The sequence below is a fragment of the Bacillus sp. FSL R10-2780 genome, assembly GCF_038006125.1.
Lineage (GTDB): Bacteria > Bacillota > Bacilli > Bacillales > Bacillaceae_G > Bacillus_A > Bacillus_A cereus_U.
In genome coordinates, this window is the sequence record NZ_JBBOUQ010000001.1 from 403,226 (window position 1) to 460,896 (window position 57,671).

The window sequence follows — 57,671 nt, forward strand, 5'->3', positions numbered from 1 at the left end:
AGAACTTCAAAAGATTGAAGTGCTAGAGTACCTTTTACCAAAGTTTGAGCCGCTTGATTATGTCCCATATGAAGATGAAAAAGAAATGCATACAATTCATATAAGAGAGGCATTTGAAATGTCAGAAAGAAAATTAAATGAATGGGAAACAGAAAAAGAACAACAAGAAAATTATTATAAAGTCGATACGAAAACGAAATGGACAGTATTTGCTTGTTATATCGGATTAATGGCTATACTCGGTTATACAGCTTATGAAGGTTATGTTGTTTTACAAGAGCATTTACCAAGGAGAAGTTTGTAGGAAAATAGTGTCGAAATGACAAGAAGGATTTAAACAGGAATTATATTTCTACGAGAGAATGTTACAAGTGTAACAGTACATTGTAATATTCATAGTAGAAAAGGGGTTCTGTATATGAAGAGATTGTTAAGTGTATTGGTAACTATTACTGTGATGGCAATAGCGAGCTATAGTCTTATGAAAGTACTATTATATTATGCGAATAAGTCTGCTGGAGTAAATACAGTAGCACAAATAGAAGAGGCACAAGAGAAGAAGAAGACACTCGATTTTGTTCGTACGACACATGAAAGTTATAATAATTTCTTGAATTATGGTAAGGCAGAGAAATATACAGATGGGGACTGGAAACATTTTAAACAATGGTTTCAAGAGCAAGAAGCCTCTTTAAAAAATATACATAAAGAAATACAAAATGAAAAAATAAAACGCGATGTGAATAGAAGTTATGAAATTGTAAAGAAAGGTGTGGAGCTTCAGAATGTTGAGTATGTAGTCTATGCTCATCGCGTATATCATGACTTGGATATACTTGTGAATAAATATAAAGGTGAAACGAATGTATGGGGGTATACAGAGTTTGGAGATGGACAGAATATAAAAAGGATTGAACAAGCAATACAAACAAAGTAGTAGGCTAGCTAGAATTCTAGTTAGCTTTTTTTTGAGCACAATTAATGTGGGCTAATAATTAGTGGCGGATGGGAGCACGCCACTAGTTAAAATTTATTTAATATGTGAATTGTTCATATATTTTTCACAAAAACACCATGTTAATAGTGATTAAAATCACAATATGTATTATACAATTCAGTTAAACTAAAAACAGTTAAGGAAATAGAGGAGTGGGATACAATGTTAAGTGCAAAAACAATTGAAATCGTAAAGTCAACAGTACCGTTATTACAGGAAAAAGGCGTTGAAATTACAACGAGATTTTATCAAATTTTATTTTCGGAACATCCGGAGTTATTGAATATTTTCAACCATACGAATCAGAAAAAGGGAAGACAACAACAAGCGTTAGCAAACGCTGTTTATGCAGCTGCAACGTACATTGATAATTTAGAAGCTATTATTCCAGTTGTAAAACAAATCGGTCATAAGCATAGAAGTTTAGGTATTAAAGCAGAGCATTATCCAATAGTAGGTACATGCTTGCTACGAGCGATTAAAGAGGTCGCAGGCGCACCTGATGAAGTTTTAAATGCATGGGGAGAAGCGTATGGCGTCATTGCTGATGCATTCATTAGCATTGAAGCGGATATGTATGAAGAAGCTGCACATAAAGAAGGTGGATGGAAAGATTTCCGCAACTTTGTGATTGTTAAAAAAGTGAAGGAAAGCGACGTTATTACATCATTTTATTTAAAACCTGAAGATGGCGGGAAAGTTTCTTCATTCATCCCAGGACAATATGTAACGATTCAAATAAATATTGAAGGTGAAACATATACGCATAATCGTCAATATAGCTTATCTGATGCTCCTGGAAAAGAATATTATCGTATTAGTGTAAAGAAAGAAAAAGGTGTAGATACACCAGATGGTAAAGTATCTAATTACTTACATGATCATGTAGGGGAAGGAGATGTCTTACCAGTAAGTGCACCAGCGGGAGATTTCGTATTAAATATGGAGTCAACATTACCTGTTGTACTAATTAGTGGTGGAGTAGGTATTACACCGATGATGAGTATGTTAAATACGTTAATTGAACAAGAATCAAAGCGTAATGTATGCTTTGTTCATGCGGCGATAAATAGTAATACACATGCGATGAAAGAGCATGTTGAGACAGTAGAAAAAGAGTATGAACAAGTTAAAGCATATACTTGCTATTCTTCACCGACAGAGCAAGATGTGGAAATGAAGAGTTTTGATAAAGAAGGATTTATTGAAGGTGAGTGGCTACAATCTATTATTCCGACAACTGAAGCAGAATTTTATTTCTGTGGTCCAGTGCCATTTATGAAACATATTTATGCCGTATTAATCGAGTTAGGTGTTAAACAAGAGAACATTCATTATGAATTTTTCGGCCCAGCAGCAAGCTTACAATAGATTAAATTTGAACAAGCGAAAAACGAGGTATTATTTTACCTCGTTTTTCGCTTGTTCTCTTAATAATCGATTTACTGTTTCACGGCGTACACCTATGAGCTGACCAATTTCAGTTTGTGTTAATATTTCATAAATAGGGATGTCACCTAAATATACGGTGAACCATTCTTGTAAACGATGAAGGCGCTCTTTAGGAGAGACCGTTGTCAATTGATCGATACGCTGTTGCATCATTCGTAACTTCGATTGTAATTGCATAGCGATATTTGCATATGATGCAGGATTTGCCTGAAGTTGATCGTACCATTCATTACTAATTATAGGCTCAACTTCTGTTTTCATTAAAGCGATAGCTGTACCATGATATTCCTTCGGTGAAATTAAAGAATGGTGAGGTATCGTTTCACCAGGAACGATAATATTAAATAAAAATGGTGTTCCGTTTTCTTCTAATCGAATAACTTTTAATAAACCTGTTTTTATAAAGTATAAAGGACCGTCCTCACCTTGACGGAATAATATATCTCCCTTATGTAGAATCAATGTTAGCCCCCCATTAAAATATTTCTATTTCTTATATTTTAGCGTATATGTATAAAGATAATATGCTTTTTAAACAGTAATTTCATTGACGAAATGTATGCTATTACAGTAGTATACTATTTAGTGTGTAATAGTACTAGCAATGAATACGCTGTAGGGGGTTTAGTATATTGTTAGATGCGATGAAGATGACGGATATGAGAATTCCGGCGAATGCTATCATTCATGTAGAAGAGATGAAAGGTGGAGTCGTTTTATCCGTTGAAATAGACGGCCAAATTATTTATACGATGGCTTATGATGAAGAAACAGATAGTTATGCTGAATTATATGATCGAAACGATAAGAGGGCGTGCCAAGTACATGAAGACTTTATGGGATGGTCACTTCTTCACTAAAAAGATGTCAATATGACATCTTTTTTTATTGAATCGATAGATTATACAAAGAAATGAAATATAAGGATAAAATTTGTAATAAATGATTTTGCATTGTTAGCACTTTGTAACTGTAAGATAACTGTTTTTTCGCTATCATAAAGATAACAGTCATAGCTATAGGAGTGATCAACTTGAAGAAAGTACATATTTCAAATTTTATGCTATTAAGTGTTTGTTTAGTTTTATTTGTTCTCCTAGGAGCCTTTTTATATTCATGTGTATAAGAAAAAACGCATTCTAGAAAGAACGCGTTATAAAAATGAAGTAATGATTAATCTAGTTCCAAGAATAATTAATGTGATACGTAATAAATTAATTACTGCATTACCACTTAATTTTGTGTTAATATAAGCCCCGATTTTTCCGCCAATCCATGCACCAGGAATAAGAATTAATGCATAAGCCCAGCTGACATTTCCTAGAGAGATGTGAGTTAAAGAACTTACAATTGCTGAGAGAAATACGATAAACATTGAAGTTGCTACAGCAATGTGTGCTGGGAACGCAAAAAGAAGCATCATCGCTGGCACAAGTAAGGCGCCACCACCGATTCCGAATAATCCGGATATAAATCCAACTATAAAGGCAATAAAGATAGCGAGAAATGGTGGGAATTGATAGTCTACAGTATTTCCTTCGTTATCTGTAAAAGATCGCTTAATTACAGTCATATTTGATAGGGAAAGAGGTTTCAATTTGTCTCGTAGTATAAGAAGAATGGAGACGAATATAAGAAAAATCCCAAAGTATAAAGAAAATGTATCTTGGTTTAAAAATTTGTTTGCCCATGATCCGATAATACCACCAGGGCCACTCCCGATAAATAAAATAAGTCCACTTTTATAATCTACCCGTTTATGTTTCATATAAGTAAGGGTAGAAGACAGCCCCGTAAAAACGACGGTTACCATAGAAGTTCCTACTGCGAGTTGTGGTGATAAACTGTGTAATCCAATTAATAACGGAACGATAATAATTCCGCCTCCAAGTCCGACTAGGCTCCCGACTGTCCCGGCGATTAATCCGATGAAAAGTAACATGATGTATTCCAAAATTGCCAACTCCTCTATATAACTTATCCATCAATCATTATACACGCTTTTTAATAAGAAATAGGCTTGTTCACAAAAAAGTCGTCTTCCTAGAAAAATAAGGAAGACGACTTTTGATTAAAAGATTAAGTGTAATAAGTAGTAAAATAATGCAGCTAAAGAAGCTGAAATAGGAAGTGTAATAACCCATGTAATTAACATGCGTTTTGCAGTTCCCCATTTTACACCTTTCACACGATGTGAAGCACCAACCCCTAAAATAGAAGAAGAGATAACGTGCGTTGTACTAACCGGTAAGTGAATGAATGTTGCACCGAAAATAACAAGTGATGATGATAAATCGGCAGCTACACCATTTACAGGACGAATTTTCATAATTTGTCCACCGACAGTTTTAATAATTTTCCATCCACCGACAGAAGTACCAAGACCCATTGCGATTGCACAACATAATTGTACCCAGAACGGGATGTCGTCAGAAGTATGATAGTTATTGGCCATAAGAGCCATCGTAATGATTCCCATTGCTTTTTGTGCATCATTCGTACCATGTGTGTAAGCTTGTAATGCTGCAGTGAAGATCTGGAATATACGGAAGTTCTTGTTCGTTTTCGTTAAGTTAAAGTTTTTAAAGACCACTTTAAAAATACTATATACGATGTAACCAATAACAAAAGCGATAATCGGTGAAATGATTAAAGCTTCAAGAATTTTTATAAACCCTTTATAGTTTAATGAGCTAATACCAGCAGCAGCAATTGCTGCACCAGCGATTGCGCCAATGATTGCATGCGAAGAACTACTTGGAATGCCATAGTACCAAGTGAGCAAATTCCAGACTATTGCCGCAAGCAAAGCAGCTAAAATTACAAGAGAACCATTTGGCAAGGCAAACGGGTCAACGATATCTTTTGTAATAGTTTTTGCTACACCTGTAAATGTCATCGCACCTAAAAAGTTCATAATAGCTGCCATAACAATTGCATGTCTAGGCTTTAGAGCTTTCGTTGAAACAGCCGTTGCAATAGCGTTTGCTGTATCGTGAAATCCATTGATAAAGTCAAAAGCTAAAGCGCAAATGACTACTAAAACGGTCAGTATCAAGAGTGTATCCATGATCAAACTCCTTACGCGTTCTTCATAATGATTGTTTCTAATACGTTTGCAACGCTTTGACAGCTATCAGCTACTTCTTCAAGCTCTTCGTAAATCTCTTTAAATTGAATAATCTTAATCGGATCTTTCTCACGAGAGAATAGATGCTTAATCGCATGACGGCGAATATCATCACATTGTGACTCGTAATCCTTAATCTTAATCGCATTTGTACGAATATCGACTAATTTCTTTTTAGACAGTAGTTCAACAGAATTTGCAATCTCAATTGCACATTGATTAATTGCTTCAACGAATTTAATCATGTATTCATCAGCTTCTGTAATAGAATACATTTCGAATAGACCAGCACTGTGATCTAATCCGTCTAATACATCATCCATACTCATTGCAAGCTGTAGGATGTCTTCACGTTCAATAGGAGTAATAAACGCTTTGTTTAGCTCCATAATGATTTCGTGAATGAATGAGTCACCTTTTGACTCATACTCTTTCATGCGCATAGAAAACTCTTTTAAATCGCTAGCATTTTTAATTTTATACTCCACGAAAAACTGCGCGCCTTCTTTTAAATTTTCGGAAACATTCATTAGCATTTCAGAAAATTTATCTTTCTTTGATTTAAAGACCATTATTGTTACCCCCACAAAAGTAATATATGTAAAATATATTGGCTAATCAATTCTAACAAAAAACTGTCGTTTTTTAAAACATTTTATCGAAAAGTTTACAAAAACTTAACATAACTCACATTGTTGTATTAATAATATTAATACTGAATAGTGAATATCTTACTTGTAGAATGTCCTTTTCTTGTGAAAAGTATGAATGTGAAAGAAAAGCTTTACACTATAGGAATGACTACGTTATTATAATAAATTTAAAAGGAGGTATATTCTTCCTTTTAAAAAAAGAGTGTAAACAAATGAAGGAAGTGAACGAATGAAATTGAAGAACACTCATTTTAAAAAAATGCTTGAGTGGTTCAATAAGAGGAAGAAACTACGCAATTCATTAATTGTATTGGGAAGTTTACTTGCTACTCTATTTATTGTTGTAAATATAATAATTTCCATTCAAGATATATCTGAATTAAAACAAGCTGTTCCACAACCAACTTTAATTTATGATGCAAATAATGAAGTTGCGACTAAATTAGCTTCTTCTAAAACAGAAGGAGTTAAAAGGAAAGATATTCCTGATATTATGGTTCAAGCAATTGTTGCAGTAGAAGATAAGGAATTTTTTAGTCATCATGGTATTTACTATAGTGGAATCATAAGTGCTGTATTTAAGAACATTACAGCTGGTGAAGTTGTGGCAGGTGGTAGTACAATTACACAACAACTTGCAAAAAATGTATTTTTGACACAAAATCGCACATACTCACGTAAAATAAAGGAATACTTTTTAACAAAAAAAATAGAGCGTACTTATTCAAAAGATGAAATTATAGAAATGTATATGAATCAAATTTATTTTGGTGAAGGTGCTTGGGGGATAAAAAGAGCAGCTAAATCGTATTTTGATAAAGAGGTAAAAGACTTAACAATTTCAGAAGCTGCAACGATTGCAGGATTAATTAAAGCGCCATCTGCGTATTCGCCGTATAAAAACTTTAATAAATCAATTGAAAGACGTAATGTCGTATTAGGTTTAATGAAGGAGCAAGGGTATATTTCTGAAGAACAATATAGTCAGGAGAAAGAATCAGGTCTTGTATTACGACGTGGTGTTGACGATAAATATAAGGGGAAATATTCTCAATATGTAGATTATATTGTTAGAGAAGCGATGGACAAGTATGAATTAACACAAAATGAAATTTTAGCAGGTGGTTATCGTATTTATACGGAACTTGACCCGAAAAAACAACAAGCGGTTGAAGATGTTGTGAATAATGATAGTTATTTTAAAGATAGTGGTTCAGATCAGCTTATGCAAACTGGAGTGGTCCTTATGAATCCAAAAACTGGCGGTGTTCCGGCTTTAGTTGGAGGTAGAGGTCCTTATCAATTTTTACAGTTTAATCATGCAACACAATTAAAAAGACAGCCAGGTTCAACGTTAAAGCCTCTTGCAGTGTATGTACCAGCGTTAGAGCAAGGATATGAAGTATACGATGTCTTAAAAGATGAACCGTTTAATATTAAAGAATATGCACCACAAAATAGTGATCATACGTTCCATGGTAATGTAACGATGTATGAAGCAGTGGCAAAGTCATATAATGTTTCAGCAGTTTGGCTATTAGAGCAAATTGGATTAGATAAAGGATTGAAATCTTTAGAGCGGTTTGGTATTCCATTAGATCCTGAAGACCGTACGTATCCGATTGCTTTAGGGGGTATGCATGTAGGGACTTCACCATTTGTAATGGCTCAAGCGTATAGCGCATTTGCAAATGATGGTGTCCAAGTAGAAGCTCATGCCATTAGAGAAATCCAAAATGCTGAAGGGGAAACAATTGGAAAATGGTATAAGAAAGAAACTCGTGTGACGAATGAGAAAGTTGCCCAAAAGATGACATACTTATTAAAAGGTGTTATTGAAAGGGGAACAGGTGAAAAAGCGAAAGTTAATAATATCGATACCGCAGGCAAGACAGGGACTACCCAGCTTGTAAATGGACCAAGCACTGGTGCGAAGGATTCGTGGTTTGTTGGATACACACCGGATTTAGTAGGTGCGATTTGGGTAGGGTATGATAAAACGGATAGTGAGCATTATGTGCCAGGAGGCAGCCAAATTACAACGACAATGTTCCGGGACATTATGAAGAAAGCGAATGGAAATCCAACTCAAAAGGCATTTCAGTTATCACTAATACCTGAGGCGGATTATACAAAACAATTAAAAACGATTGAGGAAGAAAAACGAAGGAAAGAAGAAGAGAAAAAACGAAAAGAAGAGGAAGAACAAAGAAAAGAACAGCAAAGTGAATGGATAGATAAAGTAAAAGAGTGGATTCCATTTTGGTAAAAAAAGAGGCGAATAACGAGTAAAGGCACTGAAAAAGTGAGTGCTTTGAAAAAATAACGTGTATTTTATCGACATATAGAAAAAACACCAAGGAGCCCATCATCTGTATATAGTAGGTGATGGGCTCCTTTTTCTTATTAGGTGGACTTTTTCAGTGGCCTCATAACGAGTTCGCCTCTTTTTTATGAGAAATGAGTGATTTTATCTCGATTCAAAATGTGTAACAGAAAAGAAGTTAGGTGAGAATCGAGCTGTCTATAAAAATTTGATTGGTTTAACTTAATAATCAGTGGGTGGGAAAAGTTTCAGTTTATTTAGCGTAACATTGGTACTGCCGAAGGATTGAGAATCATACGTGACGGTTATTATTCCTTTACTAATAGGTTCATATGGTAATTCCTCTTCGTAACTTCCAGTATTTTCATTATGGATAGAGAGTGTTATTTCATCAACGTCTTTATTTTTATATTGATCTTTAATCGTTTCAGCGATTTGAAGTAGGTTTTCATAACTAGAAGCTTCTGTAATAAGCATTCCTTTTATAACTTTTTTTTCGTTTTGTGTGGAAGAGGAATACGGGACTTTATTTTGTTTTGTATATAGAAGTTCATATGGAACTGTTTTTCTTTCTGCTTTTGAAACATTTGAATATTTTAGAGTTAAAAGAAATCCTATACATAAAATTATGCAGACCATAAGAACAAACCAAAAACGTGTCAGTGATATAATTCGCATTATCATCCCTCTTTCATGTCTTTGTCTTCACTATTTATCATACAAAAAGAGGATTAAGCTAGAGTAAATTTGAAGTAAAGAAACGTAAAGAAGGAGCACTTATCCTCCAAAATAAGTGCTCCTTTTTATTAAAAGAGAGATTTAACTTACAATCAAAATAATACAAATTACTATAAATCAAATATTCTTGGTCGTTCAAAAATAAGGTGAAAACTAAAAGTTAGTAAATTCGGAAGACTGATAGTGTAGCTGTTGTGTCACCAGTGTTAGGGATGGAAATAGTATTTGCTGTAGGTTGTACAGAGATTGTTGTACCAGCTGTTAAAGTAACGATTGTGGAGAAAGAAACCGCACTACCGATAACGTTAGTTGAAAAATTACGAGTAGGTGGTTGACCGTTGAATGAAATACCAAATCCAAACGGTGAAGAACCCGGGAAGGTTGTAGATGCTGAGAAACTAATATCGTATACTCCTGTTTCTAAAATAGTTAAAGTATCTGAAGTGTCATTAAAAGAGAGATTATTTAGTTCGAAAGCTTGATTGAATTGAATATTTGTTCCAGGAGATATAGTTTGTGGATTAGAATTTCCTATTGCTGCTATAGTTACAGGGAGTGGTGTGCCCGATGGTCCAGTAGCACCTTGCGCACCAGCTGGCCCTTGCATACCTTGAGCACCTTGAGGTCCGGTAGCACCTTGCGCACCAGCCGGTCCTTGCATCCCTTGAGAAGCCGGTAGCACCTTGCGCACCAGCTGGCCCTTGCATACCTTGAGAGCCGGTAGCACCTTGCGCACCAGCTGGCCCTTGCATACCTTGAGGTCCAGTAGCACCTTGCGCACCAGCCGGTCCTTGAGAACCTTGAGGTCCAGTAGCTCCCGTAGGACCTATTGTTCCTCCGCCAAGGCAACCTGATCCATATTGCACTAGAATAGCTTGAATTTCTGTAATGAGCTTAACGAGTTTATCGATAGTACAGCAATCGATTTTGAATAACTTAGCAATATACAATAAATAATTAAGCAGACTTTGTAGTTCAACGTATAATGCTCCGCATGAGAAAGGTGATGTCTTTAGGATAGTTAATAAGTTAGCAATAATAGAGTTTCCGACTTGTTCTTGTGCAGGTGATAAATCTAAGCAATTGAGGAATTTTTGAAGATTATTTAGGATATCAATTAGTTTATCAATATTATCTTGAGAAGGGTTTTGAAATACAGCTTGAATATTTTGACCAAGAGCTTGAAGAAGTCTAACATACTCTTTAAGTTCGGACTTAGAGATATTAATATAACTGCAAGCTCTTACTTCGCAACAATCATTACCATAGAATACTTTCCCTTTATTCTTGTTGGACATTTGTTCATTCCTTCCTTTTATAGAATAAATAGCCTTTACTATATAATAAAATGAAAATTAAACTGAATTCGTGATGGACAAACTACTATTTCAAAAAAATAAGAAGTTTACCCATCTTGCGAAAATAAAGAAAAATTAAGAGGTAGAGAAAGATTTATATAAGTAAAAAAAGAATAGGCTGTAATAAAAAAACTGCACGCCAATTGTTAGGTTATATCTAACAATTGGCGTGCAGTTCGTGGAACAGTCCAACATTGTTAATGATTAATTTTTTCATGGTTTGTTTTAGGCAAAATTGGGATAGAAATAGTGAAAGTTGTACCATTTTGATTACTAGTAACTTTTAATGTGCCATTATGATTTTGAATAATTTTCTTCGTTACTGATAATCCCAGTCCCGTTCCTGAGTCTTTTGTAGAGAAAAACGGATCAAATATATATTCTTGAATAGCTGGAGGAATGCCGGTTCCATTATCTTTGAAAGTAATACGAACAAAATTATCTAAGCGATAACTAGTAATTTGAATAGAAAGAGGTTCTTCACCTTGAGCGTCGACAGCATTTTGAAATAAATTTAAAAAAACTTGCACGAGTTCATGGCGATCAATATTGACGAGTACACCATCTAATTCGGTAGAAAAATCATAGTCAATAGAAATGTTGTGCAAAAAAACTTCACTAGCAAGTAGTTGTTGAATATACTCGCGTAAAAACGTATTGATTGGAAAATGTTCTCTAGTAAATTCACGCGTTTTTGAAATAGCTGAAAATTTTGTAATAATACTATTGGCACGATCTAATTCAGGGATGAGTAGACTTTTAAACAATTCTTTATTGGATGGAGAAACGCTATCTTGTAGAAATTGCAAGTACCCACGTACCGTTGTAAGGGGATTTCGTACTTCATGTGCAATCCCAGCTGCAATTCGCCCAGCTAGGGAAAACTTTTCGGCATCACGTTCTGTATTTAAATAATGAAATACACTAATAACTCGAAAAATCTCCCCATTATAATCACGAATAATACGGTTATTTACGATGCCATAGTTTTTGTCTAACACTTCCTCATTATATATTTCGGTTCCCGTTTTTAACGTTTCAATAGCTTTAATTTGTTCTTCAGGTAAGTTTAGTAATTGTTGAATTGGTTTTCCAATTATAGAATTTCGTATTACACCAAAATCATCTGCTGCAGCTTGATTACATAATGTAATGTTACCTTTATTATCAATAAAAGTGACGTGATGCGAGAATGCATCGAAAATATGAACAAAATGTTTTTCTAGTTGTTCAAATAAAAATAGTGAATCGCAAGTAAGCTGAAAGGTAGGCTCTTTATCTTTTTGTTGTATGTGTTGAATAGAATGAGATGTTCTCGTTTTTTTTATTTGCAAACCAATATGTGGATTTTTATATGTGAAATGATGTGGTAATTGATTTACAAGTTCTTCATATAACCGTACTTTATTTTCCAATTCTTTTATTCGATTTTCATGAGATAAAATAATATCGTCTTGAAGCATAAATAAATAACTCCTCAATTTAAAAATTCTTCCATCTAGTATATCATATTTTTATACGGATACTCTTAAAGAAAGAGCGACTTTATGAAAGTGATCGGATGGTATTTTTGTGAAGTAATATAGAATGAGTGTAAGCTGAAGTTGGGAAGGGAGGAATACGTTTGTTTTTTATTGGAGTGACGGGATGGGGAGATCATGATTCTTTATATAGTAATCCCTATGAAAATAGAAATAAATTGCGAACTTATAGTGAACATTTTCCCATTGTGGAAGTAGATAGTTCATTTTATGCGATACAACCTGCGCGGAATTATACAAAATGGGCGATGGAAACGCCGAAAGATTTTTCTTTTATAGTAAAAGCTTATCAAGGAATGACAGGACATATGAAAGGGGAAATCCCTTTTTCTACGTTCGATGAGATGTTTGATGTGTATAAACAATCAATTCTTCCTTTAATAGAAGCGAATAAATTAAAAATGATTTTATTTCAATATCCACCATGGTTCGATTGTAAAGTGAAAAATGTAGATTTACTTCGGTACACGAAAGAAAAAATGGAAGATTTCCCATGTGCAATAGAATTTCGAAATCAAACATGGTTTTATCCAGAGATGAGAGATAAGACGTTACAATTTTTAGAACAAGAAAAATGGATTCATACAATTTGCGATGAGCCTCAGGCAGGAATAGGATCAGTACCGCTTGTATTAGAGGCAACAAATTCAGACATGGCGTTAATACGTTTTCATGGCCGGAATGTTCATGGATGGCTTGACAAAGGAGAAAATTGGAGAGCGGTTCGTTGTTTATATCGCTACAATAATAATGAGTTGAAAGAATGGGTAAACCGATTAGAGAAATTGAAAAAAAAGACTAAGGACATATACGTTTTGTTTAACAATAATTCGGGTGGGGATGCGGCGGACAATGCGAAACAGTTGATGGAAATGGCGAATATTACATATGGTGAGCCGAAACCAGAGCAATTAAATTTATTTGAATAAATACAAACAAGAAAAGCACTGTACAAACAGGGGGAATGTACAATGCTTTTCTATATGAAAAAGAGGGGTAACAATGTTACTGAGCGTTTGGTTGATTCATCAATTGTTGGCTTCATAATAAATGATAATGGTTATCATTATCATAGTCAATAGTTTTTCGGAAAATAAATAAAAAACTTTTGATATTTTGAAAATAAATAAAAAAAGAACAGCGATTACTGCTGTTCTTTTCCATTGACGAATTGTTGTAAATCAAAAGGAGTTATCGCTTGGATAAATTCCTTTGAGATAAGTGTTTGAACAAGAGTGCTTTCAGAAATTGTAGCACCTGTTTTCTTTTCATAAGATTTCTTTAATAAATCAAGTTTTTCAGCCGTTTCTTTCGGTAATTCAATTGTTAATGTGTTCATAATTTCTCCCCCTTACTATTAGATTACCACTACAGTATAGGAGAGACAAGAAAAGAGAATATGAAACATAAAAAAGGTTACCAAATTTACAAATGGTAACCTTTTTTATGTATAAGAGTTATTAAGCAATACCGATATACTTTAAAGTTTTTGATGGAGTACTGTGATCAAAGAAGTGTTGTAAAAATGCAATATCAACACCTGATTTGTATGCACAATAGCCCCAAGTTTTTCGAAGTGTATGTGAGCTAATCCCTTCTAATCCAACTTCTTTTGCAGCTTTGTTTAAAATGTACCATGCATGTTGTCTCGTAATAGACTTTGTTCCTTTTTGAGACTTTAATAATGGTTCATTACGTTTCCAAGTTTTACGTTCTTTCATGTAGTCTTCGATTGCGTGCTGTAAGTCTTCATTTACAGCAAACCATTTATGTTTCTTTACTTTTTCATTGTAAAATAAAATGGAATGGCGAACATTTTCGTCTTCATCGATTACATCACTAACTTTTAATTGTAAGATTTCACTTACTTTTAAGCCAGAATTTACAGCTAATACGAATAATAAGCCATCACGTTTCGAAGATTGTAAAAGTATATTTTTGATAGTTTCTAATTGTTTTTCGTTTTGAATAGGTTGTCCTGCTTGTTTCATTTCACGCACTCTCCTCTTTTATATGTGTAAAGGAAAGGATTAACTTGTTTCTTACTATAAAGGGAGAGTGTGAATTTCATGTGAACTCCTAGTGAAATTAAGACAAATTATTTGACTTCTTTCACTTTTTGTAAATTAAAATAAAATACAACGCTATTAGTGGTATTATACACACCGTACTCGGCGTGATGGAGATCTAAAATGTTTTTTACAATGGATAACCCAAGGCCAGTACCTCCAGTATGACGGCTACGAGAAGCGTCTAAACGGTAGAAGCGATCCCAAATTTTTTCAAGGCTTTCTTCTGGAATAGGATTGCCTGTGTTTTCAATTTCGATTTTCACTGTATCTTCCGTTTCTACAACAGAGACGTGTATTTTTTCACCATCTGGAGTATATCGAATTGCATTGCTAAGTAAGTTTACAACTACTTGCTCAATACGGCTACGATTTGCTTTAACAAATAGAGAAGAGTCAGCATGGATGTCCACTTGTAAATGTTTTTCCTCCATACTAAATAATAATTTTGTATAGATTTGTTGAATTAATTCACCGATTGAGAATGTCGACATTTCTAGTTTGTACGTACCAGATTCTAGTTTTGCTAATTCTAACATTTCAACAATGAGCCTGTTCATATTATCTGTCTCTTCCAAAATAACATTTGTATAATATGTCGTATCTTTACTTACGCCATCTTGAATACCTTCAGCGAAGCTACGAATAACACTAAGTGGTGTTTTTAATTCATGAGATACACCAGAAATGAATTCTTTTCTCGTTTTTTCTAATTGACGTTCGCGTTCAATATCTTGTTGTAATTTTGTATTGGCAACATTTAATCGGTCGATGCGATCTTTTAAATTTACAGAGAGTGTATTAATACTACTTGATAACCCGCCAATTTCATCGTCTGCTGTAACAGGTAACTTCTCGCTAAAATCAAAGTTGGCCATTTTTTTTGTAACGCGATTTATCTTAATTAATGGTTTAACAATGATTTTTGAGTAGTAGAAGGATAACAAAATAATAACGAGAAATACGATAATTAAGGCATAGACATAATAATCTTTTAAAACGAGCATCGCTTCATTAACAGGTTGTAAAGATGCTATCGCAAAAGCGTACTCCTTAATTTCTCCGTTTTCCATAATAGGCTTTACAAAGACACTGTTTTTTATATTTTCCCCACTATCTAAAATATACGTGTTTAATTGATTTGAATTAGAAGTACCTTGTCTAATAGTTCTTGCAAAATATTGAACAGCTTGTAATGTTTCAAAATCCTTTGCAAGACGAACCTCAGTCTTGGAAGGAAGCTGTAATTTAGATATTACCCCAGTAAAATGGATTGGAGAACCAGTATTATCATATCGATTTTTAAGTTTATTTTTAGATGGATTACCACTAATGGATTGAAAATCTGAATTGAATTGTTCATTTTCCCATCTAGTATTATTAGTTATTAATTCTTGAGGTGTTATTATATTATTCGGTTGGAGTAGTCCGTCTACATAAATTATTCCATCTTTTTTTAATCCTAAGTTTGCGAATTTATTATATTCTTCTGGTGTTAAAAGATTGTTAAGGGGGATGGAATAGGTTTTATTATTGTTAGGGTTAATCACATCAATGTAAAAACTGTTTTCACTTTTAATAATTCCGTTAGAATCTAAAAATTGGATTTCGGCATTTGTTTTATCATGAAATTCTTGTTTTAATTTTCTAGTTTCCTCAAATCCTTGGTCACTTTTTTCGTAATTATCTACGAATTTTTCAAAAGCCGTTTGAACGGTTTTTACTTTCTTATTAATATAGAACTTCTCTAAAAATAGAGATTGTCCAAGGAAAAAAAGGAGAAATATGATTGTAAATAAAGTTGATGTTAATAAAAATAGTTTAAAGACGATGCTTCTGTTCTTCACTGTTTCACCTCGTATGAAAAATACTGTAATATAAATGATTTCTTAATTATAACAAAGGTTACAAAAAAGTAGAGGGGATAAATCTGTCTCTCTCTAAAGTAGTTTTTTATAGAAAGTCACATAAAGAGAAGGTGCAGTGACTGTCGAAGTATTGTAGCATAAAAAAGAACTCGCCAGACGTATGACAAGTTCTTTAGTGTGCTATTGCTGAATTGCTGCATCTAAAGCGATTTCAATCATTTCGTTAAATGTAGTTTGACGCTCTTCAGATGTTGTTTCTTCACCAGTGAAGATATGGTCGCTTACTGTTAATACAGATAATGCATTTACACCATATTTAGCTGCTAATGTGTAAAGAGCAGTCGTTTCCATCTCTACTGCTAATACACCGTAATCTCCAAGTTTTTTAACCATGTCCATGCTCTCACGATAAAATACATCTGCTGTTAATACGTTACCAACACGAACGTGTAATCCTTTTTCTGTTCCAGCATCGTAAGCTTTCTTTAAAAGATCAAAGTTTGCAGCAGGAGCAAAATCAAAACCTGGGAATGTTAAGCGGTTCATATTAGAATCTGTACAAGCCGTCATCGCAATAATAATGTCACGTACCTTAACATCTTTTTGAATTGCACCACATGTCCCAACACGAATTAAATTTTTCACTCCGTAGCTTTGAATTAATTCGTTTACATAAATAGAAATAGAAGGAACACCCATACCTGTACCTTGAACAGATACACGCTTTCCTTTATAAGTTCCAGTGAAACCTAACATGCCACGCACGTTGTTATAACAAGTAACATCCTCTAAAAATGTTTCAGCAATATATTTTGCACGTAATGGATCACCAGGTAATAGAATAGATTCAGCAATTTCGCCTTGTTTTGCTTCAATATGTACACTCATGAAAAATCCTCCTTATAATGTATTGATAGAAATCAATATCATTTGCATTATACACTACGACTCCTTTCAATTAAAATCTTTTTTATTTGTAATATGTGCAAAAGAGGAGGATTTCATAAATCATAATCTAGAATATATATTTAAGAGGTTTTGCATGGATAAAGACAATAAAAATGGTAGGTGATATTTTGAAAAATCTTGTCATTGGGCTTATTGCACTAGTACTTATTGTGGCAGGAGGATTTTACATAAAAAAATATCAAGAAACTGTAGAAACGACCGGAGATGTTCAAGAAGTGAAATGGGATGTGAAGAATAAAAAGGGAAATGAAAAAGTCGATATTTCGTTTCAATTGCTAAATAAAATGAATAATGAAGTTCGTGGTGTGAACGATCAAATTCGAGCAGTGATAGTGGATGGGAATTTGAAAAACATACAACAAACGAAGCCTATATTTGCTGGAAATGGATCGTATAAGCTATCTTCAGATGTAGCAAAAGGTGAAGAGTACACGATATTTTTGTATGAAGATGAAAACAAGTCCGTGGAATCATTTTCTAAGAAAGATTTTGGTGAAGAAAAAAAGGAGAAAAACAAGGACAAGAATAAAAAGAAACTACCTGTCGATACTGTACTTACAAAAAATATAGGAGAGCATCAAGTGTCTCTTTTATTTGGTGCATTACATCCGAATGAGGCAACGACATTAACATTTCAGTTTCAAGCGAAAAAGGGAGAAAAGCTGAAATTAAATTCAGGGAGAGGTGAAGTCAACACTCTATATATCGTTGATGAAACGAGGAAACATTTTTTATATGCCATTCCTGTTGATACGGATGAACAATTACAATATCGTATTACATTTCCAGAAGAAGGAACATATAAAATATGGGGGGATTTCTATATAAATGGTAAGAAGTATGAAAAGGAGTTTAGTATACAAGTGCAAAAACGAAAAAACAGCTAAGTACTTAGCTGTTTTTTCGTTTTCCTATTAATTTTGTTACAGAGAGCATTGTAATTGGTAAAGAATGATTCTTTCGAAATGCTAAATATTTTCCACTCCATGCAGGTTTGTATTTTTCTTTGAAATGTCGTAAACCGCTGAAGCTATATGTGTAACGAACGTTATTAAATATTGCAGCAGCAACTCGTTCAGACCAGAACGATTGCGTTGATAAACCGACATTTGAGAGTGGTGCCATACCAATATTAAAGGAATGGTATTCATTTTCTTTTGCCCAGTGGAATAAGTGGATAAAAATTGCATCCATAATTCCGCTAGGGGCATCTGGATAATAACGCATTAAATCAACAGATAATATGCCACTTTGATATACTGGCATAAAGGTTGTGAATGCAATGATTTTTCCCTCTGCATCAGATAATGTAGCGATAGGGGCACGACTAATATACTCACGATCGAAGTACCCAAGTGAAAATCCTTTCTCTTTTTTTCCGCCGAGCCAAGCATCAGACACTTTCTTTAATTCCTTGTATAATTCGTCTGAGAATGGTGGCTCATGAATAGAGAATGTATAACCTTCTCGTTCAAAACGGTTGAAAGTAGCTCGCATACCAGCACGTTTTTTTCCTGTTATTGTAAAGGTATTTAAATCAACGACAGCCTCTTCGCCAAGTTTAAAGAAGTTGTAGCCGAAATCGTGGTATAAGCTCATCCATTTGCTTTCAATTTGATAGAATACGCAAATATACCCAAATCGATCAGCTTCAGCTAAAAATTCTTGTAACACAGTGCGGTAGGAGGATGGATCACCAATTGGATCACCTAGTACAACAAGACGTTTTCCAGTAATTGAAAAGAGAAGAAGTGCTTTTCCGTCACTACTGAAGAAGAACTGTTTATCTCCTAAAAAACCTAAATGACTAAGTACGTTCCCACCATGTTCATCTAAGAAGTTTTCTAACCTTTTATCATTTGCTGGTTGCCCGGGAAATTGACTACGGTAACGATTGGCAATTAGTGAACCGATAAGTAAAAAAGTAGGAACGAAAAAGGCTGCTGCTAATGCACTTCGTTTAACTTGTGTAATATTTCGAACGACAAAATCAGGTTGGAACGCTTCTTTTGCACCCGCAAATAAAATACCTAAGTTTTTATATAAATATAACGTAAGTAATAAGAAGATAAACACTTTTACGATGTCAGAAAGAGAGACTTCCATTTTCTCGCGTACAAATCTTTTACGAAGCATATACAACACAGCAAGTACGATTAATAAAATAAAGGTTTCTTCAATATCAATTCCTTTTAGGGTATTAAAAATTGCTGCTCCAATTAAAGAAACAATCGTCATATAGTAAGAACGCTTTGTTCCATAATATATGCCTCGCGAAAGAATCAGGAGGAGAATACCGAATGTTAATGATAAGCTAAAAGAAAATTGAATAAGGTGCTTTGGAGCTAAAATATGTAAGGCGTGAGCTCGATTTATACTAGTCGGTAAAATTGTTGATAGAATAACCATTAAGCCAGCGAATACGGTTAAAGCGGCGGATGCCCATGAACCTAATTTCCCTAAAAAATCACGTTGTAAAGTCCAAATTACACCAGTTGTTTCTAATGCAGGTGCAATAAATGGTTTATCTTCAATTTTTTTTATGGCCGCTCCTGTCATTTCAAATGCTGCAAAAATGAGACCAAGGCAGAATGGTAAGATGTAATAGACAAGTCGATATAATAACATAGCGGGTAGTAATACGCCTGTATCAACTCCGTATTGTCCTAGTCCGGTTAAGAAAACAAGATCAAATGAACCAAGGCCACCAGGGACAAGACTTACGACACCAGCTAAAGCAGCAATTACATAAACACCTAAAAACTTTTGAAATTCGATATCAATTCCAAACAATATTAAAATGACGTACATAACGATACCAGCAGATACCCACTCGACTAATGAAACTAATGAATATAAAACAGTTGGATTTTTCTCTTCTTCTTCAGTCTCTTGTCCGTCTAGCTGTTTTGTTTTTCTATTTTTAATTTTAGAAAACCCAATATATATAGGAACGAAAAGAGCAAAGAAGATAAGAACAGGCCATAACCACGGTTTTTCGTGCAGAATAAAACTAGTGTCTAATATCCCAATAAGGCCGAGGAATGACAGAATGGCTAATCCGTTAATAAAAGCGGTTGTCATCCAAGCAATGCTTTTAATAAGTTTCCCATTCTCTTTTATATGTGGACGATAGAGCATTGTACGTACACCGGCACCAACAAGACCACCAAAACCGATAAATCCATTTAAAGTGTTTGCAATCCATGAGATGCGGAAAATCTTTTGTACAGGTATATCTGCTTTTAAGTAACGAAGCATAACAAAGTCATAAAAGAACATTGTTGAAACGGCAAATGCACCGAGTGTAATCGCTAAAAATACCCCACCAGTTGGAATGTTTTTAATTGTTTCAATTGCTTCTAAAAAAGAAATGCCTGCTAATTCTTTTTTAGCTTGAAAGAAAACAATTGTTAAGACAACAAATGGGAAGATTATTTTCCCGATTTGTAAGAAACGTTTCCATGAAAACGACATAAATACAACTCTCCTTGTGTAAGAAAACTGAGACAATAATATTATTATGACAAACTTCAAGAAAAATAAAAAGGTAAATTCCTGTATAGGGAAGCTATTTTTTATATAGGTTATATTTAAAAGAATATTTCGTTTATCAGAAAATTAAGTTAAAATAAGATGAAAGAAGGAAGAGAGGGGAAGTAGATGATTATAATAGGTTATGCAGGATATGAGTTAGAAAAAGCAAAACCGAATACATCAGAAGATTTTTTCAATAGATCTGAAGTGACATATATATTAAATAATCAAGAGAAAACCTTTTCTGTCTTATATGTTCGATATTTTGAAGAAATTTTACAAGAAATTATCCCTTTTGAAGGAAATCCAGTTTATAAAGTAGAAGAACAAGACGTATATTTACGAGATATTGTAGCGATTGCTTGTTTAGTGAACAATAAAGAGCTACGTGCGCAGAAACGCTTGTATCTCAATGAAGTAACAGACTTTCAACGATACTTTGACGAGGGAACAGTGGTGAAAGTACAAGAAATATTAGCTGAATTACATAAAAATAAAAGAGTAGAAATAGCGTAAAACGGCAAAGGAGAGAGAAGCCATGTCTAATTTGATGGTTGAAAATCAAACAGAACAAGTTTCTATATTTTTAGAAGATGTAATTTCCTTGATAACTAATTATGTGAATTATCATACGTTACCTTCTTTATTGGAGGAGACACCAACAGGAAACGAGCAATATTATAAAGGTATATTAGCATCAATAAGAAGACTTCTTGTTTTTTGTGAAGAAGGACTTGATGCATGTTTTGTTTTGTTGAATGGCCAACCATTTCGAAAGACCGCAGCTGAAAAAGTTTTATATAAGATTTATCATCAAGTAATTGCAGAGTTTTTTTCGCCAAAGAATGATCATTGGTATGAAAATAGTCGTTCTGCTTATACAGGGAAAAATTCTATTGTTTTTCAGCAAATCCCTCCTGGATCTATAGAACGAGTGATGAAGGAGTTAGAAGGGAAATTTCAATTGATGCGTGAAGAACTAGAATATTATGAGACAGATTACCAAACAAAAATGTTGCACAAATATTAATTAAGGAAAAGAAGCTAAGGACACTTAGCTTCTTTTCCTTTTGTCCAGTTATATAAGGGATTTTAATTGAATATAGTTAAAGTGGATAGCATCAAGGAGGTGTGACATGAGTCAGCAAGGTGTATTTACAGATTACTTTCATGAAGTAGAAAGCTGGTGTGAAAGTGTTCTTCAAGTATTAGATAGCCGTGCAATGGAAGTGTATGATGTCCATATGCTTGCTTATAAAATTCAAACGTTATTAGAGCGTATGAAAGAGCATGAATACGACACAGATGCCGAGTTTATGTATGAAATAAGTGATGATGTAGAACATATTCAACACCATTTACAGGAAGTATTTATGCAAGAAGGAGAGGAATATGAACTATGTGAAAGAGGGGATAGCGAACGAGCTGTTCCGATTGGGGGGCATACCCTTCCGCCATTACCTTATCCATATAATGCGCTAGAACCGTACATTTCACGAGAAATTATGATGTTACACCATGATAAACACCATCGTAGTTACGTGGAAGGATTAAATAAAGCAGAGAAGATGATGGAAGAAGCGAGAAAAACAAATCAATTTGATTTAATTAAGCATTGGGAAAGAGAAGCGGCTTTTCATGGATCAGGTCATTACTTACACACGATATTTTGGAATAACATGAAAAAAGATGGTGGTGGAAGTCCGAGAGGGGCTTTTTCACAACAAATTGAGCAAGATTTCGGAAGTTTTTTACGTTTTCAAAAGCATTTCACAGAAGCAGCTTCTAAAGTGGAAGGTTCAGGATGGGCGATTCTTGTATGGGTACCCCGTTCAGGAAGGTTAGAAATTTTGCAAAGCACGCTTCATCAATTGTTTACACAGTGGGATACGATACCACTCCTTGTACTGGATGTATGGGAACATGCGTATTATTTACAATATCAAAATCGAAAAGATGAATATATTAAAAATTGGTGGAATGTTGTAAATTGGCCAGATGTAGAAAAGAGATTTGAAAGTGCGAAGCAAATTGAATGGACACCGTATTAGACGCATATCCCATGCGTCTTTTTTAGTGGAGGTGGAAGGAAGATTTCGTTCATATTTTAAAAGGCCAAGCATAAACTTGTACAAAAAGTGCCAAAAGGACGTGGGGGGGAAATATGAGACGGATTTGTATAATAATTACGCTAATTATAATGTACGCAAGCGTTATGCCGATTCCTGCATATGCAAAAATGAACGGTGGTGTCAGTGCTCGTAACGCAGTCTTAATGGAACAACAATCCGGTCGTGTGCTATATGGAAAATTAGAACATGAGCCACAAAAAATTGCTAGTATAACAAAAATTATGACAGCATTGTTAGCTGCTGAATCAGGAAAAATGAAAGAGTTAGTATCGGTTAGTAATGAATCGGTACGAGTAGAAGGATCGGCAATTTATTTAAAACCTGGACAAAAAGTGAAGCTAGAAGATTTAGTTTACGGATTAATGCTTAGATCTGGTAATGATGCAGCACAAGTAATTGCTGAAAATGTGGGAGGGAGTATAGAAGGGTTCGTATATTTAATGAATGAAAAGGCGAAAGAAATCGGAATGAAAGATACACATTTCTCAAACCCGCATGGCTTGGATGGGGATGGATCGCATTATTCGTCGGCTTATGACATGGCATTATTAACGAAATATGCAATGGGGAACGAGACCTTTAAGAAAATTTTTGGAACAAAAACGTATAAATCAGATTCTTGGGATTATCCGTGGAAAAATAAACATAAGCTTGTGACATCTTATTATGAATTTGCAACAGGGGGAAAGACAGGTTTTACGAAGAAAGCAGGACGGACGCTTGTCACAACAGCTTCAAAAGATGGACTAGATTTAATTGTCGTAACTTTGAGTGCTTCTAGTGACTGGGATGATCATATGAATTTGTTTGATAAAGGCTTTGAACGCTATAAGCAAGCGAAAGTTTTAGGACAAGGCGCACTCGCTGAAATAAATGAAAAGAAATATGCCAATCATGTTTATACGAAAAATAGTTTTTCTGTACCTTTAACTGAAGAGGAAAGAAAGAGCGTGTTATTGAAAGTTGAGCTCGATAAAAGTGAAAAACTTACGGATGGAGTAAAGATTGGGAAGACAGAAATTTATGTAGGGAACGAGAAAGTTGGAGAACGAAATTTGTTTTACAGTAAACGAAAGTTAGTAGCTACAACGGGAATGTATTGGAATAACGTAAAAGAAATCTTTTCTTACATGATAGGTGTTGGGATAGATGGTTAATCTCGTATGGGCAGCGATGGCAGTTATAGGGATTGTGTATGCCATGATAAATGGAACGATGGAAGAAGTGACCAAAGCAGTGTTTGAAGGGTCAAAAGATGCTGTAACGATTTGTATTGGACTTATTAGTGTTTTAGTATTTTGGCTCGGTTTAATGAAAATTGCTGAGGAAGCTGGATTGTTAAAGAAGTTAGTATCACTTTTTATGCCGATAGTAAAAAGATTATTTCCAGAAATACCGAAGGATCACCCGTCAATGGGATTCATTTTATCAAATATGATGGCGAACTTTTTTGGGTTAGGTAATGCAGCAACACCTTTAGGTATTAAAGCAATGGAACAACTGAAAGAGTTAAATGGTGGAAAGGATTCAGCAAGTCGTTCTATGGTGACGTTTCTAGCATTAAATACTTCAGCAATTACATTAATTCCGACTACTGTCATTTCAATTCGAATGACTTATGAATCAGCAAACCCTACTGAAATCGTTGGCGTAACATTTATAGCACAAGTGTTATCGATGATTGGAGCGATTTGGATTGACCGCTATTTTTACCGGAGAAGGAGTAGAAAGGGGCGGAAAAAATGAGTATTGTAAATACAATTTCATTATGGGTAATTCCTTGTGTAATTGGTTTTATCCTTTTGTATGGCACGATAAAGAAAGTTCCAACGTATGAATCGTTCGTTGAGGGCGGAAAAGAAGGGATTCAAATTGCGGTTTCCATTTTGCCGTTTATGGTTGGAATGCTTGTATCTATTTCTATTTTCCGGGCATCAGGTGCTTTAGATGCGATGATATCGGTAATGAAGCCGATGTTAGACTTTATTCATGTACCAGCCGAAATCGTTCCACTTGCACTTATACGTCCGATTTCGGGATCTGCTGGTTTAAGTATTACGACCGATTTAATCGCTACATATGGGCCAGACTCGTTTATTGGTAGGTTAGCTTCAACGATGCAAGGTAGCACAGATACGACTTTTTATATATTAACAGTATACTTTGGGGCTGTCGGTATTAGAAAAATGGGAGATGCATTAAAGGTGGGACTTTTTGCAGATTTAATCGGAATTATTTGTTCGATTGTGTTTGTTTCCCTATTGTTTCGGTAATGCTATTCATTTTTTTCGCTATTTCGCTTATAATACGTATACGACCACTATTAACGTGTAGTTTAATAGTGGTTTTTTTATGCGGTATTTTTGACAAAATGGTGAACTTTTATCGTGGACAACATGAAAAAGTGTAAATAATAATAAAGGGTGAAAACGTGGTATAGCCTTTATACGTTTATTATCATTGCTATGTTGTTAAAGATAGGCGAAGTAAATGGCATAAAGCTTAGGCGGTTGCCAAGTCTTTCTAATGTAAGGTAAGATAAATTTGAGGTGAAAAAAAGAGATGGAACGATTACAAAAAGTGATTGCGCAAGCAGGTATTGCATCGAGAAGAAAGGCTGAGGAATTAATTCAGCAAGGGAAAGTGAAAGTTAATGGAAAAATAGTGAAGGAGTTAGGAACAAAAGTAACTCCTCAAGATAAAGTGGAAGTAAATAACATCCCTCTTGAAAAAGAAGAACCTGTTTATTTTTTACTATATAAACCAACTGGTGTAATTTCAAGTGTATCAGATGATAAAGGAAGAAATGTTGTAACAGACTTTTTCCCTGAAATTAGACAACGTTTATTCCCAATCGGACGCTTAGATTATGATACGTCTGGCGTATTATTGATGACAAATGATGGTGAATTTGCAAATGTATTAATGCATCCGAGATATAAGGTTGAAAAAACGTATGTTGCGAAAATTAAAGGGCCATTAACAGGTGATAAAATTCGCATGTTAGAACGAGGTGTTGCATTAGAAGATGGGAAAACAGCACCAGCACAAGTGAAAATTATTTCTTGGGACAAGCGTAAAGAGATGGCGATTGTACAATTAACGATTCATGAAGGACGTAACCGTCAAGTACGCCGCATGTTTGAAGCGTTAGATTGTAAAGTAATGAAACTAAAACGTGAACGTTATGCCTTTTTAGAAGTGGGTAGCTTGCGTCCTGGTGATGCAAGAGAATTGACACCACATGAGGTGAAACAATTACGTGCATTGGCTTCTACAAAGCCTCGCTAATTTATATTGTGAAACTTTCACCAGTGGAATGCTCCGCTGGTGATTTATTAAAAAATACATATATTTATCACTCGTCGAAGAGAGGGGAGACAATATGAAAAAAAATCGCTTATTATTTCGTGTTATCATTTTGCTCATTTTAAGCGGTGCGGTAGGGTTTACGCTATATCAAGGATTTTTTACTGATAAAGAGAAAATGCAAATTGGAAAAGAAGCACCTAACTTTGTTGTAACTGATTTAGAAGGAAAGAATATAGAATTAAAAGATTTAAAGGGAAAAGGTGTATTTTTAAATTTTTGGGGAACTTGGTGTAAACCTTGTGAAAAAGAAATGCCTTATATGAATGAGTTATATCCGAAATATAAAGAAAAAGGCGTTGAAATTATTGCCGTAGATGCAGATGAAACGGATATCGCAGTGAAGAACTTTGTGAAACAATATGATTTGAAATTCCCAGTTGCAATTGATAAAGGGCAAAAGATCATAGGTACATATGGAGTAGGCCCATTACCAACAACCTTTTTAATTGATAAAGAAGGCAAAGTAGTAGAGCAAATTATAGGTGAGCAAACGAAGGAACAATTGGAAGAGTACTTAAAGAAAATTACTCCATAATTAAGAAAGCCTTTACATAAGAGGTGCTTACGTATAGCGCCTTCGCTTTAAAAATTCTGAGTATTGCGGTAACTATAAGCTGGAATATACAATAGTACATATAGATAAAAGGGCGGTGAGAGCTTTGAAAGAAATTAAGTGTGAATGTGGACATGTTAATCCGATAGGAACCATTTTTTGTGAAGCATGTGGGAAACCATTTGAAAGTAATGAAAATATGAAATTATTGGATATGAGATATGAGGGGAGTGCCCGGAGATCTCTCACACATACAAAAACGATAGTCGATAAAATTTGGAGTTTTTTCTCTTCTGTAAAAGTAGGTGTATGGTTAATTGTAATAACTTTAGCTGCATCGGCAATAGGAACTATCTTTCCCCAAGAAATGTACATAACTCCAGGAATCGAACCAGCTGAATATTATAAGACCGAGTATGGATTTTTAGGACAATTATACTATCAATTAGGATTTAATAATTTATATGGATCATGGTGGTACATGATTTTAATTGCTTCCATTGGTATTTCACTTGTTATATGTAGTTTAGACCGTGTCATTCCTCTTTATAAAGCTTTAAAAAAACAAGGGGTGAAAAGACACCCAAGTTTTTTAAAAAGACAGAGAGTGAACGGGACTGGTACGCCGCATGAAGGTGACTTAGAACGAGTTCAAATTAATTTAAAGAAACGTAATTATAATGTGAAAGAGGAAGACGGGAACGTTTTAGCGGAAAAGGGACGTTTTTCCCGTTGGGGTCCATATGTAAACCATATTGGTCTTATTATCTTTCTATTCGGTGCAATGCTACGTTTTTTACCGAGTATGTATGTAGATGAAGCACTTTGGTTACGTGACGGTGAAACGAAAGAAATACCAGGAACAGATGGTCAATACTATTTGAAAAACGAAAAGTTTATCAAGGAAGTTTATGATAAGAGTAAGGATAAAGAAGTTTTTGATGAAGCAATTGATCGTGTTGGTGATAAAATGATTGCGAAAAACTTCCAAACAAATGCTGTATTATATAAAGCGGTAGGAGAAAATATAGCGGGTCAAAAACCAAAATTAGAAAAGGTAAAAGAAGCTGAAATTCGAGTGAATGAGCCACTGAAATTTGATCAATTTGCTGTTTATCAAGTGGATTACAAAGAAAGTGAATTTAAAAGCATGTCTTTCCATTTGCAAAACAAAGAAAATAATCAAAAGTGGGGACCGATTAAAGTAGATTTAGCGAATCCTACAGAAAAATATGATTTAGGAAATGGGCATTCTCTAGAACTATTAAGCTATTTTCCTGATTTTTATTTTGATGAGAACGGAAGGCCGAATACGAAAACAAAATTACCGAATAATCCTGCATTCGTCTTTAAAATGTTTACCCCGGAAACACCAGATGGTGAAGTTAGTTTCGTCGGTATTCAGCAAAACATAGAGCCTGACGGGAATAATAAATATAAAATGTCATTTGCAGGTGTGGAAATGCAAAATGCAACAGCTCTTACAGTAAGAAAAGATTTGACGCTTTGGATTCTCGGTATTGGAGGATTTATATTTATGGTTGGTGTGATTCAAGGTATGTATTGGAACCATCGCCGTATTTGGATACAACGTGTTAATGATGAATGGTGGGTTGCAGGCCATACGAATAAAAATTGGTTCGGCTTAAAGAAAGATATTGAAAGAGTACTAGAAGGAACAGCGATTCCACAACCACACGATAAAATGAATGATAAAAAAATTAGTTAAGGTGGGGAAACGATATGGTACAAATAAGTAGTAATTTTCTGTTCGCCGCGTTCATCTTATATTTAATTGCAACTTTATTTTTTGGAGGATCAATTAAAGAAAAAGGTCATAAGTGGGCAAATATAGGTATAACTATAGCAATTTTAGGATTTATTGCGCAAATAGTATATTTTATTACAAGATGGATTGCATCAGGACATGCACCCGTTAGTAATTTCTTCGAGTTTGGTACCTTCTTCGGTATGATGCTTGTGGGAGCTTTTATCATTATGTACTTTGTATATCGTGTAAGTATTATTGGTTTATTTGCTTTACCGGTAGCTCTTTTATTAATCGCTTATGCAAGTATGTTCCCGAGAGAAATTTCGCCGCTTATCCCATCTTTAAAGAGTAATTGGCTACATATTCATGTAACGACAGCGGCAGCGGGACAAGCAATATTAGCAATTAGTTTTATTACAGGCGTAATGTATTTACTGAAAAATGTAGATCAATCAACAAGAAGTAAGCGTACATTTTGGTTAGAGACAGTAGTTTTCACACTTGTTTGTACAGTTGGATTTATTGGAGTAACAACGGTATTTTCTAGTATGAAATACGAAGCGAAGTTTCAATGGATTGATAAAAATGAACAACAAGTTGAGATGAAGTATAATCTCCCTGCTTTAGTTGGACCGCATGAAGGGAAATTAATGACGGAAAATAAATTAGAGCCAACAGTTGAAGTCCCAGCGATTGTAAATGCGAAAAAATTAAATACTGTTATTTGGTCAGTGTTAGTCGGAACACTACTTTATATTGTATTAAGACTTGTTTTACGTAAGCGAGTGTCAGCTGCACTTCAGCCGTTAGTAAAGAATACGAATAGTGATTTATTAGATGAAATCGGATATCGTTCTATTGCGATAGGATTCCCAGTGTTTACATTAGGAGCGTTAATCTTTGCAATGATCTGGGCTCAAATCGCTTGGACGCGCTTTTGGGGGTGGGATCCAAAAGAAGTTTGGGCGCTTATTACTTGGCTCTTTTATGCTGCAGTATTGCATTTACGTTTATCTAAAGGATGGCATGGAGAAAAATCCGCCTGGCTTGCAGTAATTGGTTTTGCAATCATTATGTTTAACTTTATTGTAGTAAACTTAATTATCGCGGGTTTACATTCATATGCATAGAGAAATAAAATAGGAGAGTGTATGTCACTTTCCTATTTTATTTTTGTCAATTTTTCTTCTTTTTTGAGAAAAACATGACAAAGTAGTGGTTGATTCTGTAAAATGATGTCGAGGACCAAATATACTGTTCAAAAAAAATACATAGTTTTGGAAAAAAAATGAACAAACTTTATTATTCTTGTGAAGCATAATATGGGAAGTGGAACGTTAAAAAATGCTTAATTAAACGAGGATAGGTGCAACATTATATTGTAGAAGGGTAGGTGTAAACCGTTGTGGTAAAAATACGCAGCGGGTAGAAATGGAAAATGAATCAAGAATTTTAATTGTAGACGATGAGGATCGTATTCGTCGTTTATTAAAGATGTATTTAGAAAGAGAGCAATACACAATTGAAGAAGCGGATAATGGTGATACAGCTTTAGAAATGGCGTTACAAAATGATTATGATTTAATCCTATTGGATATTATGATGCCTGGTAAAGATGGTATCGAAGTGTGTAAAGGGATTCGTGAGAAGAAAGCGACGCCAATTATTATGCTGACAGCAAAAGGTGAGGAAGTAAATAGGGTACAAGGGTTTGAAGTTGGAACTGATGATTATATTGTAAAACCGTTTAGCCCGCGTGAAGTAGTACTTCGTGTGAAAGCGGTATTACGCCGCGCTGTACCAACGACATTCTTTACACAAGATACAACGACGAAAGATGTTACGGTGTTCCCTCATTTAACAATTGATAATGATGCGCACCGTGTTACAGCGGATGGCAATGAAGTAAACTTAACACCGAAAGAATATGAATTACTATTATTCTTAGCGAAAGCTCCGGATAAAGTTTTTGACCGTGAGCAATTGTTAAAAGAAGTATGGCAATATGAGTTCTTCGGAGATTTACGTACAGTTGATACGCATGTAAAGCGTTTACGTGAAAAGTTAAGTAAACAATCACCAGATGCAGCGAAGATGATTGTTACCGTTTGGGGCGTTGGTTACAAGTTTGAGGTTGTGAACGACTGATGCTTTGGAGAAGTGTAGTAGGGAAGTTATGGATGACCATATTACTTCTCGTTTCGTTTGTTCTTGGATTTGTTGCTATTTTACTTTCACAGTTTTTTAGAACGTATTATGTTGATATGAGTGAAGCTAGGCTTCAGAAAGTTGCAACAAGTGTCACGGAATTAATTGAAGAAGGTGCCGATGTAAAAACGATTGAGGATATTGCTTACAAATTTTCTGATCCACTTTCAAGGATTATCATTGTAGAAGATGGTAAGGAAATTTCTTCTTCGCCGAAACAAGAAGGATTAGTTACTCTTACAATAGATGATTTGAAAAATGATAAAGAATTAGCAGCTGTTTTTACAGATAAAAAGGATATTAAGAATAATATTAGAAAAGCTTCTAATAGTAGGAAGAATAAGAACACTGAAAATGATATTATGATCGTCGGGAAACCAGTACAGTCAAAAAATCAAAGTGCGGTGTTTGTATATGAATCATTGCAAGTTCCAATACAAGGTATGGAGAGAACGACTGATTTTATTTTCTTATCAGCCGGGATTGCGATTATTTTAACAACTTTCTTTGCATTTTTCTTATCTACTCGAATTACGGCACCGCTTCGTAAAATGCGTGAGGTTGCATTTGAGGTAGCGCGCGGGAAATTTGATACGAAAGCCCCTATGGTGTCGCAGGACGAAATTGGTGAGCTTGCAACTGCTTTAAATCAAATGGGGAAACAGTTGAAGTTTAATATGAATGCCCTACAGCAAGAAAAAGAGCAGTTAGCTAGCATTTTGAGTAGTATGGCAGATGGTGTTATTACGTTAAATCAAGAAGGTGAAGTCGTTGTTATCAACCCACCGGCAGAGCATTTCTTACAAGTTTGGCAAGAAGAAAAAGAAGTGGAGTTAAGTAAAAAACTGCCTTCTGAACTTGTTGAACTATTCCATCTCGTTGTAGAAAGTGAGCAACAACAAGTTGTTGAAATTAATTTGCAAAAAGGTAACTACGTAGTTCTTATGACACCGCTTTACAATCAAACAAAAATTCGCGGAGCTGTAGCAGTATTGCGAGATATGACGGAGGAGCGTCGTCTTGAGAAAATGCGTCAAGACTTTATTGCAAATGTATCACATGAACTCCGTACACCGATGGTAATGCTTCAAGGATATAGTGAAGCAATTTTAGATGATATTGTGCAAACGAAAGAAGAAATTAATGAGTTTGTTCAAATTATTTATGATGAATCTGTTCGTTTAGGTAAACTTGTAAATGAGCTATTAGATTTAGCCCGTATGGAAAGTGGGCATGTAGAGTTACATATAGGTGAAGTAGATATTCACCCATTTGTCGAAAAAATTGGCCGTAAATTCCAGGGGATTGCAAAGGATAAAGAAGTCCAATTAACAGTGGATTTCCAAAGTCCAATTGAACAATATCCGTTTGATGCAGACCGTATGGAACAGGTATTGACGAATTTAATTGATAATGCAATCCGTCATACAAATGCAGGTGGACATGTTACACTTGTAATTAATACGAAAAATAGTGGCCTTACTTTCGAAGTGCAAGATTCAGGTGCTGGTATTCCAGAAGAAGATATTCCGTTCTTGTTCGATCGATTCTATAAAGCTGATAAAGCGAGAACGCGCGGGAAAAAAGTTGGAACTGGACTCGGGCTTGCGATTGCTAAAAATATTGTTCAAGGTCATGACGGGAAGATTTCTGTATCAAGTGTCATTGGAGAAGGAACTATATTCTCTGTATATTTACCAAATCGTATAATTTAGATATGCATGTTTTTTAAAGGTGATCATGAATATAAGCTCTACTGTTTTTTATTTTTTTGTAAGTGCAATTAAATAAAGAATGGTAGAGTTTTTTTCTTTAATAATCAGAATGAAAATAAAAAGAGAGGTGCCATAATGAAATGAAACTTTATACAAAAACAGGTGATAAAGGGGAAACGAGTGTCATAGGTGGCCGAGTGGATAAAGATCATATACGTGTAGAAGCTTATGGCACAATTGATGAGGCGAATTCTCATATCGGATATGCTATGTCTAAATTACAAGAGGAATATTTTCGTAACATTTATAACGAACTTGAAAATATTCAACATGAACTATTTGATTGTGGAGGGGATTTAGCAATAGTAGAGAAGAAAATTCCCTATAAAGTAACGATAGAGATGGTCGAGTATTTAGAGAGACGAATTGATTCGTATACAGAAGAAGCGCCGCCGTTAGAGCGTTTTATTTTACCAGGCGGTAGCGAGGTATCGGCTGCACTACACATTGCACGTACAGTTATACGAAGAGCAGAACGTTGTATAGTGTCATTGCAAAAAGAAGGAGAAACCAATGAAATTGTTCTAAAGTATGTAAATAGGTTATCTGATTATTTATTTGCGCTTGCTAGAGTAATAAATGCACGTTTACAAGTGAAAGATGTGGAATATAACCGCAGTGCACTTGTTTTTCGTAATAAAGAAGAGAAGGAAGTGGAGTAATACACTTTCTTTTTTTGTATACTTTTTTCTGTAATATCCCACAATAGAGAAGGTATGACGGTTATTAGAAAACGGAGGATGTATATGAAAGCGTTAAAATGTGGCGTGGTGATATTGAGTGTATTATTTTTATCTCAATTACATGTTTACGCTGAAGGGAATCAGTGGATATGGCCTGTTGATGGGCAGATAAGTGATTATTTTGGGACAAGACATGGGAAACACTATGGTATTGATATAGCTGCGCCTATTGGAACGCCTGTTGCAGCTATTCAAAATGGTAAGGTGACAAAGTCTTATTTTTCAAGTAGTTATGGAAATGTTGTGTTTATTAAACATGGAGAATATGAGGCTGTTTATGCGCATTTAAATAAGAGATATGTAGTTCAAGGGGATAACATTTCAAAAGGAGAGCTAATTGGAGAGGTAGGGAATACAGGAGAATCGCGAGGAGCGCATTTACATTTAGAAGTGCATCAAGGGAGATGGACGATGGAGAAAAGGAATGCGATGAATCCGTTGCTTGTTTTGAATGAACAAAAAAATCAAGTCGTGTCATCATCACTATATATTGTACAAAAAGGTGATACTTTAGTTGGTATTGCTCGGAAATTTAGTATGACAGTTGAGGAAATTAAAGTGAGGAATGGATTGCGACAAGAGCAAATCTATCCGAATCAACAACTATACGTTAAGTAAAGGAAACGTCCCAAAAGCATAACTTTTGAATAGATTTATTTGCTTTTTTGTTAAGATTGCGATAGTAAATGAAATTATATCGACTTAATAACAAAATGCGACAATAAGAGCAACCTATTCTTAACGAAAAACCGTCCCAAAAGATCTTTTGGGACGGTTTCTTTTACCAAAAAATAAAGACACATATAAATCCAGAAATAGCTAAGTAGCTATATAAGTAAAAGACTTTTGTTCTTGTTTTTTCTTTTGTCCGAAATAGTACGATAGTTGGTTCGATTAGACCAATTGTAAGACAAAGTAAACCAAGAAGCATAAAGCCAATTGAAAGAGAATACAGGGCGATTTGTGGTGCTTGAAATGGAATCATCCATTTTAATAAAAATGCAATAAGTGCAGTGTAACAAATGCTACCGATGTATTTATTCAATGGTGTATCAGAACGGAAACCAGGAAGTTTCTTGGAAAACGGACGGGAAACAACTTCCGTTTGTAAAGATGTATGTTCTTCAATTATTTTTTGAGCTTCTTTTCCTTTTTGGAAAAGGGATAAAATCCAATTTCGCTCACCTTGGAAAATAAATTGAGAAGTTGTTAAATAGTGATCAACTTTTACCTTATTCCAACTCTTCCATGGATGACGCTCACACAATTTTAATTTACTTTCTGTTTTTTTATCATACTGATAAATACTTATGCCATCTTGGTCAAAAGTAGCGTAGTATGTCTCTCTTGAGAATGTGCCTAGATCAATTGGACAGTAGAAAAGTAATTCTTTTTTCAAATAAAAGTATTCTTTTCTTAAGTTCTTTTTCATTGCTTCTCGAATAGAGTGTCTTTTATCTTTCTTCATGACATTTCCTCCATAACTCAGAAAATGTTCTTATCTTAACAATTCAACATCTTATCACTTTTGACGACATATGACTAGGGGATTCATAAGAGAAATACCGAATTATAAAAAATATGGGTTGTATTGTAAAATATAGTGATTGCTTCTTTAATAATATAAAATAAATAACTTATTTTTAATAAGTTACGCTTTTTTTGTTCACAATACGATCATGTTGTTGTATAATGAAATGGAAAATAGAATATCGGTCTATCTTCGGGGCAGGGTGAAAATCCCGACCGGCGGTGATGAACAGTTAATAATTTCGTTCTAAGCCCGCGAGCCGTTAAGGCAGGATTTGGTGTGATTCCAAAGCCGACAGTACAGTCTGGATGGGAGAAGATGGAGGTTCAAGCGTTCAAAAAAGATAAGTATTTGAACGTCTGTTTGATGTGCCTTAAAATTCTCCCTTTGTGTAAACCACAAAGGGTTTTTTCGTTCTATGAAAAAATAGGCATAGCAGAACCTTTCCACTTTCCATGAGAAGATCGATGGAAAAGGAGAGAGAAAGATGAAACAAAAAAACAGTGTAGTGCAGATGGTGAGTGTAGCGATGCTAAGTAGTATTGCGTATTTACTAATGATGTTGGATTTTCCATTCCCAGGGCTTCCGCCATTTTTAAAAATTGATTTTAGTGATGTGCCAGCTTTAATTGCGGCGATAATTTTTAGTCCAATTGCAGGTGTAATTGTAGAAGCGATAAAAAATATTTTGCATTACGGGATTCAAGGAAGTTTAACGGGAGTACCAGTAGGAGAAGTAGCAAACTTTATAGCGGGATGTTTATTTATTGGTCCAGCAGCATTCTTATTCCGAAAGTATCGCACAGTAAAAAGTTTAACGACAGGATTAATGCTAGGCACAATTACTATGACAGTTATTATGAGTGTGTTAAACTACTTTATTATTTTACCAGCGTACACTTGGTTTTTAAATTCACCAGCTATGTCTAGTGATATTATGCGACAAACTATTGTAACGGCGATATTACCGTTTAATGTAATTAAAGGAATTGTTGTAACAATTGTATTTGTAGCATTATTTTCACGCTTGAAAGTATGGGTATTTGCAAAAATGAAAAATGCTTAAAAATATTAAACCATTAGCAGTTACGCTGCCAATGGTTTTTTTGTTAGTGAGAATGAAAAAGAGAGCAAAACCCCCCCCTCATACTTATGAGGGGGGGTTTGAAGTTAATAAAAGACTATTCGAATTTTAAAGAGTCGCCATCAAATGATTCGTCAGCAACTTTAATTGAGTCAGTTGGACAACCTTCGAATGCATCCATCATATCTTCAATTAATACATCTGGAATTTCAACGATACCTTGGTTATCGTCTAATGTTACAAATGCAATACCTTCATCATCATAGTCATAAATGTCTGGTGCAGCAGCACCACAAGCACCGCATGCGATACAAGTATCTTTGTCAACAATTGTATATTTTGCCATCTTTTTTCCCTCCTGGTAATATGTATGTGAAAAGTTCGCCAAAAAATTATAACCTTATTGTAAAACGGTTTTTAAAACTTTTCAACATAAAATTATAATGATAATGCTTATCAATTAGGGTGTCAACTTATTTTTGAATTATTTCATAAGATTTTCAAAATACTTAAATGTTATTTCGTTTGATACAATAGAATATATACAAGCATGTAGTGTGAATATGATAAGTTCAATGAATAGCAGTTAATGTGCAATCGTATTGAAAAAGGAATGAAGTTAGACAGAGAGGTGGAAGCGGTAATGCAGCTACAATATACTTTATTGTATTGTTTAAAACAATTGAATGGTGAAAGAACCGTTTCTTCGATTTATTATTTATTAAAAGGAAAGAGATCGTCGCAAACATTACAAGATGGGAATATGTTTCAAATTTCTTTTTTGTTTGGGATTTATAAGTCATTAAATAGAGCTGATTATGATCAAGAAGTTGCAAGGTTGTTACGAACGGATTTAGTTCAAGGTATACATGATAATACATATGTGTTAACGACTGCTGGTAACATGCAATTAAACAAATGGGAAAGTGACTTTGCCTTTCCGACGTATTTAAATGGTTTACACTATGGTGAAATAGGTGAAACGTTTTGGAGGAGATTATCATTGATCGTTCAAACCATTTCGAATTTACAACAGGCGAATACGAAATTTATTCCAATTCAACAGGATACAGAAATAATGATGTGGGTGAAACGCTTCCTCACTGGAATACCATATATGAGAAGTGAATTGGCTAAAAGATTATGGAAGGAAATGCATACTCTTTTACAAAAAAATAATCCAGTAGAGGCGACAATCGTAACATATCGGTTAACTGGGTATGAACGTATTGGGTGTACTTTACAACAATTAGCGGAAATTACGAAACAAGATATATTTCGAGTTTATTTTTTATTTTGGGGTACAATTCATTTCCTTATTCAAGAAGTTCGCAATAAAGAAAATGAGTTTCCATTATTAGCTGAAATTATATCTTATCCAAATGAGAAAGCTGATTTATTTAGCTTATCAACGAAAAAAACATATAATCTTTGGAAACAAGGACGCTCTTTAGAAGAAATAGCAACAATTCGGAATTTGAAGGTTGCCACGATAGAAGACCATTTTGTAGAAATTGCTTTACGAGAAAAAGAATTTTCTATTGAGATGTTTATGGAAAAAGAAAAAATAGAAAAAGTAACAAAAGTAATTGAAGCATTACAAACACGTAAATTGCGTGTGTTGAAGCAAGCGGTTGGAGAGGAAATCTCTTATTTTGAAGTCCGTCTTGTATTGGCGCGGATGGAGGGTATAAATGAAGCTTGAGGAATATTTATATAAGTGGTTTGGATATTCTGAATTTCGTCCGGGGCAAAAAGGAGTTATTACGGACTTATTGGAAGGGAAAGATGTTGTAGCAATGCTTCCGACTGGAAGGGGAAAGTCAATGTGTTATCAACTTCCGGGGCTTCTGCAAGAGGGTACGGTGCTTGTTGTATCACCATTATTATCTTTAATGGAAGACCAAGTTACGCAATTAAAGTATGTCGTGAAAAATCGAGTTATTGCATTGAATAGTTTTCGGACGTTAAGTGAAAAAAGAGAAGCAATGAAAAAGCTATCTTTTTATAAATTTGTTTTCGTATCGCCAGAGATGTTGCAGTCGGAACTTCTAATAAGAGAATTGAAAAAAATTCATATTTCATTATTTGTCGTAGATGAAGCGCATTGTATTTCACAATGGGGCTATGATTTTCGGCCAGATTATAAAAAATTAGATAAAGTAATTGAGAGTATCGGATCTCCGACAGTACTAGCATTAACAGCAACTGCGACAAAGGATGTACTGCGAGATATAGCGGAAAGTTTAAATCTAAAAAATATCGCTGAGCATGTGTACTCAATTGATCGTCCCAATATTGCGATGGAAGTGCAATTTGTGGAAACAATAGAAGAAAAAAAAGAGGCGCTTTTTGAGCATGTAATGTATTTGCAAGGGCCTGGTATTGTTTATTGTTCAAGTAGGGCCTGGACAGAGCGTTTAACCGAGTATTTAAGAGGAAAAGGAATTACAGGTGTAGCTTTTTATCATGGTGGTATGGAACATGAAGAGCGTATGTTAATTCAACAACAGTTTATGAATGACCAGTTGCAAATTGTAATATGTACAAGTGCTTTTGGGATGGGGGTAAATAAGGCGAATACAAGATATATTATTCATTTTCAATATCCGACAAATGTAGCTTCCTATTTACAAGAAATTGGAAGAGGGGGAAGAGATGGAGAATTGAGTATAGCCATTTTATTATGTAGTCCATTGGATCACGATTTGCCAATTTCAATCATTGAAGATGAATTACCAAGTAAATCGCAAATACAATTTTTATTTTCGTTACTCCAAGAAAGAATGTTTCAAACGAAAGTATTACCATTAGAAGATGTAGAAGAAATTTGTTATAATGCAGCAAGATTTAATGAACAGTATTGGCGTTTTACACGTTATCATCTCGAACATCTTGGAATCATACAACAGCGAAATCTCATGCTAGAGAGCTTGTCAGATGAAATAATGCACAGATTAATAGCGGAAGTGGAAGTGAGACTGCGTAATAAATATAGTGAGCTAGAAAATATGAAGTCATGGATACAAGTTCAAGGATGTAGACGTGAATATTTATTACAACAATTCGGTTATAGAAAAGAAAAAGAGATAGAAAACTGTTGTGATTACTGTGGTATTACAAAAACGGATTATAAAAAAAGACGAGCGCAACAGTTAGTTTTCGACTATAATTGGGAAACAGAGTTACAAAAGCTTTTCGGCCTAGGGAAGATGGAGGAATGATGAACATTCAAAGGCATAATGTTGAAGATATGAGTCCGAGAGAAATAAGACTGAATCTCTACATAACACAACTAATCATTATTGGTATCGGTTGTTTACTAGCATATATATTATTTCAAGATAAAAGAGAAGTTTATAGTTTATGGAAATGGGAACCGGTTTCTATACTTGTAATAGGTAGCTTGTTAGCGATCTGTATTGTGTTATTAGATTATGTTGCAATGCGAGTGTTTCCAGAATCTTGGTTTGATGATGGTGGCATTAACGATAGAATGTTTCAAGGGATTTCTGTCATGCATTTACTCGTTATCACGTTTATTATTGGCTTTGCGGAAGAGTTTTTATTTAGAGGTGTAGTGCAGACTCATTTCGGAATTGTAATAGCGAGTTTAATTTTTGCTGTGTTACATATTCGGTATATAACGAAGCCTTTTTTGTTTTGTTTCGTCTGCTTTATTAGTTTTGTTTTTGGTTATGTATTCGAGTGGACAGGAAATTTGTTTATAACAATCTTTGCACACTTTCTTGTTGATTTTATAATGGGGCTCCAATTAAGAAAATAAATGGAAGGTGGTGGTGAACAACATGAGAAAACGAATTCCTGATTTTGAAGAGGAGTTAGAAGTTGAGCAAGTGGAAGAAGATGAAGTTTTACCGCCGCGTAGTGAAATTCATAGAAATAAAGAGAACAAACCAAAGTTTAAAATGAATCACATTTTCGTCCGAGTGTTAACATTTTTGTTCATATTGTTACCTATTAGTATCCTATGGTATACGGATAAGTATATACAGGTAAAAAGTGATAGTAATAATGCTGAGAAAAGTGCGTTTGAAGTGATTTTCTTTGATTCAGCTCAGACTGAATCAAAGAAGCAGTCTGAGAAAGTAGCAACTCATGTTGTGAAAGATGGAGAAACTTTAGAAAGTATAGCGAAGCAATATTTCTCAGATGAAAATGGGATAGAAATAATAAAAAAGTATAATGATTTACAAGAAGATGAAGTGAAAGTAGGACAAGAATTGAAAATTCCTATAAAAGATAAGTCCACGAAGTATGAGAGCTAGCTAAATGAGTGATATAGCTGCACATAAAATTAAGGACTATACTTTACGAGGAGGGAAAGTAAAAAATATATGTCATGGATTATATTATTATGTACTCTCATATGCATTGGTTTTGTATGTCTTCTTGGAATGTATAAAGAAGCAATGCGTAATACAGTGTTGGAACATACTTTAGTATTCGAAGAATTTCCGGAAAGTTTTCAAAAAGTTAAAGTTTTTTTTATTTCGGATATTCATAGAAGGACCATTTCTAGCTCGCTAATTGAACGAGTGAAAGGAAAAGCAGATATCGTAATTATTGGCGGTGATTTAGCTGAAAAAGGAGTACCTTTATCGCAAATCTCTTTAAATATTCAAAAGTTAAGAGAAATAGCCCCTGTATATTTTGTATGGGGAAATAATGATTATGAAATTGAATATCACGAATTGGATGCTTTATTAATAGAAAATAATGTGAAGGTATTAGATAATACAAGAGTTGTATTTGAGTCTGAATTAGGAGAGAAAATTTGCTTACTCGGTATCGATGATGTTGGATTAGAACGAGATCGTTTAGATTTAGCGTTGTCTGATTGTAAAGAAGAAGGTTTTCGCATTTTAATTAGTCACAACCCAGATATAATAAAGAAAATGTCTGGTAAAGAACAAATTTCGCTCGTATTAAGTGGACATACACATGGAGGGCAGATTCGGTTGTTTCCATCTGAAAAGCATTTAAAGGGTGGTGTATATAAGCATTCTAATACGACTCTCTTTGTTAGTAATGGGTATGGAACAACATTATTCCCTCTTCGTTTTCGGGCACCTTCCCAAACACATATCATTACGTTATGCGGAGGAAAATAATGCCGACTTTAAATGGGACATATAATATAAAAGCTGTTTCGAATATACTCGGAATTCAACCGAGTACACTTCGTGCATGGGAAAGACGCTATCATATTATTGCCCCAAAGAGAAATCGTGCGGGGCATCGTTTATATACAGAAGAGCATATTCATATTTTGAAATGGTTAATGAATAAAGTTTCTGAGGGGATGATGATTGGACAAGCAGTTCAGTTATTAGAAGGGAATCGGTTGCAGAACAACGTTCAAAAAGAAAAAATTACAGATACAGAAGTTGTTTTAGTGGACGATATACTACAAGCTTTGTTAAAATTTGATGAAATTACAACTTCTGCATTATTAAACGAGGTTTTTAGTATATATTCAACGGAAAAGGTTGTTACAAGCATCATCCTTCAAGTGGCAAACAAGTTGTTATCTTTAAAAAATAATAATGAGATTACAATGTCACAATTCAAATATGTTGTATCATTCTTACAAACACGTCTAGGAATGATATATCATAATGCGTCAGTGTATTCTTCCGTTAACAAAGTTTTCGTTTTAGAAAATAATATATTAAAAGGATTTATTTTCGCGACGTATTTACGACTAAAAGGATATCAAGCAATGTATATGGGGACAAGTTTAGATGAAGAAGGTATTTTACTAGCTATTGAACAATTACAACCTAAATATTTGTTTATATCTTTTGATGATGAACGAGAACTTGAAGAGGCAGTAGAATTTATTGACTTATTGCAAGAAAAAAATGAAAACCTCTCTGGTGGTTTTATAGGAAGAAAAGGCATTGGAGATCAATTAAATCTTCAAAATATCCTAATTGGTAACACGAAAGAAGAATGGGATGGATGGTTAAAAATGTCAGAATAGTCGTTCGAAAAGAACCATCTATTTTCTATTTCATATAATAAAAATTAGATGCAATGGTTACGTAGGGAGGGTATGAGATGAGACTGGAACGTTTAAATTATAATAAGATTAAAATTTTCCTAACATTTGATGATTTATCTGAACGAGGATTAACGAAAGAAGATTTGTGGAGAAATGCACCGAAAGTACAGCAACTATTCCGTGATATGATGCAAGAAGCGAATAAAGAATTAGGGTTTGAAGCGGATGGACCGATTGCTGTTGAAGTATTTTCTCTACAAGCTCAAGGTATGGTTGTAATTGTAACAAAAGAAAATCACGAAGTAGATACAGACGATGAGTTCCGTGACGAGTTTATTGAAATGCAAGTGACTCTTGATGAAAGTGAACATATACTTTACGAGTTTGCTACATTAGATGATGTAATCAATTTGTCAAATCGCTTATATAACCTTGGTGTAACTGATGGGAAGTTGTATACGTGGGATGATCGTTTTTATCTTTGGATAGAAGAAGAAGAGCAATTTCAATTATTGAAGGCGGATTTTATAGCTATTTTAGCGGAATACGGTAATCCGTCAACAGCAACAATTTACCGCATAATGGAATATGGTAAAGAATTAATGGATTCTCAAGCAATTGAACAAATATACAATTACTTTGTAAAAAAACAAAACCTCAGCTAATGTAACGTAGCTTGAGGTTTTATTTTTATTCAGCTGAAGATTGGAAAATCTAAAATCTATAAAGCGAAGTGTAGGAAACAAGACTAACCGATCTATATTTAAAAATATAACCAGTATTTTTTGATGAAATAATTGTTTTTATCGAACGTATTTTGATGAAAACAAAAAATATTTAAATATTTAAGTATTTTACTTTTCTAAAAGCAATAAAAGGACTATAATAATAGTGAAAACGCTTGCAACGCAAAATAGTTTGTATATATTTGTTAGCGTTTTCTATTGCATTCCAAATTTAACGGTGTATACTAGGCAATGAAGGTTTACTAAACAAGTGAAATTACAGGGGGTTTACTTACTATGGTAGCCGAAAAGGGAACTCAAACGAAAACACAACAACAAGGGGAACAACATTTTGAATTGTTAAATTCAACACAAATTGTAATTAATGAAGCATTAGAAAAATTGGGTTATCCAAACGAAGTATATGAATTATTGAAAGAACCAATTCGTATGATGACAGTGAAAATTCCAGTTCGTATGGATGACGGGACTGTTAAAATATTTACAGGATATCGTGCGCAACATAATGATGCTGTTGGTCCAACGAAAGGTGGAATTCGCTTCCATCCAAACGTAACAGAAAATGAAGTGAAAGCACTTTCTATTTGGATGAGTTTAAAATGTGGTATTGTTGATTTACCATATGGTGGAGGTAAAGGTGGAATCATTTGTGACCCACGTGAGATGTCTTTCCGTGAATTAGAAAGATTAAGCCGTGGTTATGTACGAGCAATTAGCCAAATTGTTGGTCCGACAAAAGATATTCCAGCTCCAGATGTATTTACAAACTCACAAATTATGGCATGGATGATGGATGAGTATAGCCGTATCGATGAATTTAATTCACCAGGATTTATTACAGGTAAACCACTTGTATTAGGTGGATCACACGGACGTGAAACAGCGACTGCAAAAGGTGTAACAATTTGTATTCGTGAAGCTGCGAAAAAACGTGACATTGATATTAAAGGTGCACGCGTTGTTGTTCAAGGATTTGGGAATGCGGGTAGCTTCTTAGCTAAATTTATGCATGATGCAGGCGCGAAAGTAATTGCAATTTCAGATGCGTACGGTGCACTACATGATCCGAATGGATTAGATATTGACTACTTACTAGATCGTCGCGATAGCTTCGGTACTGTAACAAAACTATTTAATAATACAATTTCAAACACAGAATTGTTAGAACTTGATTGCGATATTTTAGTTCCAGCTGCAATTGAGAACCAAATTACAGAAGAAAATGCTGATAAGATTAAAGCGAAAATTGTAGTTGAAGCTGCGAATGGTCCAACTACATTAGAAGCAACAAAAATCTTAACAGATCGTGGTATCTTACTTGTTCCAGACGTATTAGCAAGTGCTGGTGGCGTTACGGTATCTTACTTTGAGTGGGTACAAAATAACCAAGGTTACTACTGGACTGAGGAAGAAGTAGAACAACGTTTAGAAAAAGTAATGGTAAAATCATTCGATTCAATCTATGAAACATCACAAGTTCGTAAAGTAAACATGCGCTTAGCTGCATACATGATTGGTGTTCGTAAAATGGCTGAGGCTAGTCGCTTCAGAGGTTGGGTATAATATATAATGTTTTGAGAAAACGTGATTTCCTTTTGAGGGAATCGCGTTTTTTGTTGAAGTTACTAGTTAGAGGTGTTGGATATGAATAATGAAATGATGAATCGAGTAGATTGATTAGAAGAAAGGGTAAACCAACTAGAAAGTAAAATAGTAAGGATTGAAAATACTCAGAAAACAAGTATTTTTAGAATGTTTGGAGAGGGTTTATTGCATCTGGTTGTTGGAGGGCTGATTATCGCAGTAGTAATTGGAATTATTACGTAGCTTGGTGAAAAATAAAATAAAAACAAAAAGAACGCTTGTTCTACACGAACAAACGTGCTATACTTTCCTTAGATAAGCAAAACGGAAACGATTTTAAGGAGAGATAAATGATGAAAATGACAGTAGACCAAAGATTTATGATGCCAGCAGATGTTGTGGAACGAGTGGAAGTTTTACGAAATAATCATAGTAAGCGTGGATCATTATTACAATCAGTAAATAAGTTTTACGGTTTAGATACGAAAGAAGATTGTGTTTGGTTTTACGGTTTTTACGGAGTGGCTGTAAGTATTGTATTATTTATGGTATTCACATCAAATATTTTCGATTTTCTCTTCGCATAAGAAATAATGCCATAAGGACATTGCCACCGAATACATATATAAGGAAGTAAGGTAATTTTTTAGAGCGGGAGTTGGTAGTAATGGCGATGTTCCCTATTGAGCGTAATTATATTGGGTATGGAAATTCACGACCAGGAATTCCTCTTTCAAAAGTAAGATTTATTGTAAGTCATGACACGGGGAACCCTGGTAGCAATGCGATAGGAAATCGGGATTACTTTAATGAAATACAACCGAAAGCTTCAGCGCATACATTTATTGATGATAAAACAATATTAGAAATTGTCCCTATAAATGAAGTTGCGTACCATGTTCGATACAATGTGCCAACGGATAATGATTTATTCGGTTATGATGCGAATAAGGCTGCAATTGGGGTTGAACTTTGCTATGGTGGCGACGTAAACTTTTGGGAGGCGTATACTCGTTTTACGTGGTATCACGCTTATTTATGTCAAAATTTCGGTTTAAATCCTAAAAAGGCTATTGTGTCACACAAAACGTTGGATCCTACTCGGAAAATCGATCCTGAAAATGTATTAGGGCAACAAGGAATTAAATTTCAGCAGTTTTTAGCAGATGTCTATCGGATGTATGTTTCGTTTAGATGACAAATATATGAAAAATGAATACAATAAAGATAGGTGCCTACTGCTGTAAGTAGGTTTTTTCTTGTTTATATAAATAAAGCAGAGGTAGAAGACTAGGAGTGAACCGAGTATGCAAAAAGAAACAGTTATTATTATCGGAGGCGGTCCATGCGGATTAGCAGCGGCGATTTCGTTGCAAAAAGTGGGGTTAAATCCGTTAGTGATCGAAAAAGGGAACATTGTAAATGCGATTTATAATTATCCAACTCATCAAACATTTTTCTCCTCTAGTGAAAAATTAGAAATTGGTGAAGTTGCTTTTATTACAGAAAATCGTAAGCCATTTCGTAATCAAGCGCTCGCGTATTATCGTGAAGTAGTAAAGCGTAAATCTATACGTGTAAACGCATTTGAACGAGTGGAACAAGTTCAAAAAGATGGTGATGTTTTTAAAGTTGAAACGACGAAGCGTGATGGAAACAAAGAAATATATGTGGCGAAATACATTGTTGTCGCAACTGGATATTATGATAATCCGAATTATATGAATGTACCTGGTGAGAAACTTGAGAAAGTAGCTCATTATTTCAAAGAAGGACATCCTTATTTTGATCGAGATGTCGTTGTAATAGGTGGTAAAAATTCAAGTATAGATGCGGCGTTAGAGCTTGTTAAATCGGGTGCACGTGTAACAGTTCTATACCGTGGCGGGGAATACTCGCCAAGTATTAAGCCGTGGATTTTGCCGGAATTTGAGGCGTTAGTACGAAATGGGACAGTTCAAATGCATTTCGGGGCTCATGTGAAAGAAATTACTGAACATACATTAACATATACGGTTGATGGTGAATCATTTACAATCAAAAATGATTTTGTATTTGCGATGACTGGTTACCATCCTGATCATAGCTTCTTAACGAAGATGGGTGTTCGGATTGATGAAGAAACAGGGCGTCCGATTTATACAGAGGATAGAATGGAAACAAACGCTGAAAATATTTTCATTGCAGGTGTAATTGCTGCTGGGAATAACGCAAATGAAATATTTATCGAGAACGGTAGATTCCATGGAGATGCGATTGCGCAAACCATTGCATCAAGAGAAGAATAAAAAGAAGCTGTCGAAATTCGACAGCTTCTTTTTTAATCGTGCATATACATATTTTGGATTGCTTCATGAGAATTTGTATTCTCTAATGCGACTAATAATTTAATACGCGCCTTTTGAGCATTTAAACCGTATGTGAATATAACGCCCATATCTTTTAATTGCTTGCCGCCACCTTCATACGAATATACATCTTGAACGATACCGTTGAAACAGCGAGACACTAATACGACAGGAATTCCTTTGCCTATTAATCGTTCTAGACTTGGAAGTGTTCTTGGAGGTAAATTACCTTGTCCAAGTGCTTCGATAACAATTCCGTCTACTGGTAGTGTTTCGATTGCTGATAATAATGTATCATCCATACCTGCGTATGCTTTTAGAACGACAACGTTTTTAGAAATCTGTCGTACTGTGCATGTTTCGTGATGCACTAAAGCATGATGGAAAACAACACCACGTTTTGTTACCATGCCAATTGGTCCGTACTGTGGACTTTGGAATGTCGCGACATTACTTGTGTGCGTTTTTGTTACATTTGTAGCACAATGTATTTCGTCGTTTAATACGACTAGAACGCCTTTTTCAGCAGCTTCATTACTACTAGCAACTTTTACAGCTGATAAGAAATTATATAGACCATCAGCACCTAATTCATTACTAGAACGCATTGCTCCTGTCACAACGATTGGGATCGTTGCTTGAACTGTTAAATCAAGAAAATAAGCTGTCTCTTCTAATGTATCGGTACCATGCGTAATGACTACGCCGTGAATATCGTCTTGTTTTACTCTTTCGTCAATGATGACTTGTAATTGTAGCATTTCGCTAGGAGTCATGTGAGGAGATGGAAGATGGAACACATCTTCGACAATTAAATCAACATCGCCTTCTAAATCAGGAATAAATTTTAAAAGAGGATTCTTTTCACCTGGTTGTACGACCCCAGTTTCTTTATCTTCCTCCATTGCAATTGTTCCACCTGTGTGTAAAACTAGGATTCTTTTCAATGCTTATACCCCTTTCAAGTTGAAAAATACATTTAGAACATAACATGTTTTGAGTAAATTCGACAATGAAAATGTATAAAAGTATGGTTAGAAAATGACAATAAAATAAATTACTTTAAGTGTGCTGCGGTAAGTGGTTATTAGGTTAGGTTTTGTTTATGGGAATTTATGAGAGGAGATGTGTAAGTGTAGAGAGGGAAGGAGTGAGTTTTTTGAAAAAAGTGGAGAAAATTATAATTCGTATATTACTGATTCAATTTATTTGTCTTTCTTTCGTCCAACTGCTTTTTATACATAAATCTTCAGTGAAATATTTATCGAAAATTGTTTATTACGAAGGTGTCGTCACGCAAAATAAGGCGGAAATCTTACAGGTGAATAAGTAGTTTTCATTTTCTTCTATGATGGATTATGCTACAATAATTGAGGATTTAATGACGTGAGGCAAATGAGAAGAAGCAGGGGGAGAATACCTGCTTTTCGTTTTGTTTTTATAAGTGAAAAATGAGGTGTTACAATGGATAAACGAATTTCGATTGCTATAGATGGTCCAGCGGCTGCTGGGAAAAGTACAGTTGCAAAAGTTGTTGCGAAAAAACTTTCATATGTTTACATTGATACAGGCGCAATGTACCGTGCTATTACATATGCAGCCCTTGAACAAAAAGTGGATATTGAAAATGAAGAAAAGTTAATGGAAGTTGTAAAAAATGTAAATATTGAATTTCAGCAAGGGGAAAATACACAACTTGTATTTTTAAATGGACAAGATGTTTCCGAAGTGATTCGTACGCCAGATGTGACGAATCGCGTATCTATTGTAGCAAAGCATCGCCTTGTTCGTGAAGAAATGGTACGTCGTCAACAAGAATTAGCTGAAAAAGGCGGCGTAGTAATGGATGGCCGTGATATTGGTACACATGTACTACCAGATGCTGAAGTGAAAATCTTTATGCTTGCTTCTGTAGAAGAAAGAGCGGAAAGAAGATATTTAGAAAATATGAATAAAGGTTTCGATTCTAATTTAGAGCAGTTAAAAGAAGACATTGCTAGGCGTGATAAATTAGATTCAGAACGCGAAGTTTCTCCTTTGAAAAAAGCTGATGATGCATTGGAATTAGATACAACTTCTTTATCAATTGAAGAAGTTGTCCAAAAAATTATGGGTATTGTTTCAGGAGTATTTGCGAAATAAAGAAAGAGGACTATCCTCTTTCTTTTTTTTTTTTTTTTTTGAAATGTAAAGGATAAGTGAATTATAAGTCTCTTTTCTTGACAAATGGGCTAATTTGTAAGAAGTTAGTTACAGAGGGGAAAAACTGTCAGAATATATTCGCTATTATATTTCAAATCATACTTTCTTCAAGATGATTTTGCTGTATACTATTTATATAGGTTTAATATAGTTTCTTGTGAACTGTATTGAACCAGAATATGTGATGATAAATTCTTAAACATGCAAATGAAAACATTTTTTTTCATTTCGTATATACATAAAAATGCTTTGTCAATTCTGTAGGGAGGTATTTCCATGGTAGAGAAAATGAATGAAGAAGTTATGAATTCAAAAGAATTACAAGTTGGTGACGTTGTTACAGGTTCTGTAACGAAAGTTGAAGAGAAACAAGTGCTTGTAAATGTTGGATACAAAACAGATGGCGTAATTCCGATTAGTGAGTTAGCTAACGTTCATATTGAAAAAGCAAGCGATGTTGTAGAATTAGATCAAACACTTGAATTGAAAATTATTAAATTAGAAGAAGATGATCTTGTTTTATCTAAGAGAGCTGTTGACGCAGAAAAAGCGTGGGTAGAATTACAAGAGAAATTTAATTCTGGTCATGTATTTGATGTTACTGTAAAAGATATCGTGAATGGTGGGTTAGTTGTGGACCTTGGTGTTCGTGGTTTTATCCCAGCTTCACTTGTAGAGGTACATTATGTAGAAGATTTTGCTGACTATAAAGGAAAAACATTAGCGGTGAAAATTGTTGAATTAGACCGTGAAAAAAATCGTGTTATTCTTTCACATAAAGCGGTAGTAGAACTAGAACTAGATTCTAAGAAAAAAGAAGCAATCTCTTCGTTAAAAGAAGGGGATATTGTTGAAGGAACAGTACAACGATTAACGGATTTTGGTGCTTTCGTTAACGTTGGTGGTGTGGACGGTTTAGTACACATTTCACAAATTTCACACGAACGTGTAGAGCAACCTTCTGAGGTATTAGAGCAAGGTCAAAAGGTAAAGGTAAAAGTGTTATCTGTTGATGCTGATACGCAACGTATTTCTTTATCAATTAAAGCAGCTCAGCCGGGACCTTGGGAAAATGTTGCTGGCGAAATAAAGGCTGGAGATATTCGTGAGGGCGTAGTAAAACGCCTTGTTACATTCGGTGCATTTGTTGAAATTTTACCTGGTGTTGAAGGGCTTGTGCATGTATCTCAAATTGCAAATCGTCACGTGAAAAATCCAAATGAAGTATTGGAAATGGGACAAGAAGTAAAAGTGAAAGTACTTGAAGTCCATGTAGCAGAAAAACGTATTTCTTTAAGCATAAAAGAAACGCTTGAAGAAAATAATGTAACAGAAGATTATAGCCAATATGAGCCAAATGCTGATTCTGCTACTTTCCAGTTAAGTGACATTATTGGTGAACAACTGAAAAAATTAAAGAAATAAAGAGGGGTACAAGTGGTAAGGGCAAAACGTAAATTAGATCATATTGAATATGCTCTTTCTACTGGTCAGTCTCGTACGCATGGCTTTCATGATATTGATTTTGTGCATCAAAGCTTGCCAAATTCAAGTTATGATACTGTAACATGTGAAACAAAAATCGGCGAACTTTCACTAAGTTCGCCGATTTTTATCAATGCGATGACTGGTGGTGGAGGAGAGCAAACATTACATATTAATGAGCAATTAGCATATGTAGCGAAACATCATAACCTTGCTATGGCTGTAGGATCGCAAATGGCAGCTTTAAAAAATGAAAGCGAGGCGGCTTCTTATAAGATCGTCAGAAAGGTAAACCCAAATGGTATTTTCTTTGCTAATTTGGGGAGTGAGGCAACTGTCGAACAGGCAGAGCGTGCCGTTGATATGATTGAAGCGAATGCACTGCAAATTCATTTAAATGTCATACAAGAGTTAACGATGCCAGAAGGAGACCGTGATTTTACTGGTGTACTTCGGCGAATTGAACAAATTGTTTTAAACAGTAAAGTTCCTGTCATTGTAAAAGAAGTGGGATTTGGAATGAGTAAGGAAACAGTACAACAGTTAGCGAGTATAGGTATAACAGCAATTGATATTGGCGGACAAGGTGGTACGAATTTTGCTGCTGTTGAAAATGAAAGAAGACAGCGAATGCTTTCTTATTTTAATAACTGGGGCATACAAACAGCTACCTCGATTATTGAAGCAACCTCTATAAATAATAACCTCTCTTTTATTGCATCTGGGGGTATACAAACAGCAATTGACGTGGCGAAGGCAATCGCATTAGGGGCGAATACAACTGCGTTTGCTGGATACTTTTTACGTATTTTAATGCAAGATGGTGTTGAGAAGTTAGTGGATGAAATCGATCTTTTACATACAGATTTAAAATTTATTATGACAGCTCTTGGCGTGAAGACGATAGAAGAGTTGCAATCTGTACCTCTTGTTGTAAAAGGCGAAACATATCATTGGTTAGCGCAGCGAGGGATTGACACTGCACATTATAGTAGGCGATAAAAAATCAACCGTCCGGTTGATTTTTTTCAGAGTGTTGAGAAACCCTTTAGGGTTTCCAACACTCTGATATCTTTTGAATTTTATTAAATGAAAACAATAATAAATGATAGAAACTAAGAAAATAGCCCTTCACCTGACCCTTTTGGGTCAGGTGAAGGGCTATTTTTTTCATGTTGACACAGAACGGAAAAAGAGGTTAAGACACAGTCTATAAAAAATCAATGGTCCGGGCGGGAAGTTAGGAATCTATATAATTCTATAAATGGAAAAAAGAGAGAATTCATATTATAATAAAGGTATATAGGAATATTGTACGAAAAAGCTATGATTGAAAAAGGGGTTATAAAAATGAAGAAATGTAGAAAATGTGCTGCTGAATTATTGGAGGATTCTTACTTTTTCCATGTTTGTGGAGAGAAATATGGCAAAAGTAAGAAAGTATGCCTCTCTATATAGTTGGTTAGCGATAAAACAAGATAAGAGATTGTTATTTAAGAATCAAAATAAACAAGAAAAAATTTACGGTAATTTAGGGGATGAGGATGTTAATAAAAAAGGAGAAAATGTATCTTCAAATAGTAAAAATACGATAGGACGCATTACATATAATAGTGAAGATGTTAATATCCATGCACGAAATATAAGAGAAGATACAGCGATTTCTGCATATAATAAAAAGATTGAAATTTCATTAACTTCAAATGTAAGAGAAGGGGGTTCTAGTTCAACAACAGTACAATCAACAATTAAAACGGCGAATATTGCAATCGCAGTCGGGAATAAATTGTATAGGAATCCAATGGTGAATGCAGGAAGTGGAATAGAAGCACTAATTTTGCCAAGGGAATTAGGAGAAGACAAAAATCCATCGGAAGATTCGTATGTGAATTGCTATTTTAATATACCAAATGAAGTGGGTTTAAGTAATGCTGAAGTAGTATTACTTTCTGATCAAGGAAATACCATTGTGAGTAGGGAAATTAAAGAGGAAAAAGAAGATATTGTAGGCGTGAAAAAAGAGGTTGAGCGAAAGTTAAATGAAATAGGAGAGACGGATTATGTACGTGTTGAGGTAAAGAGTAAAAATCCTTCTCTTCATACGTATTATGTTATTACATATTCTAAAAAACCAACAGGTATAGTTACGATTGATGCCTCATCAAGTGATAGGGTTTATAATGCGAAAACAAAAGAATTATATGACGAGTAGAAATAAAATAATTGTGTAAAAAGACGGTTTCGTACATTATCGAAACCGTCTTTTTGTATTGCCCGTAAAAGCCCGATTGCTGTGGGCTAATAATCAGTGTGGATGGATATCCCCGCTGAAGTTTCACTTTATTTAATGCTGATTCTGTTTTCGAGCTTGCTCCGGTGTATCAAGACTTGTTGCACCGGGATATTGAAGTGATTGGTCGCGATCAGATTCAACGCGGCGTGATTCTCTTAGTTTTCGTTCTTGGCGATCTTTACCCATTGTGAGTTACACCTCCTTATTAAAAGTTTTGCTGTTATGAGAAAAACTATGCACAAAGAAAAGGGGGATTAACTTTCATAAAAAGTTCCCATAATGGAAAACATAGGAGGTGAAGTGATGGATGGGAGTACTTTTTATTTTGTTGCTTGGATAGGGTGGATTGTCGTGACCTTTTTTATGAAAAAAGAATCTATTCGTTGGAAGATAAGTGCTTGTATATTAATTTTTATTATTTGTTCTCCGTTAAATGTGACGATTGCGTCTTTCACGATATCGGTAAATGCCCTTTTGCTTTGTATTATTTCTTTTGTAGGCATCACGTTATATTCTATTTGGAAAAAATTATATACCTTACTTTCGGCACTTATTATTGCAATGTTATATACAAGCTTTCATTTGTTAGAAGTATATGATCCAATTTGGATTGTGGTTGATAGGTTGTTGCTGTTAAGTGGTGCACTTGTGTATGCATCGGTTTTATTGCACGGGGATCGCATATTACGATTATGCTCCTTATATATAGGGATGTTACAAGGTGAATTGTTGGTGACGCTTATTTTTCGTAAATTACATTTTCCTTATGAATATGGCAGTTTAGCTTTTTTAGATGTTGCTGCTGTTTCCACTTTATTTATGGCGATTTTACTTTGGATTACGAAAGCATCAGTATATATGGAACAATTTAAGAGGAAAACACGTAAAAGAAAGGCGAGGGTAATGCATGACTGAATATACACCAGCTATTTTATGTGGCGTAATTGCAGGTACAATAACTAGGGTGTTAATGCTTCGTACCGATACGAGGCAATATCCGACGAGGCTCCACGGAAAAATTATTCATATCGCGATGGGATTAATTGCGGCTGCCTTAGGAGCAATTGCGATTCCGTCTGTTTTGAAAAAAGATTTCTCTGCAATTACATTTCTTACGTTAGCAGCGACGCAATTTCGTGATGTGCGCAATATGGAAAGAAATACGCTTCAACAATTAGATGGATATGAGCTCGTACCACGTGGTAATACATACATTGAAGGAATTGCATTAGTATTTGAAAGTCGTAACTATTTGGCGATGTTAACGTCGTTTGTAACAACGTTTGCGTATATAGGATTCCATTCATGGATTGCTGGGGTAATTACTGGTACAGTAAGTTTTTTCATTGCGAAAAAATTAATGTCAGGTAAAAGACTTCATGACCTTGTAGAAATAGAACACGTTCCACTTCGTTTTGAAGGAGCGGGACTTTATATTGATAATATTTACATTATGAATATTGGATTGCCAGCAAGGCAAGAAGAAATTATGAAGTATGGAATGGGATTTATTTTAAAACCGAAATCGATAGATGCGATGGTTACAATCTCAAACTTAGGACAACGTCAAGCTATTTTACATGATGTTTCGGTTGCTTTAGGAATATATAGAGATTCTGGAACGCCGGCACTTGTACCGTTAGCGAAGCGTGATTTAGAGGATGGGAGAGTTGGGATTTTTGTTCTGCCGCAAGATCAAGATGCAGAAAAAGCGATAGGGGTAATCGGAAATGTACCAACATTAGAGAGTGCTGTTCATATGTCATCAGAAGCTCCGAAAGGAAGGGGAGATAAGAGATGATGTTAGAAAGTGTTATTCTCGCAGTCATTACAACAACGCCAGAGAAATTTGCAGGTGGTGCCCCTTTATTTATTTGCGAGTCGACAGAGGAACTGGAATTTGTTGCAAATAATTTAGAGGCTATTTTAGATGGGATTGCACATCGCTTACAAGATAATGTATATATTATTGTGAAACATTAGTAACGTGTGGTATAATGTGAGGTGTTTTGATACGTTGAGAAATATTCTGGAATGCAAATCCCTTCTTGCACAAAGAAGGGTTTTTTACATAATAAACAGAAGCAAGTTGAAAGGATGAAAGTATATGCCGAAACCAGTAATAGCAATAGTAGGCCGCCCGAACGTAGGAAAATCTACTATTTTCAATAGAATTGTTGGAGAAAGAGTTTCAATCGTAGAAGATATACCAGGTATAACGCGAGACCGTATTTATAGTGCGGGAGAATGGTTAAATCATGAGTTTAACATTATTGATACAGGTGGAATTGATATTGGAGACGAGCCGTTCTTGACACAAATTCGTCAACAGGCGGAAGTAGCGATTGATGAAGCAGATGTTATCATTTTTATGACGAATGGTCGCGATGGTGTAACTGCAGCAGATGAAGAAGTTGCTAAAATTTTATACCGTTCTAAAAAACCAATTGTACTTGCGGTAAATAAGGTTGATAATCCAGACATGCGTAGTGATATTTATGATTTTTATGCATTAGGATTTGGCGAGCCATTCCCGATTTCAGGTACACACGGTTTAGGACTTGGTGATTTGTTAGATGAAGCTGCAAATCATTTTCCAAAGATTGAAGAAGAAGCGTATGACGATGAAACAATCCGTTTCTCTTTAATTGGACGTCCAAACGTAGGGAAATCATCACTTGTAAATGCACTTCTTGGTCAAGAACGTGTAATTGTAAGTAATATAGCGGGAACGACACGTGATGCTGTCGATACACCATATAGTAAAGATGATCAAGATTATGTAATCATCGATACAGCTGGTATGCGTAAAAAAGGGAAAGTATACGAAAGTACAGAAAAGTATAGTGTACTTCGTGCACTTAGAGCGATTGAACGTTCTGACGTTGTTTTAGTCGTTTTAGACGGAGAAGAAGGAATTATTGAGCAAGATAAAAAAATCGCTGGATATGCTCATGATTCAGGACGAGCTGTTATTATCGTTGTAAACAAATGGGATGCAGTGAAAAAAGATGAAAAAACAATGAAAGCATTTGAAGAAAACATCCGTGCTCATTTCCAATTTTTAGAGTATGCACCGATTGTATTCTTATCTGCGAAAACGAAAAAGCGTACACAAACGTTATTACCGGTTATTAATGAGGTAAATGAAAGCCATAGCATTCGTGTACAAACGAATGTATTAAATGATGTAATTATGGATGCGGTAGCGATGAATCCAACGCCGACACATAATGGTAGCCGTCTGAAAATCTTCTATGCGACACAGGTTGCGGTAAAACCACCAACATTTGTTATATTTGTAAACGATACAGAATTAATGCACTTTTCATATGAGCGCTTCTTAAAGAATCGTTTACGTGAAGCATTCGGTTTTGTAGGAACGCCGATTCACATTATCGCTAGAGCAAGAGACTAATGGAGAGGATGTGATTTTATGACAAAAATCACAGTAATAGGAGCAGGTAGCTGGGGAACAGCGTTAGCGATGGTATTAGCTGACAATGGGCATGATGTACGTATTTGGGGAAACCGTCCTGAACTCATGAATGAAATTAATACGAAGCGTGAGAACAGTAGATATCTTCCAGGGATTACATTGCCAAGCACAATCGTAGCCTACTCTTCTTTAGAAGAAGCATTAGTAGATGTAAATACAGTACTGCTAGTAGTACCGACGAAAGCGTACAGAGACGTATTGCAAGAGATGAAAGAAATTGTTACAGAGCCAATTACTTGGATTCATGCAAGTAAAGGAATAGAACCAGGTACGTCAAAACGTATTTCTGAAATGATTGAGGAAGAAATTCCAGAAAACTTGATCAAAGATGTTGTTGTACTGTCTGGACCGAGTCACGCTGAAGAAGTAGGTTTACGTCAAGCGACAACTGTTACGTCTGCAGCTAAACGTATGGAAGCGGCTGAGGACGTACAGGATCTGTTTATGAATAGCTATTTCCGTGTATATACAAACCCAGATATCGTTGGAGTGGAACTTGGTGGTGCGTTAAAAAATATTGTTGCACTAGCTGCGGGGATAACGGATGGACTTGGATTAGGAGATAATGCGAAAGCGGCATTAATGACACGTGGTTTAACGGAAATTGCTCGTTTAGGAAGAAAGATGGGCGGAAATCCACTGACATTTGCCGGTCTAACTGGTATGGGGGACTTAATTGTAACTTGTACAAGTGTGCATAGTCGAAATTGGCGTGCGGGAAATATGCTTGGAAAAGGACATTCTTTAGAAGAAGTATTAGAAAGCATGGGCATGGTTGTTGAAGGTGTAAGAACAACGAAAGCTGCTCATGAATTGGCAGAGAAAATGGAAGTTGAGATGCCAATTACAGCCGCTTTATATGACGTGTTATTCAATGGGAAAAATGTAAAAGATACAGTAGGCTCATTGATGGGACGTGTTCGAAAACATGAAGTTGAAGCGATACCTGATTTGTTATAAAAAAAGCGGTAGGAGTACATTTTGTGCTTCTACCGCTTTTTTGTTTTCTGGGTCTTTTCACCAATTTTTCATTTATGCATAGGATGAAGAGTAACTTGAGGAGAGGGTGAAAAAAATGGATAACAACATTTTTAGTAACATTGAAAAGGAAGCGAAAGTGAATAAAGAAGATATTTTTAAATTAGCATCATCTGTTCAAAATGCGAACTTACGTGATGAGAAAGTGCTTCGCCAATTGATTCATCAAGTTGCTTTAATGGCAGGACGTGAAGTGCCGAAAGAGCAAGAGGATCAAATTGTAAAAGCGATTATTAACAATAATATGCCGGCGGATTTTGGTTCGTTAAGTAAAATGTTTAAAAAATAAATTATGAGAAACAAAGAGTTTAGAGAATGCATATGATAGTTATGAAAGAATGGGAATAGAGCTGTTAAGGGCATATTTGGTCAACCGAAGCGCATCATTTCGTGCTTCGGTTTTATTATTTTAAATAAAAATCATCAATTAACGAAAAAATGATGATTTTTATTTGTTTAAAGATTTTAATTTGTTAAAATAGTATAAAAACAGATTGAAAGTAAAGGGGTGTATATATGTCGGAAGGGCTTATGAAAATGTGGTTTGCTTTAGGGGCAATTGGATTTATGTTTCTTGCAGTAAGTTTTATTTTATTAAGTAGGCATAAAATGAAGAATAAATTTTTGAAAGGGATTAC

The 57,671-nt window shown here is 34.9% G+C and carries 60 protein-coding genes, 1 pseudogene and 1 riboswitch (2 of these 62 running past the window's edge); of the genes and pseudogenes, 45 read left to right on the forward strand and 16 right to left on the reverse strand.

What is annotated here, in order from left to right; all coding sequences use genetic code 11:
- The 3 genes from NSQ47_RS02155 to hmpA all read left to right on the forward strand — a co-directional run.
- Window positions 1–304, forward strand: the final stretch of a protein-coding gene (locus NSQ47_RS02155; protein WP_002158635.1) for a site-2 protease family protein. Its footprint begins 794 nt before the window's first position; the window shows 304 of its 1,098 coding nt (coding positions 795–1,098); the start codon falls outside the window, past its left edge; it ends in the stop codon at window positions 302–304.
- A gap of 114 nt (window positions 305–418) precedes the next feature.
- Complete coding sequence (locus tag NSQ47_RS02160) at window positions 419–937, forward strand: hypothetical protein (RefSeq protein WP_002158634.1); 519 nt, start codon at window positions 419–421, stop codon at window positions 935–937.
- 222 nt (window positions 938–1,159) lie between these two features.
- A complete protein-coding gene (gene hmpA, locus NSQ47_RS02165; RefSeq protein WP_341035977.1) occupies window positions 1,160–2,368 on the forward strand; it encodes an NO-inducible flavohemoprotein in 1,209 nt (402 codons plus the stop codon).
- A 30-nt stretch (window positions 2,369–2,398) separates the two neighbouring features.
- Here hmpA and NSQ47_RS02170 read toward each other — a convergent pair whose 3' ends face one another.
- Entirely contained in the window at window positions 2,399–2,911 is a 513-nt protein-coding gene (locus NSQ47_RS02170; protein WP_088078155.1) for a Crp/Fnr family transcriptional regulator, read from the reverse strand.
- A gap of 170 nt (window positions 2,912–3,081) precedes the next feature.
- Here NSQ47_RS02170 and NSQ47_RS02175 point away from each other — a divergent pair, with 170 nt between their 5' ends.
- Entirely contained in the window at window positions 3,082–3,309 is a 228-nt protein-coding gene (locus tag NSQ47_RS02175; protein ID WP_000883004.1) for a hypothetical protein, read from the forward strand.
- Window positions 3,310–3,602: 293 nt separating this feature from the next.
- On the opposite strand, the gene NSQ47_RS02180 is transcribed toward NSQ47_RS02175, so the two are convergent.
- The 3 genes from NSQ47_RS02180 to NSQ47_RS02190 form a co-directional block, all read right to left on the reverse strand.
- Window positions 3,603–4,403, reverse strand: a complete 801-nt coding sequence (locus NSQ47_RS02180; RefSeq protein WP_002158631.1) for a sulfite exporter TauE/SafE family protein — start codon at window positions 4,401–4,403, stop codon at window positions 3,603–3,605.
- A 117-nt stretch (window positions 4,404–4,520) separates the two neighbouring features.
- Complete coding sequence (locus tag NSQ47_RS02185) at window positions 4,521–5,519, reverse strand: inorganic phosphate transporter (protein ID WP_002149443.1); 999 nt, start codon at window positions 5,517–5,519, stop codon at window positions 4,521–4,523.
- 11 nt (window positions 5,520–5,530) lie between these two features.
- Entirely contained in the window at window positions 5,531–6,151 is a 621-nt protein-coding gene (locus NSQ47_RS02190; RefSeq protein ID WP_000231445.1) for a DUF47 domain-containing protein, read from the reverse strand.
- Window positions 6,152–6,461: 310 nt separating this feature from the next.
- On the opposite strand from NSQ47_RS02190, the gene NSQ47_RS02195 reads away from it, so the two are divergent.
- The gene (locus NSQ47_RS02195; RefSeq protein WP_341035980.1) at window positions 6,462–8,501 is read left to right on the forward strand and encodes a transglycosylase domain-containing protein; all 2,040 of its coding nucleotides are present in this window, start codon (window positions 6,462–6,464) and stop codon (window positions 8,499–8,501) included.
- 279 nt (window positions 8,502–8,780) lie between these two features.
- Here the strand turns inward: NSQ47_RS02195 and NSQ47_RS02200 are convergent, their stop codons facing one another.
- The 3 genes and pseudogenes from NSQ47_RS02200 to NSQ47_RS02210 all read right to left on the reverse strand — a co-directional run bounded on the left by NSQ47_RS02200 (window position 8,781) and on the right by NSQ47_RS02210 (window position 12,117).
- A complete protein-coding gene (locus NSQ47_RS02200; RefSeq protein ID WP_341035982.1) occupies window positions 8,781–9,236 on the reverse strand; it encodes a hypothetical protein in 456 nt (151 codons plus the stop codon).
- 220 nt (window positions 9,237–9,456) lie between these two features.
- Window positions 9,457–10,594 (reverse strand): annotated as a pseudogene (locus NSQ47_RS02205) (Gly-Xaa-Xaa repeat protein).
- A gap of 257 nt (window positions 10,595–10,851) precedes the next feature.
- Entirely contained in the window at window positions 10,852–12,117 is a 1,266-nt protein-coding gene (locus tag NSQ47_RS02210) for an ATP-binding protein (protein ID WP_341035983.1), read from the reverse strand.
- Between the two features lie 161 nt (window positions 12,118–12,278).
- Between NSQ47_RS02210 and NSQ47_RS02215 the strand changes: the two genes are divergently transcribed.
- Window positions 12,279–13,124, forward strand: a complete 846-nt coding sequence (locus tag NSQ47_RS02215; protein WP_341035984.1) for a DUF72 domain-containing protein — start codon at window positions 12,279–12,281, stop codon at window positions 13,122–13,124.
- Window positions 13,125–13,339: 215 nt separating this feature from the next.
- Here NSQ47_RS02215 and NSQ47_RS02220 read toward each other — a convergent pair whose 3' ends face one another.
- The 4 genes from NSQ47_RS02220 to deoD form a co-directional block, all read right to left on the reverse strand.
- Window positions 13,340–13,534: a DUF3924 family protein gene (locus NSQ47_RS02220; protein WP_002149425.1), complete on the reverse strand. Its 195-nt coding sequence runs from the start codon at window positions 13,532–13,534 to the stop codon at window positions 13,340–13,342.
- A 121-nt stretch (window positions 13,535–13,655) separates the two neighbouring features.
- Window positions 13,656–14,186: a tyrosine-type recombinase/integrase gene (locus NSQ47_RS02225; protein WP_000806230.1), complete on the reverse strand. Its 531-nt coding sequence runs from the start codon at window positions 14,184–14,186 to the stop codon at window positions 13,656–13,658.
- A gap of 107 nt (window positions 14,187–14,293) precedes the next feature.
- A complete protein-coding gene (locus tag NSQ47_RS02230) occupies window positions 14,294–16,111 on the reverse strand; it encodes a sensor histidine kinase (protein WP_002201166.1) in 1,818 nt (605 codons plus the stop codon).
- A 201-nt stretch (window positions 16,112–16,312) separates the two neighbouring features.
- Window positions 16,313–17,020: a purine-nucleoside phosphorylase gene (deoD, locus tag NSQ47_RS02235; RefSeq protein WP_002158622.1), complete on the reverse strand. Its 708-nt coding sequence runs from the start codon at window positions 17,018–17,020 to the stop codon at window positions 16,313–16,315.
- Window positions 17,021–17,193: 173 nt separating this feature from the next.
- On the opposite strand from deoD, the gene NSQ47_RS02240 reads away from it, so the two are divergent.
- On the forward strand, window positions 17,194–17,988 hold the full coding sequence (locus tag NSQ47_RS02240; protein ID WP_016100369.1) for a hypothetical protein: 795 nt from the start codon (window positions 17,194–17,196) through the stop codon (window positions 17,986–17,988).
- A gap of 4 nt (window positions 17,989–17,992) precedes the next feature.
- On the opposite strand, the gene mprF is transcribed toward NSQ47_RS02240, so the two are convergent.
- Window positions 17,993–20,578 carry a bifunctional lysylphosphatidylglycerol flippase/synthetase MprF gene (mprF, locus tag NSQ47_RS02245; RefSeq protein ID WP_002202630.1) on the reverse strand — a complete coding sequence of 862 codons (2,586 nt, stop codon included), beginning with the start codon at window positions 20,576–20,578 and terminating at the stop codon, window positions 17,993–17,995.
- Window positions 20,579–20,764: 186 nt separating this feature from the next.
- On the opposite strand from mprF, the gene NSQ47_RS02250 reads away from it, so the two are divergent.
- The 14 genes from NSQ47_RS02250 (at window position 20,765) to NSQ47_RS02315 (ending at window position 33,810) form a co-directional block, all read left to right on the forward strand.
- Window positions 20,765–21,154 carry a hypothetical protein gene (locus tag NSQ47_RS02250; protein WP_002158619.1) on the forward strand — a complete coding sequence of 130 codons (390 nt, stop codon included), beginning with the start codon at window positions 20,765–20,767 and terminating at the stop codon, window positions 21,152–21,154.
- Between the two features lie 22 nt (window positions 21,155–21,176).
- Window positions 21,177–21,668, forward strand: coding sequence for a YpuI family protein (locus NSQ47_RS02255; protein ID WP_002158618.1), 492 nt, complete (start codon window positions 21,177–21,179; stop codon window positions 21,666–21,668).
- A 106-nt stretch (window positions 21,669–21,774) separates the two neighbouring features.
- Window positions 21,775–22,689: a superoxide dismutase gene (locus NSQ47_RS02260; protein WP_002030730.1), complete on the forward strand. Its 915-nt coding sequence runs from the start codon at window positions 21,775–21,777 to the stop codon at window positions 22,687–22,689.
- A 113-nt stretch (window positions 22,690–22,802) separates the two neighbouring features.
- Window positions 22,803–23,927, forward strand: coding sequence for a D-alanyl-D-alanine carboxypeptidase family protein (locus NSQ47_RS02265; protein WP_341035987.1), 1,125 nt, complete (start codon window positions 22,803–22,805; stop codon window positions 23,925–23,927).
- Complete coding sequence (spmA, locus tag NSQ47_RS02270; RefSeq protein WP_002086662.1) at window positions 23,920–24,516, forward strand: spore maturation protein SpmA; 597 nt, start codon at window positions 23,920–23,922, stop codon at window positions 24,514–24,516. Before NSQ47_RS02265 ends, spmA begins: the two co-directional genes overlap by 8 nt.
- Window positions 24,513–25,043 (forward strand): spore maturation protein SpmB, encoded by a 531-nt coding sequence (spmB, locus tag NSQ47_RS02275; protein ID WP_002086660.1) that lies wholly within the window; start codon window positions 24,513–24,515, stop codon window positions 25,041–25,043. Before spmA ends, spmB begins: the two co-directional genes overlap by 4 nt.
- A 289-nt stretch (window positions 25,044–25,332) precedes the next feature.
- Complete coding sequence (rluB, locus tag NSQ47_RS02280) at window positions 25,333–26,061, forward strand: 23S rRNA pseudouridine(2605) synthase RluB (RefSeq protein ID WP_002064494.1); 729 nt, start codon at window positions 25,333–25,335, stop codon at window positions 26,059–26,061.
- Window positions 26,062–26,155: 94 nt separating this feature from the next.
- Window positions 26,156–26,677: a thiol-disulfide oxidoreductase ResA gene (resA, locus tag NSQ47_RS02285; RefSeq protein WP_341035989.1), complete on the forward strand. Its 522-nt coding sequence runs from the start codon at window positions 26,156–26,158 to the stop codon at window positions 26,675–26,677.
- A 124-nt stretch (window positions 26,678–26,801) separates the two neighbouring features.
- A complete protein-coding gene (resB, locus tag NSQ47_RS02290) occupies window positions 26,802–28,424 on the forward strand; it encodes a cytochrome c biogenesis protein ResB (RefSeq protein WP_002158616.1) in 1,623 nt (540 codons plus the stop codon).
- A 14-nt stretch (window positions 28,425–28,438) separates the two neighbouring features.
- Complete coding sequence (resC, locus tag NSQ47_RS02295; protein WP_002158615.1) at window positions 28,439–29,596, forward strand: cytochrome c biogenesis protein ResC; 1,158 nt, start codon at window positions 28,439–28,441, stop codon at window positions 29,594–29,596.
- 301 nt (window positions 29,597–29,897) lie between these two features.
- Window positions 29,898–30,614 (forward strand): DNA-binding response regulator ResD, encoded by a 717-nt coding sequence (gene resD, locus NSQ47_RS02300; protein WP_002158614.1) that lies wholly within the window; start codon window positions 29,898–29,900, stop codon window positions 30,612–30,614.
- Window positions 30,614–32,389, forward strand: coding sequence for a sensor histidine kinase ResE (resE, locus tag NSQ47_RS02305; protein ID WP_087947258.1), 1,776 nt, complete (start codon window positions 30,614–30,616; stop codon window positions 32,387–32,389). Before resD ends, resE begins: the two co-directional genes overlap by 1 nt.
- Before the next feature lie 140 nt (window positions 32,390–32,529).
- Complete coding sequence (locus tag NSQ47_RS02310) at window positions 32,530–33,111, forward strand: cob(I)yrinic acid a,c-diamide adenosyltransferase (RefSeq protein WP_341035992.1); 582 nt, start codon at window positions 32,530–32,532, stop codon at window positions 33,109–33,111.
- 84 nt (window positions 33,112–33,195) lie between these two features.
- Window positions 33,196–33,810 carry a peptidoglycan DD-metalloendopeptidase family protein gene (locus NSQ47_RS02315; protein WP_002141020.1) on the forward strand — a complete coding sequence of 205 codons (615 nt, stop codon included), beginning with the start codon at window positions 33,196–33,198 and terminating at the stop codon, window positions 33,808–33,810.
- A 163-nt stretch (window positions 33,811–33,973) separates the two neighbouring features.
- On the opposite strand, the gene NSQ47_RS02320 is transcribed toward NSQ47_RS02315, so the two are convergent.
- Entirely contained in the window at window positions 33,974–34,660 is a 687-nt protein-coding gene (locus NSQ47_RS02320) for a hypothetical protein (RefSeq protein ID WP_002149409.1), read from the reverse strand.
- Window positions 34,661–34,907: 247 nt separating this feature from the next.
- Window positions 34,908–35,047: riboswitch (FMN riboswitch) on the forward strand.
- Between the two features lie 163 nt (window positions 35,048–35,210).
- Here NSQ47_RS02320 and NSQ47_RS02325 point away from each other — a divergent pair.
- Complete coding sequence (locus NSQ47_RS02325; protein WP_002011769.1) at window positions 35,211–35,789, forward strand: ECF transporter S component; 579 nt, start codon at window positions 35,211–35,213, stop codon at window positions 35,787–35,789.
- Window positions 35,790–35,904: 115 nt separating this feature from the next.
- On the opposite strand, the gene NSQ47_RS02330 is transcribed toward NSQ47_RS02325, so the two are convergent.
- Window positions 35,905–36,153, reverse strand: coding sequence for a ferredoxin (locus NSQ47_RS02330; protein ID WP_001151994.1), 249 nt, complete (start codon window positions 36,151–36,153; stop codon window positions 35,905–35,907).
- A gap of 297 nt (window positions 36,154–36,450) precedes the next feature.
- Here NSQ47_RS02330 and NSQ47_RS02335 point away from each other — a divergent pair, with 297 nt between their 5' ends.
- The 11 genes from NSQ47_RS02335 (at window position 36,451) to NSQ47_RS02385 (ending at window position 46,456) form a co-directional block, all read left to right on the forward strand.
- On the forward strand, window positions 36,451–37,512 hold the full coding sequence (locus NSQ47_RS02335) for a helix-turn-helix domain-containing protein (RefSeq protein ID WP_078174420.1): 1,062 nt from the start codon (window positions 36,451–36,453) through the stop codon (window positions 37,510–37,512).
- The gene (locus NSQ47_RS02340; RefSeq protein WP_002158609.1) at window positions 37,502–39,031 is read left to right on the forward strand and encodes a RecQ family ATP-dependent DNA helicase; all 1,530 of its coding nucleotides are present in this window, start codon (window positions 37,502–37,504) and stop codon (window positions 39,029–39,031) included. Before NSQ47_RS02335 ends, NSQ47_RS02340 begins: the two co-directional genes overlap by 11 nt.
- On the forward strand, window positions 39,031–39,594 hold the full coding sequence (locus NSQ47_RS02345) for a CPBP family intramembrane glutamic endopeptidase (protein WP_002149398.1): 564 nt from the start codon (window positions 39,031–39,033) through the stop codon (window positions 39,592–39,594). The genes NSQ47_RS02340 and NSQ47_RS02345 overlap by 1 nt, the downstream gene beginning before the upstream one ends.
- A gap of 22 nt (window positions 39,595–39,616) precedes the next feature.
- The gene (locus NSQ47_RS02350; protein WP_002158608.1) at window positions 39,617–40,096 is read left to right on the forward strand and encodes a LysM peptidoglycan-binding domain-containing protein; all 480 of its coding nucleotides are present in this window, start codon (window positions 39,617–39,619) and stop codon (window positions 40,094–40,096) included.
- Window positions 40,097–40,165: 69 nt separating this feature from the next.
- Entirely contained in the window at window positions 40,166–40,942 is a 777-nt protein-coding gene (locus NSQ47_RS02355; RefSeq protein ID WP_002158607.1) for a metallophosphoesterase, read from the forward strand.
- Entirely contained in the window at window positions 40,942–41,817 is an 876-nt protein-coding gene (locus tag NSQ47_RS02360; RefSeq protein WP_002158606.1) for a MerR family transcriptional regulator, read from the forward strand. Before NSQ47_RS02355 ends, NSQ47_RS02360 begins: the two co-directional genes overlap by 1 nt.
- Window positions 41,818–41,894: 77 nt before the next feature.
- Window positions 41,895–42,503, forward strand: coding sequence for a genetic competence negative regulator (locus NSQ47_RS02365; protein ID WP_341035995.1), 609 nt, complete (start codon window positions 41,895–41,897; stop codon window positions 42,501–42,503).
- 357 nt (window positions 42,504–42,860) lie between these two features.
- Window positions 42,861–44,147, forward strand: coding sequence for an NAD-specific glutamate dehydrogenase (gudB, locus tag NSQ47_RS02370; RefSeq protein ID WP_000225168.1), 1,287 nt, complete (start codon window positions 42,861–42,863; stop codon window positions 44,145–44,147).
- Between the two features lie 371 nt (window positions 44,148–44,518).
- Complete coding sequence (locus NSQ47_RS02375; RefSeq protein ID WP_341035997.1) at window positions 44,519–44,755, forward strand: DUF3961 domain-containing protein; 237 nt, start codon at window positions 44,519–44,521, stop codon at window positions 44,753–44,755.
- Window positions 44,756–44,835: 80 nt separating this feature from the next.
- On the forward strand, window positions 44,836–45,366 hold the full coding sequence (locus tag NSQ47_RS02380; RefSeq protein WP_002149378.1) for a peptidoglycan recognition protein family protein: 531 nt from the start codon (window positions 44,836–44,838) through the stop codon (window positions 45,364–45,366).
- Between the two features lie 109 nt (window positions 45,367–45,475).
- Entirely contained in the window at window positions 45,476–46,456 is a 981-nt protein-coding gene (locus NSQ47_RS02385) for a YpdA family putative bacillithiol disulfide reductase (RefSeq protein ID WP_002158604.1), read from the forward strand.
- 32 nt (window positions 46,457–46,488) lie between these two features.
- Here NSQ47_RS02385 and ansA read toward each other — a convergent pair whose 3' ends face one another.
- Window positions 46,489–47,463, reverse strand: coding sequence for an asparaginase (gene ansA, locus NSQ47_RS02390; RefSeq protein ID WP_078182170.1), 975 nt, complete (start codon window positions 47,461–47,463; stop codon window positions 46,489–46,491).
- A gap of 212 nt (window positions 47,464–47,675) precedes the next feature.
- On the opposite strand from ansA, the gene NSQ47_RS02395 reads away from it, so the two are divergent.
- The 5 genes from NSQ47_RS02395 to NSQ47_RS02415 all read left to right on the forward strand — a co-directional run bounded on the left by NSQ47_RS02395 (window position 47,676) and on the right by NSQ47_RS02415 (window position 52,415).
- Window positions 47,676–47,849: a DUF5359 family protein gene (locus NSQ47_RS02395; RefSeq protein ID WP_171902551.1), complete on the forward strand. Its 174-nt coding sequence runs from the start codon at window positions 47,676–47,678 to the stop codon at window positions 47,847–47,849.
- A gap of 131 nt (window positions 47,850–47,980) precedes the next feature.
- The gene (gene cmk, locus NSQ47_RS02400; RefSeq protein WP_002158601.1) at window positions 47,981–48,658 is read left to right on the forward strand and encodes a (d)CMP kinase; all 678 of its coding nucleotides are present in this window, start codon (window positions 47,981–47,983) and stop codon (window positions 48,656–48,658) included.
- Window positions 48,659–48,994: 336 nt separating this feature from the next.
- Window positions 48,995–50,143: a 30S ribosomal protein S1 gene (rpsA, locus tag NSQ47_RS02405; protein WP_002201144.1), complete on the forward strand. Its 1,149-nt coding sequence runs from the start codon at window positions 48,995–48,997 to the stop codon at window positions 50,141–50,143.
- 12 nt (window positions 50,144–50,155) lie between these two features.
- The gene (fni, locus tag NSQ47_RS02410; RefSeq protein ID WP_088078177.1) at window positions 50,156–51,205 is read left to right on the forward strand and encodes a type 2 isopentenyl-diphosphate Delta-isomerase; all 1,050 of its coding nucleotides are present in this window, start codon (window positions 50,156–50,158) and stop codon (window positions 51,203–51,205) included.
- A 421-nt stretch (window positions 51,206–51,626) separates the two neighbouring features.
- The gene (locus tag NSQ47_RS02415; protein WP_341036002.1) at window positions 51,627–52,415 is read left to right on the forward strand and encodes a hypothetical protein; all 789 of its coding nucleotides are present in this window, start codon (window positions 51,627–51,629) and stop codon (window positions 52,413–52,415) included.
- 132 nt (window positions 52,416–52,547) lie between these two features.
- On the opposite strand, the gene NSQ47_RS02420 is transcribed toward NSQ47_RS02415, so the two are convergent.
- Window positions 52,548–52,682 carry a YpzI family protein gene (locus tag NSQ47_RS02420; protein ID WP_000513901.1) on the reverse strand — a complete coding sequence of 45 codons (135 nt, stop codon included), beginning with the start codon at window positions 52,680–52,682 and terminating at the stop codon, window positions 52,548–52,550.
- A 117-nt stretch (window positions 52,683–52,799) separates the two neighbouring features.
- On the opposite strand from NSQ47_RS02420, the gene NSQ47_RS02425 reads away from it, so the two are divergent.
- The 7 genes from NSQ47_RS02425 to NSQ47_RS02455 form a co-directional block, all read left to right on the forward strand.
- Complete coding sequence (locus tag NSQ47_RS02425; RefSeq protein ID WP_002158597.1) at window positions 52,800–53,411, forward strand: YphA family membrane protein; 612 nt, start codon at window positions 52,800–52,802, stop codon at window positions 53,409–53,411.
- A complete protein-coding gene (locus NSQ47_RS02430) occupies window positions 53,404–54,297 on the forward strand; it encodes a YIEGIA family protein (protein WP_002158596.1) in 894 nt (297 codons plus the stop codon). The genes NSQ47_RS02425 and NSQ47_RS02430 overlap by 8 nt, the downstream gene beginning before the upstream one ends.
- Window positions 54,294–54,479, forward strand: coding sequence for a capping complex subunit for YIEGIA (locus NSQ47_RS02435; protein ID WP_002086624.1), 186 nt, complete (start codon window positions 54,294–54,296; stop codon window positions 54,477–54,479). The genes NSQ47_RS02430 and NSQ47_RS02435 overlap by 4 nt, the downstream gene beginning before the upstream one ends.
- 124 nt (window positions 54,480–54,603) lie before the next feature.
- Window positions 54,604–55,914: a ribosome biogenesis GTPase Der gene (gene der, locus NSQ47_RS02440; protein ID WP_002011811.1), complete on the forward strand. Its 1,311-nt coding sequence runs from the start codon at window positions 54,604–54,606 to the stop codon at window positions 55,912–55,914.
- Between the two features lie 18 nt (window positions 55,915–55,932).
- Window positions 55,933–56,955, forward strand: a complete 1,023-nt coding sequence (locus NSQ47_RS02445; RefSeq protein WP_215581145.1) for an NAD(P)H-dependent glycerol-3-phosphate dehydrogenase — start codon at window positions 55,933–55,935, stop codon at window positions 56,953–56,955.
- 115 nt (window positions 56,956–57,070) lie between these two features.
- Window positions 57,071–57,322: a stage VI sporulation protein F gene (locus NSQ47_RS02450; RefSeq protein WP_002158593.1), complete on the forward strand. Its 252-nt coding sequence runs from the start codon at window positions 57,071–57,073 to the stop codon at window positions 57,320–57,322.
- Between the two features lie 227 nt (window positions 57,323–57,549).
- Window positions 57,550–57,671 carry the 5' portion of a DUF2768 domain-containing protein gene (locus NSQ47_RS02455; RefSeq protein WP_002011815.1) on the forward strand. The gene runs 82 nt beyond the window's last position, so 122 of the gene's 204 nt are visible here — the first part of the coding sequence; it begins with the start codon at window positions 57,550–57,552; its stop codon lies beyond the right edge, outside the window.

Bases quoted from the DNA above. Each gene is read 5' to 3' on its own strand.
- NSQ47_RS02160 (WP_002158634.1), top strand. From the start codon at position 419: ATGAAGAGATTGTTAAGTGTATTGGTAACTATTACTGTGATGGCAATA.
- hmpA (WP_341035977.1), top strand. From the start codon at position 1,160: ATGTTAAGTGCAAAAACAATTGAAATCGTAAAGTCAACAGTACCGTTA.
- NSQ47_RS02185 (WP_002149443.1), bottom strand. From the start codon at position 5,519: ATGGATACACTCTTGATACTGACCGTTTTAGTAGTCATTTGCGCTTTA.
- NSQ47_RS02190 (WP_000231445.1), bottom strand. From the start codon at position 6,151: ATGGTCTTTAAATCAAAGAAAGATAAATTTTCTGAAATGCTAATGAAT.
- NSQ47_RS02195 (WP_341035980.1), top strand. From the start codon at position 6,462: ATGAAATTGAAGAACACTCATTTTAAAAAAATGCTTGAGTGGTTCAAT.
- NSQ47_RS02200 (WP_341035982.1), bottom strand. From the start codon at position 9,236: ATGCGAATTATATCACTGACACGTTTTTGGTTTGTTCTTATGGTCTGC.
- NSQ47_RS02210 (WP_341035983.1), bottom strand. From the start codon at position 12,117: ATGCTTCAAGACGATATTATTTTATCTCATGAAAATCGAATAAAAGAA.
- NSQ47_RS02220 (WP_002149425.1), bottom strand. From the start codon at position 13,534: ATGAACACATTAACAATTGAATTACCGAAAGAAACGGCTGAAAAACTT.
- NSQ47_RS02225 (WP_000806230.1), bottom strand. From the start codon at position 14,186: ATGAAACAAGCAGGACAACCTATTCAAAACGAAAAACAATTAGAAACT.
- deoD (WP_002158622.1), bottom strand. From the start codon at position 17,020: ATGAGTGTACATATTGAAGCAAAACAAGGCGAAATTGCTGAATCTATT.
- NSQ47_RS02240 (WP_016100369.1), top strand. From the start codon at position 17,194: ATGGTAGGTGATATTTTGAAAAATCTTGTCATTGGGCTTATTGCACTA.
- mprF (WP_002202630.1), bottom strand. From the start codon at position 20,578: ATGTCGTTTTCATGGAAACGTTTCTTACAAATCGGGAAAATAATCTTC.
- NSQ47_RS02250 (WP_002158619.1), top strand. From the start codon at position 20,765: ATGATTATAATAGGTTATGCAGGATATGAGTTAGAAAAAGCAAAACCG.
- NSQ47_RS02255 (WP_002158618.1), top strand. From the start codon at position 21,177: ATGTCTAATTTGATGGTTGAAAATCAAACAGAACAAGTTTCTATATTT.
- NSQ47_RS02260 (WP_002030730.1), top strand. From the start codon at position 21,775: ATGAGTCAGCAAGGTGTATTTACAGATTACTTTCATGAAGTAGAAAGC.
- NSQ47_RS02265 (WP_341035987.1), top strand. From the start codon at position 22,803: ATGAGACGGATTTGTATAATAATTACGCTAATTATAATGTACGCAAGC.
- spmA (WP_002086662.1), top strand. From the start codon at position 23,920: ATGGTTAATCTCGTATGGGCAGCGATGGCAGTTATAGGGATTGTGTAT.
- spmB (WP_002086660.1), top strand. From the start codon at position 24,513: ATGAGTATTGTAAATACAATTTCATTATGGGTAATTCCTTGTGTAATT.
- rluB (WP_002064494.1), top strand. From the start codon at position 25,333: ATGGAACGATTACAAAAAGTGATTGCGCAAGCAGGTATTGCATCGAGA.
- resA (WP_341035989.1), top strand. From the start codon at position 26,156: ATGAAAAAAAATCGCTTATTATTTCGTGTTATCATTTTGCTCATTTTA.
- resC (WP_002158615.1), top strand. From the start codon at position 28,439: ATGGTACAAATAAGTAGTAATTTTCTGTTCGCCGCGTTCATCTTATAT.
- resD (WP_002158614.1), top strand. From the start codon at position 29,898: ATGGAAAATGAATCAAGAATTTTAATTGTAGACGATGAGGATCGTATT.
- resE (WP_087947258.1), top strand. From the start codon at position 30,614: ATGCTTTGGAGAAGTGTAGTAGGGAAGTTATGGATGACCATATTACTT.
- NSQ47_RS02310 (WP_341035992.1), top strand. From the start codon at position 32,530: ATGAAACTTTATACAAAAACAGGTGATAAAGGGGAAACGAGTGTCATA.
- NSQ47_RS02315 (WP_002141020.1), top strand. From the start codon at position 33,196: ATGAAAGCGTTAAAATGTGGCGTGGTGATATTGAGTGTATTATTTTTA.
- NSQ47_RS02320 (WP_002149409.1), bottom strand. From the start codon at position 34,660: ATGAAGAAAGATAAAAGACACTCTATTCGAGAAGCAATGAAAAAGAAC.
- NSQ47_RS02325 (WP_002011769.1), top strand. From the start codon at position 35,211: ATGAAACAAAAAAACAGTGTAGTGCAGATGGTGAGTGTAGCGATGCTA.
- NSQ47_RS02330 (WP_001151994.1), bottom strand. From the start codon at position 36,153: ATGGCAAAATATACAATTGTTGACAAAGATACTTGTATCGCATGCGGT.
- NSQ47_RS02335 (WP_078174420.1), top strand. From the start codon at position 36,451: ATGCAGCTACAATATACTTTATTGTATTGTTTAAAACAATTGAATGGT.
- NSQ47_RS02340 (WP_002158609.1), top strand. From the start codon at position 37,502: ATGAAGCTTGAGGAATATTTATATAAGTGGTTTGGATATTCTGAATTT.
- NSQ47_RS02345 (WP_002149398.1), top strand. From the start codon at position 39,031: ATGAACATTCAAAGGCATAATGTTGAAGATATGAGTCCGAGAGAAATA.
- NSQ47_RS02350 (WP_002158608.1), top strand. From the start codon at position 39,617: ATGAGAAAACGAATTCCTGATTTTGAAGAGGAGTTAGAAGTTGAGCAA.
- NSQ47_RS02355 (WP_002158607.1), top strand. From the start codon at position 40,166: ATGTCATGGATTATATTATTATGTACTCTCATATGCATTGGTTTTGTA.
- NSQ47_RS02360 (WP_002158606.1), top strand. From the start codon at position 40,942: ATGCCGACTTTAAATGGGACATATAATATAAAAGCTGTTTCGAATATA.
- NSQ47_RS02365 (WP_341035995.1), top strand. From the start codon at position 41,895: ATGAGACTGGAACGTTTAAATTATAATAAGATTAAAATTTTCCTAACA.
- gudB (WP_000225168.1), top strand. From the start codon at position 42,861: ATGGTAGCCGAAAAGGGAACTCAAACGAAAACACAACAACAAGGGGAA.
- NSQ47_RS02375 (WP_341035997.1), top strand. From the start codon at position 44,519: ATGATGAAAATGACAGTAGACCAAAGATTTATGATGCCAGCAGATGTT.
- NSQ47_RS02380 (WP_002149378.1), top strand. From the start codon at position 44,836: ATGGCGATGTTCCCTATTGAGCGTAATTATATTGGGTATGGAAATTCA.
- NSQ47_RS02385 (WP_002158604.1), top strand. From the start codon at position 45,476: ATGCAAAAAGAAACAGTTATTATTATCGGAGGCGGTCCATGCGGATTA.
- cmk (WP_002158601.1), top strand. From the start codon at position 47,981: ATGGATAAACGAATTTCGATTGCTATAGATGGTCCAGCGGCTGCTGGG.
- rpsA (WP_002201144.1), top strand. From the start codon at position 48,995: ATGGTAGAGAAAATGAATGAAGAAGTTATGAATTCAAAAGAATTACAA.
- NSQ47_RS02415 (WP_341036002.1), top strand. From the start codon at position 51,627: ATGGCAAAAGTAAGAAAGTATGCCTCTCTATATAGTTGGTTAGCGATA.
- NSQ47_RS02420 (WP_000513901.1), bottom strand. From the start codon at position 52,682: ATGGGTAAAGATCGCCAAGAACGAAAACTAAGAGAATCACGCCGCGTT.
- NSQ47_RS02425 (WP_002158597.1), top strand. From the start codon at position 52,800: ATGGATGGGAGTACTTTTTATTTTGTTGCTTGGATAGGGTGGATTGTC.
- NSQ47_RS02430 (WP_002158596.1), top strand. From the start codon at position 53,404: ATGACTGAATATACACCAGCTATTTTATGTGGCGTAATTGCAGGTACA.
- NSQ47_RS02435 (WP_002086624.1), top strand. From the start codon at position 54,294: ATGATGTTAGAAAGTGTTATTCTCGCAGTCATTACAACAACGCCAGAG.
- der (WP_002011811.1), top strand. From the start codon at position 54,604: ATGCCGAAACCAGTAATAGCAATAGTAGGCCGCCCGAACGTAGGAAAA.
- NSQ47_RS02445 (WP_215581145.1), top strand. From the start codon at position 55,933: ATGACAAAAATCACAGTAATAGGAGCAGGTAGCTGGGGAACAGCGTTA.
- NSQ47_RS02450 (WP_002158593.1), top strand. From the start codon at position 57,071: ATGGATAACAACATTTTTAGTAACATTGAAAAGGAAGCGAAAGTGAAT.